At 38.3% G+C, this 57,671-nt stretch carries 46 protein-coding genes (2 of these 46 cut by a window edge); 1 reads left to right on the forward strand and 45 read right to left on the reverse strand.

Annotated elements, in window-relative coordinates; translation table 11 throughout:
- From BMX21_RS10655 to BMX21_RS10740, 18 genes are all read right to left on the reverse strand, one after another.
- Window positions 1-750, reverse strand: the start of a protein-coding gene (locus BMX21_RS10655; protein WP_143057243.1) for a hypothetical protein. Its footprint begins 888 nt before the window's first position; only the first 750 of its 1,638 coding nucleotides appear in the window; the start codon lies at window positions 748-750; the stop codon falls past the left edge of the window.
- A 67-nt stretch (window positions 751-817) separates the two neighbouring features.
- Window positions 818-1,849: a hypothetical protein gene (locus tag BMX21_RS10660; protein WP_092044080.1), complete on the reverse strand. Its 1,032-nt coding sequence runs from the start codon at window positions 1,847-1,849 to the stop codon at window positions 818-820.
- 110 nt (window positions 1,850-1,959) lie between these two features.
- A complete protein-coding gene (locus tag BMX21_RS10665) occupies window positions 1,960-3,609 on the reverse strand; it encodes a hypothetical protein (protein WP_092044082.1) in 1,650 nt (549 codons plus the stop codon).
- A gap of 100 nt (window positions 3,610-3,709) precedes the next feature.
- Window positions 3,710-4,045 (reverse strand): DUF1622 domain-containing protein, encoded by a 336-nt coding sequence (locus tag BMX21_RS10670; RefSeq protein ID WP_092044084.1) that lies wholly within the window; start codon window positions 4,043-4,045, stop codon window positions 3,710-3,712.
- Window positions 4,046-4,059: 14 nt separating this feature from the next.
- Window positions 4,060-4,614, reverse strand: a complete 555-nt coding sequence (locus BMX21_RS10675; RefSeq protein ID WP_092044086.1) for a hypothetical protein — start codon at window positions 4,612-4,614, stop codon at window positions 4,060-4,062.
- A gap of 456 nt (window positions 4,615-5,070) precedes the next feature.
- The gene (locus BMX21_RS10680; RefSeq protein WP_092044089.1) at window positions 5,071-7,647 is read right to left on the reverse strand and encodes a glycoside hydrolase family 2 TIM barrel-domain containing protein; all 2,577 of its coding nucleotides are present in this window, start codon (window positions 7,645-7,647) and stop codon (window positions 5,071-5,073) included.
- 187 nt (window positions 7,648-7,834) lie between these two features.
- Window positions 7,835-9,253, reverse strand: coding sequence for an AAA family ATPase (locus tag BMX21_RS10685; protein WP_092044092.1), 1,419 nt, complete (start codon window positions 9,251-9,253; stop codon window positions 7,835-7,837).
- 320 nt (window positions 9,254-9,573) lie between these two features.
- Window positions 9,574-12,159, reverse strand: a complete 2,586-nt coding sequence (locus tag BMX21_RS10690) for a glycoside hydrolase family 31 protein (protein ID WP_092044094.1) — start codon at window positions 12,157-12,159, stop codon at window positions 9,574-9,576.
- A 179-nt stretch (window positions 12,160-12,338) separates the two neighbouring features.
- Window positions 12,339-13,601, reverse strand: a complete 1,263-nt coding sequence (locus BMX21_RS10695; RefSeq protein ID WP_092044097.1) for a sugar ABC transporter permease — start codon at window positions 13,599-13,601, stop codon at window positions 12,339-12,341.
- On the reverse strand, window positions 13,601-14,962 hold the full coding sequence (locus tag BMX21_RS10700) for a carbohydrate ABC transporter permease (RefSeq protein ID WP_242952908.1): 1,362 nt from the start codon (window positions 14,960-14,962) through the stop codon (window positions 13,601-13,603). The genes BMX21_RS10695 and BMX21_RS10700 overlap by 1 nt, the downstream gene beginning before the upstream one ends.
- Before the next feature lie 217 nt (window positions 14,963-15,179).
- On the reverse strand, window positions 15,180-16,457 hold the full coding sequence (locus tag BMX21_RS10705; RefSeq protein ID WP_092044100.1) for an extracellular solute-binding protein: 1,278 nt from the start codon (window positions 16,455-16,457) through the stop codon (window positions 15,180-15,182).
- 198 nt (window positions 16,458-16,655) lie between these two features.
- On the reverse strand, window positions 16,656-16,892 hold the full coding sequence (locus BMX21_RS20195; RefSeq protein WP_092044222.1) for an alpha-glucosidase C-terminal domain-containing protein: 237 nt from the start codon (window positions 16,890-16,892) through the stop codon (window positions 16,656-16,658).
- Window positions 16,893-17,103: 211 nt separating this feature from the next.
- The gene (locus tag BMX21_RS10715) at window positions 17,104-18,123 is read right to left on the reverse strand and encodes a LacI family DNA-binding transcriptional regulator (protein ID WP_092044102.1); all 1,020 of its coding nucleotides are present in this window, start codon (window positions 18,121-18,123) and stop codon (window positions 17,104-17,106) included.
- A 164-nt stretch (window positions 18,124-18,287) separates the two neighbouring features.
- Entirely contained in the window at window positions 18,288-19,955 is a 1,668-nt protein-coding gene (locus BMX21_RS10720; protein WP_092044105.1) for an AAA family ATPase, read from the reverse strand.
- Between the two features lie 134 nt (window positions 19,956-20,089).
- Window positions 20,090-21,925, reverse strand: coding sequence for a glycoside hydrolase family 3 protein (locus BMX21_RS10725; RefSeq protein ID WP_143057244.1), 1,836 nt, complete (start codon window positions 21,923-21,925; stop codon window positions 20,090-20,092).
- A 74-nt stretch (window positions 21,926-21,999) separates the two neighbouring features.
- Window positions 22,000-22,692 carry a DUF975 family protein gene (locus BMX21_RS10730; RefSeq protein ID WP_177174004.1) on the reverse strand — a complete coding sequence of 231 codons (693 nt, stop codon included), beginning with the start codon at window positions 22,690-22,692 and terminating at the stop codon, window positions 22,000-22,002.
- A 210-nt stretch (window positions 22,693-22,902) separates the two neighbouring features.
- The gene (locus BMX21_RS10735) at window positions 22,903-24,039 is read right to left on the reverse strand and encodes a galactitol-1-phosphate 5-dehydrogenase (RefSeq protein ID WP_092044114.1); all 1,137 of its coding nucleotides are present in this window, start codon (window positions 24,037-24,039) and stop codon (window positions 22,903-22,905) included.
- A gap of 241 nt (window positions 24,040-24,280) precedes the next feature.
- Window positions 24,281-25,531, reverse strand: coding sequence for a flagellin N-terminal helical domain-containing protein (locus BMX21_RS10740; RefSeq protein ID WP_092044120.1), 1,251 nt, complete (start codon window positions 25,529-25,531; stop codon window positions 24,281-24,283).
- Between the two features lie 181 nt (window positions 25,532-25,712).
- Between BMX21_RS10740 and BMX21_RS10745 the strand changes: the two genes are divergently transcribed.
- Window positions 25,713-26,150 (forward strand): hypothetical protein, encoded by a 438-nt coding sequence (locus BMX21_RS10745; protein WP_143057245.1) that lies wholly within the window; start codon window positions 25,713-25,715, stop codon window positions 26,148-26,150.
- A 490-nt stretch (window positions 26,151-26,640) separates the two neighbouring features.
- Here BMX21_RS10745 and BMX21_RS10750 read toward each other — a convergent pair whose 3' ends face one another.
- The 27 genes from BMX21_RS10750 to BMX21_RS10880 form a co-directional block, all read right to left on the reverse strand.
- Window positions 26,641-28,689 carry a hypothetical protein gene (locus BMX21_RS10750; RefSeq protein WP_092044125.1) on the reverse strand — a complete coding sequence of 683 codons (2,049 nt, stop codon included), beginning with the start codon at window positions 28,687-28,689 and terminating at the stop codon, window positions 26,641-26,643.
- A complete protein-coding gene (locus BMX21_RS10755) occupies window positions 28,682-29,884 on the reverse strand; it encodes a glycosyltransferase family 2 protein (protein ID WP_092044127.1) in 1,203 nt (400 codons plus the stop codon). The genes BMX21_RS10750 and BMX21_RS10755 overlap by 8 nt, the downstream gene beginning before the upstream one ends.
- Before the next feature lie 4 nt (window positions 29,885-29,888).
- On the reverse strand, window positions 29,889-31,070 hold the full coding sequence (locus BMX21_RS10760; protein ID WP_092044130.1) for a radical SAM protein: 1,182 nt from the start codon (window positions 31,068-31,070) through the stop codon (window positions 29,889-29,891).
- 35 nt (window positions 31,071-31,105) lie between these two features.
- Window positions 31,106-32,563 (reverse strand): CDP-glycerol glycerophosphotransferase family protein, encoded by a 1,458-nt coding sequence (locus tag BMX21_RS10765; RefSeq protein ID WP_092044132.1) that lies wholly within the window; start codon window positions 32,561-32,563, stop codon window positions 31,106-31,108.
- Window positions 32,564-32,590: 27 nt separating this feature from the next.
- On the reverse strand, window positions 32,591-33,094 hold the full coding sequence (locus tag BMX21_RS10770) for an adenylyl-sulfate kinase (RefSeq protein ID WP_092044135.1): 504 nt from the start codon (window positions 33,092-33,094) through the stop codon (window positions 32,591-32,593).
- A 10-nt stretch (window positions 33,095-33,104) separates the two neighbouring features.
- Window positions 33,105-33,878, reverse strand: coding sequence for a phosphocholine cytidylyltransferase family protein (locus tag BMX21_RS10775; protein ID WP_092044138.1), 774 nt, complete (start codon window positions 33,876-33,878; stop codon window positions 33,105-33,107).
- The gene (locus BMX21_RS10780) at window positions 33,878-34,486 is read right to left on the reverse strand and encodes a gamma-glutamyl-gamma-aminobutyrate hydrolase family protein (RefSeq protein WP_092044141.1); all 609 of its coding nucleotides are present in this window, start codon (window positions 34,484-34,486) and stop codon (window positions 33,878-33,880) included. The genes BMX21_RS10775 and BMX21_RS10780 overlap by 1 nt, the downstream gene beginning before the upstream one ends.
- A complete protein-coding gene (locus BMX21_RS10785) occupies window positions 34,487-35,251 on the reverse strand; it encodes a class I SAM-dependent methyltransferase (protein WP_092044144.1) in 765 nt (254 codons plus the stop codon).
- Between the two features lie 6 nt (window positions 35,252-35,257).
- Entirely contained in the window at window positions 35,258-37,615 is a 2,358-nt protein-coding gene (locus tag BMX21_RS10790) for a PEP/pyruvate-binding domain-containing protein (protein WP_242952909.1), read from the reverse strand.
- Window positions 37,612-38,625 (reverse strand): glycosyltransferase family 32 protein, encoded by a 1,014-nt coding sequence (locus BMX21_RS10795; RefSeq protein ID WP_177174005.1) that lies wholly within the window; start codon window positions 38,623-38,625, stop codon window positions 37,612-37,614. Before BMX21_RS10795 ends, BMX21_RS10790 begins: the two co-directional genes overlap by 4 nt.
- A gap of 102 nt (window positions 38,626-38,727) precedes the next feature.
- A complete protein-coding gene (locus BMX21_RS10800; protein ID WP_177174006.1) occupies window positions 38,728-39,870 on the reverse strand; it encodes a glycosyltransferase family 2 protein in 1,143 nt (380 codons plus the stop codon).
- Between the two features lie 43 nt (window positions 39,871-39,913).
- Window positions 39,914-41,473: a glycosyltransferase family 4 protein gene (locus tag BMX21_RS10805; RefSeq protein ID WP_092044157.1), complete on the reverse strand. Its 1,560-nt coding sequence runs from the start codon at window positions 41,471-41,473 to the stop codon at window positions 39,914-39,916.
- A 53-nt stretch (window positions 41,474-41,526) separates the two neighbouring features.
- Complete coding sequence (locus tag BMX21_RS10810; protein WP_092044160.1) at window positions 41,527-42,747, reverse strand: glycosyltransferase family protein; 1,221 nt, start codon at window positions 42,745-42,747, stop codon at window positions 41,527-41,529.
- A 169-nt stretch (window positions 42,748-42,916) separates the two neighbouring features.
- Window positions 42,917-43,786 carry a glycosyltransferase gene (locus BMX21_RS10815; RefSeq protein ID WP_177174007.1) on the reverse strand — a complete coding sequence of 290 codons (870 nt, stop codon included), beginning with the start codon at window positions 43,784-43,786 and terminating at the stop codon, window positions 42,917-42,919.
- Window positions 43,787-43,835: 49 nt separating this feature from the next.
- Window positions 43,836-44,447 carry a methyltransferase domain-containing protein gene (locus tag BMX21_RS10820; protein ID WP_092044166.1) on the reverse strand — a complete coding sequence of 204 codons (612 nt, stop codon included), beginning with the start codon at window positions 44,445-44,447 and terminating at the stop codon, window positions 43,836-43,838.
- Between the two features lie 2 nt (window positions 44,448-44,449).
- Window positions 44,450-45,613 carry a hypothetical protein gene (locus BMX21_RS10825; RefSeq protein WP_092044168.1) on the reverse strand — a complete coding sequence of 388 codons (1,164 nt, stop codon included), beginning with the start codon at window positions 45,611-45,613 and terminating at the stop codon, window positions 44,450-44,452.
- Complete coding sequence (locus BMX21_RS10830; RefSeq protein WP_092044171.1) at window positions 45,614-47,485, reverse strand: sulfatase-like hydrolase/transferase; 1,872 nt, start codon at window positions 47,483-47,485, stop codon at window positions 45,614-45,616.
- Window positions 47,482-48,102: a PIG-L deacetylase family protein gene (locus BMX21_RS10835; RefSeq protein ID WP_092044174.1), complete on the reverse strand. Its 621-nt coding sequence runs from the start codon at window positions 48,100-48,102 to the stop codon at window positions 47,482-47,484. The genes BMX21_RS10830 and BMX21_RS10835 overlap by 4 nt, the downstream gene beginning before the upstream one ends.
- A 14-nt stretch (window positions 48,103-48,116) precedes the next feature.
- On the reverse strand, window positions 48,117-48,575 hold the full coding sequence (locus tag BMX21_RS10840; RefSeq protein WP_092044177.1) for a hypothetical protein: 459 nt from the start codon (window positions 48,573-48,575) through the stop codon (window positions 48,117-48,119).
- A gap of 20 nt (window positions 48,576-48,595) precedes the next feature.
- The gene (locus BMX21_RS10845; RefSeq protein WP_092044180.1) at window positions 48,596-49,615 is read right to left on the reverse strand and encodes a hypothetical protein; all 1,020 of its coding nucleotides are present in this window, start codon (window positions 49,613-49,615) and stop codon (window positions 48,596-48,598) included.
- Window positions 49,616-49,629: 14 nt separating this feature from the next.
- Entirely contained in the window at window positions 49,630-50,139 is a 510-nt protein-coding gene (locus tag BMX21_RS10850) for an adenylyl-sulfate kinase (protein ID WP_092044183.1), read from the reverse strand.
- A gap of 80 nt (window positions 50,140-50,219) precedes the next feature.
- Window positions 50,220-51,323, reverse strand: coding sequence for a polysaccharide deacetylase family protein (locus tag BMX21_RS10855; protein ID WP_177174008.1), 1,104 nt, complete (start codon window positions 51,321-51,323; stop codon window positions 50,220-50,222).
- 164 nt (window positions 51,324-51,487) lie between these two features.
- Window positions 51,488-52,444 carry a class I SAM-dependent methyltransferase gene (locus tag BMX21_RS10860; protein ID WP_092044187.1) on the reverse strand — a complete coding sequence of 319 codons (957 nt, stop codon included), beginning with the start codon at window positions 52,442-52,444 and terminating at the stop codon, window positions 51,488-51,490.
- A 1-nt stretch (window position 52,445) separates the two neighbouring features.
- Entirely contained in the window at window positions 52,446-53,555 is a 1,110-nt protein-coding gene (gene aepY / locus BMX21_RS10865) for a phosphonopyruvate decarboxylase (RefSeq protein WP_092044189.1), read from the reverse strand.
- Window positions 53,556-54,635, reverse strand: coding sequence for a phosphonoacetaldehyde reductase (locus BMX21_RS10870; RefSeq protein ID WP_092044192.1), 1,080 nt, complete (start codon window positions 54,633-54,635; stop codon window positions 53,556-53,558). It lies immediately after the preceding gene.
- The gene (aepX, locus tag BMX21_RS10875; RefSeq protein WP_092044195.1) at window positions 54,625-56,634 is read right to left on the reverse strand and encodes a phosphoenolpyruvate mutase; all 2,010 of its coding nucleotides are present in this window, start codon (window positions 56,632-56,634) and stop codon (window positions 54,625-54,627) included. The genes BMX21_RS10870 and aepX overlap by 11 nt, the downstream gene beginning before the upstream one ends.
- Window positions 56,635-57,016: 382 nt before the next feature.
- Window positions 57,017-57,671: the end of an AAA family ATPase gene (locus BMX21_RS10880; protein WP_092044197.1), read on the reverse strand. The gene runs 1,223 nt beyond the window's last position; only the last 655 of its 1,878 coding nucleotides appear in the window; the start codon falls outside the window, past its right edge; its stop codon occupies window positions 57,017-57,019.

Consider the following 57,671-nt stretch of genomic DNA (forward strand, 5'->3'; position numbering starts at 1 on the left):
ATATTCAGCTTCGGCGTCAGTATAATCGGATTTAAGGTTCCACTTGCCATCTTGATAATAGATAATCTTATGTGATTCCTCATAGACCATTCCATCAACTTTACCAAATGATGTAAGCTCAAGTCCGTTCACAGTCGCATCTGTAGCATAATCAATAGTTACATCTGTGATCTGGCAGTCATATAAAACGTCATCTTCTACGCCTTCTATTCCGCTAACCGGAAAGAGCTGTGATACCTGACCATCATCAAATGTATAAGCATATATGATGTTGTATTCTGTAGCTGTATTGGCAAAATATGAACTGATAATGTAATCATCCGTTCCATCATTATCAAGATCAACCATCTTAAGGTCTTTAATCTTATAATCTGAGCTGATTTCGAAGGTCTGAGCACTTCCATCACTCATGTTAAAATAAACTTTATTATCTTCATCGCTATTTCCTGTAGGATCATACAAATCGTCCCATGTAACTGAGTCTACAAGAAGATCTTCGCTGCTCTTTTCTTCAGAACTGCTGTCTTTTGTACTATCATCAGCACTTGCATCTTTGGCAGCTTCATCATCTGCATCTTTTTCATTTGTGCTGATCTCTTCATCAGACTGATCTGAATTCTTATTACCTAATGCCAGCTGACTAGAGCTGCATCCTGATAAAAGCATGGCAATAAGAAAACTTGAAATAAGGCGATACTTTTTTCTATAGATTGAATTATTCATCATTATCCCCGACTTAAATTTTTTCATACGCTAATATCTTATCATTACCATGTTGTCAAACAGCCCACTGACAATTACCTGTGGACTGTTTGTATTAATCTATGTTCAGAAGATTCACAGTCATTCCCTTATCGTCTTCCGACTTTCTGACCGTCACATCACCAGTACAGGCATTGAAGTCAAAAAACAGATCAACATCTCTGTCGGTACTCATATGAATACAGTATATATTTTCATTTTCTGAAGGCAGATTTTCTATTTCATATTTGAATTCAAACTGGTTATCAGGCAGATCTCCGGTCAGGCTGTACAGTTTGTGGGATAATATCTCATCCTTCGCATCATCTTCACTAAAGAGCGGCACATTGCCATCTCCACCATCCACTGATTCCATAACTATTTTTTCAAAAGATCCTATGTTCCTTGAATTCGTGTTCTTTTTAAAGTAAGCCCTGCTGATGACACCTTTTTTCAAAGTATCTGTCCACATCACACAGGTCTGAATATACTCATCCGCAGTTTCATCATATCCGGAGTTGGTAATATCGTATTGACAGTAGCCATCACCTTCTCCTATAAACTCATGCATATCAGAAGATGCTCCGGTTCCATTCACACCATATGTCGAAATCATATATTCAATTCCGTCATCATCGGTATAACCTATCATATCCTGTGCTATGGAACGCAGATCATCATCGCTTATACTGTAAACACCGTCATCGCCGTAATGAATCCTGTCATCAGCACTGTTATGATATTCATGCAGCAAGGCACCATATTTTTCCTTCGACAGATCAGCCGCAGACACCTCTATATCACTGCCTGTGTAAAATATACTCGCAAGCCGCCATGCTTCAGGATAATACGCGGAATTTTCAGAGCTTTCAGTCTCTTTGGAATTGTCCCCTTCTTCACTGATAATATCCTCTGCGCTGCTCTCTTCTAATGAGCCCGTATTCTCATTTCTGCCGTAATCCAGAACAGATTCTTCTTTTTTCAAAGTTGGCAGCTCTGTATGCACACTGCACCCTGCCATGATAGAAGATGTCAACAAAATGAGACATCCGATTACTGTCTTCTGCTTTATAAAAAGCTCATCACTTATTTTCTTATTTCTATTCATACCCATTCTCCGATCCACCATAAAGGAATTTGTGATTATGAACGAAATCCTCCCAGCCTTCCTGACCAGTTGCTCCGCTCATATGATTTTGGACCACCGTAATCACTGTTTCAAATCCCGTATTCCTTTTTCTTCTTATCTATAATTGCATTCACCTCATCCTCAGATGTAATCTGAATACCTTTTTCTGCACACTCGCTGCTGATCCTGGTCAGATATTCATCATCACCGTCCTGTAATTTTGGTGAATAATATATTTCACCGTCTATGTCATACACGTACATGAGAACCTTTTCACTGTTAAATGCCAGTTCACATCCATCTGGTATATACTGCTTAAATGACTCTGCACCTACTATGTTGCAGTCATAGATGTGATGAGTAATACCGTTTGCATCAATTACAAGGAGACTTTCCATCATATGATCTGCACCGGAACTCCCTTCTGTTCTTATGCATCCTTTTTCATCTACAAAAAGTGTACTTCTTGAACTGCTCTGGCCTACAAGCAGCATATACAGATGTCCATCGCTGTATTTGACTACAATATCAGTCTCGACAGGTTCAATCCCCTTATCAGATGATATAGCTATGCACATTTCCTTATCGCCGTCATTTCCGCAGTCAATACTCACACTCTCATTTGATGCTTCTCCGGAGTACTTATCACAGAGCTCCTGCAGTGTGTATTTATCACCATACACATATTCAAAATCCCCATTCACTGCAGTCAGTTCATATGCACATCTTACGGATGTCTCATTTCTCATAAATGCATCATATGCTTCTTCTGCAGTTGCATAAACATTGTCAGCAGCTTCCGGGGATACCGGATTTGCAAAAATCCCCTCTCCGTTCTGCTTTTTCTGCAGAAATGAACGCATTTTCTCATCATATCCGTTGTCTGCCTCTTTCAGGTATGCAATAACATCATCCACCGAATCTGCTTTTTGAAAAGAAACAGTTTCTTCTGTCATTTTCTGATAATGCTCAAATTCGTCACTGGTTATATTTTTATCATCCAGCTTATATTCAGATGTGCTCGTCTTATAATCGATCCTGTGAAGTACACTGCCGTATGTATTATGATAAGAACCTGTTCTGAAATATACCGACTGCTCTGTATCTTTATCCACAGCTATGTCATATACTGTATCACCATCAGAATTCACATAACTGTAATCTGTTATGAAACCTTCTGTACTAATGTTTTGGCATCCGCGATTAAAAACATTTTCAAAAACAGTACATACTTTGTCCTTCTCAGGCCAGTATCCTATTGCAGTAATATACCCTTTTCCGTCTCTGTCAGTCAGAATCAACAGTTCGTCTGTTCCATCACCTGTTATGTCCTGGCATGCATACTCCACCGTCCCTGAAAAGAGATCTTTTATACTGACATCCCTGGCATAGGAAAGCTCAGTTGTACCCTGAAGGCAGCTGATAATATGAGAATACGGCGACTCAGGATAATAATCTCCTGCCGGACTCTTCCACGGCTCGCCTGCTCCCTGCCTGTCTGATACAGATTCTGCATGCTGTGATTCTTCAGAACTGCTGTCTTTTGTACTATCATCAGCACTTGCATCTTTGGCAGCTTCATCATCTGCATCTTTTTCATTTGTGCTGATTTCTTCATCAGATTGGTCTAAATCCTTATTACCTAATGCCAGCTGACTAGAGCTGCATCCTGACAAAAGCATGGCAATAAGAAAACTTGAAATAAGGCGATTCTTTTTTCTATAGATTGAATTATTCATCGTTTCCCTCAACTTATTTTTTCATATACTGATATATTATCATTATCATTTTGATATATAAGCTATAAAGATCATTATGTTTACAGTAAAGTTTCAAGGACTATTTTTCATTCTGAGCGATCTCATTCTTGATCTCCCAGTGGATCAGGAATGTGAGTACGCCTCTAAGGAGTATGATCGCGCCAAGGATTCCAAGCTCAGACCACTCTCTTACGACAACAGTTCTAAGAACCTCTCCGCCAAGCTTGAATTCAAGAGCAAGAGCAATGCCCTGAGCAAGGTGGAGTCTTATATTGTCATCTTTTTTGAGCCATTCTATGAAGCTCTTTATGGCAGTAAAGACAAGGATTATGACACCGAACAGCTCCATTATGATAGTACACAGTTCTACAATGTAGTATAGATAATTGTCCGCAACTTCTATAACTGTTCCCATAAGGACCTCCTCAATCAAAGGTAATCATATATATTGATAGTTCCAGACTCTTCCTCCAGATCCATAAGAGGTACTACATCTACCATCCTTGTAAGTCCTGTTGACTTATTGACGTAAAAATATACAAATGATCCAGTATAGCTTCTGAATATAACAAGATACTCGGTGTCTGTCTCTTCTCCCAAATAAACGTACATGATATCAGGATTGTCCTCAGCAATGCTCCAGTCATATTCCTGATGGCAGTAATTGTCAACGCCTTGATATGCCAAGTCCTGAGTTATAGTAGTAGTGTCAGAAGATGCGGCATCTCCTGCAGATGCCGTACTTTCTATCTGGGCATCTGACTGATTGTTATCCTTATTGCTTTCTTCCTGCTTAGTGTCTTCTTGTGAGTTATTATCACCTGCAGTGCCAGTATCATCGTTATGAACTGATGCGCCTTCATCTGATGCTGTATCAGCAGATACATTCATGCTTTCACCTTTTGAAGATATCTCACTCTTCTCACCGCATCCTGAAAGGACTACGCATAGAGCAAATGCCAGTATTAAATATTTCTTTTTCATTTAAAATATGTATGTCTCCCTTTTTTAGTATCACTAATAATTGTAGCAAAGAAGAAAAAGCTGCAAAAGAGGTGAAATCTATCTGATAGATTCAGTTTTGGCTGTGTTACCATTTTTGATGATCTCAAATATTGGAATGATATATGCATGTCTTATTTCTGATAAAACTGTCTTAAAAACAGTTAAGAACCTAGGAGCATAAGCACATTCACTATACAATGTAAAAAATTGCTTGTCACGACTTTTCGACGGATTGCACATTTCATCCGACGAATGACATCTTCACGAGACGAACGGCATTTTCATATAACAAATGACATTTTCATGAGGCGGATAGCGCATAATAAAAAACCTCCTTACCGGATATTAATCTTATCCAGTAAAGAGGTTACATATCACTGCGGCATCGCTTTTTATACCAATACGATATTTATTCTAATTATTCTAATATGCCAATCACTCCAATGTGATCTTTATTTCTTTTTTCAAGAAGTCTTGTGATTCAATAGTTAAGGTTGCCTCACCCTTTTCATATCCGCTTCTTAATACTGCCATTGCCATACCTTTATAGGTGGTAGTTATATTATCGGTATAGTTCTCTTCTGTCTTGGGATTGCCTGTTCCAAGACCGGAGAGTTTGGCCTTACCGGATATGGAAGCTGTTATGGAGACTTCAGCATCAGGAACTACTGCTCCGTCCTCGTCTACTATCTCTATGCCTATATATGATACGTCATGGCCGTCAGCTTTAAGGCTGGTCTTCTCAGGCACAAGTCTTATAGCGGCAGGGGTCTTGGTTGTCTCAAGGGTATCCCTACTTATAACAACCCTTGCGACATCCTTATCTGTATTCTTATCTGTATTTATATCTGAATCATTGTTGTCATTATTACATGATCCTGATACTGCTTCAGCGCCTAGTTTATAGCTTATTGCTTCGACTACGCCTTCTTCGTATACCGTTTCGAATACTGCGCAGTTAGGGAATCTGTCATTTAGATCTGTTCTCTTAACTCCTATAGACTTGCCGTTTACAAGGACTTCTACTTCATCGGCAGATGAGAATACTACGATCTCGATATCTTTGCCTTCATATCCCTTATAATTCCAGTTCTTATCTACATAAGGGAAGCCCCACATGCTGCAGATCTCTTTTTTGCCAAAAGTATCAGGATGTTTGGAGTAGACATAGGTTTTGTCGCTATGCCATGCTATGCTCCTGTACTGTCCCTGCGGAAGGAGTCTTCCTGTAATATCAAAGTCTGCATCATTAGCACATCTCCATGGATAAGGGGATGATGTATATGGCATGACTTCCCAAGGGTTCTTAGGAGCAGCGGGATCATTCTCGTCTACATACACAGCCTTGCCGATTCCGGCTTCGCCGATATAATCCCATGCTGTCCAGGTGAAGTCACCTATTACATATGGGTGCTCTTCTATAAATGGCCATCTGAATCCGATCTCTTTGGGGAAGTTCTCTGATCCTAAGATGACTCTGTCAGGGAAGAGCTCGTGGTCTTTCTCATACAGGCCTTCGAGGTAGTTGTAGCCTACTATATCAAGGCCATTGGTAAATGGCAGCGTGACATTCTCCCAAAGAAGGGACTCGCCTCTTGCTGATGCGTTCTGCTGATGGTTTTGACTACTTGCAAGTTCGTCGTCAAGCCCGCTCCACATAGAGCATACAGCGTTACATACAGGTCTTGATGGATCCAGGCTCTTAACCTTGGCTGCCAGCATAGATGCTACCTTATATCCATCTGAAAGGCCTCCTCTTTCAGGTATCTCGTTACCTGTTGACCACATGATAACTGCCGGGCTGTTCCTATCTCTTGTGACAAAAGATGTAAGGTCCTTCTCCCAATCAGCGTCAAAATACTGGCTGTAGTCTCCACTTCTCTTGGCCATATTCCAGGCATCAAAGGCTTCGTCTAGAACGTACATTCCAAGTCTGTCGCAGGCTTCTATCAGGACCTTGGACGGCGGATTATGAGATGTTCTTATAGCATTAAAGCCAACTTCCTTGAGCTTTTTTATCTTCCTGACTTCCGTCTCAAACAAGGACGCTGTTCCAATCAGTCCATTGTCATGGTGTAGGCACCCTCCTTTAAGCTTTATACTCTTTCCATTAATTCTAAGTCCTCTACGGCTATCTACAGATATAGTCCTTATTCCGAACAGTGTCACTGCCTTATCTACAGCGCCGTCTTCTTTAGGAATAAGGTGGGTTCTGTACTCTCCGGCGTCCTGAACTTTGGCAGTAACTGTATAAAGGTTTGGATGCTCTGCGTCCCAGAGTTTTGGATCATCTATGGCAAAAGAAAAGCTTGCAGGTTCAGAAGTTCCCTTGGCTACATAGATACTGCTCTTAACACTCTTAACAACTTCGCCGCTTTCTTCTGCAATCTCAAGAATTACGTCAACAATACTATTAGTATATGATGTATTCTCGATCATAACTTTAGCGTCTATAAGAGCGTAGTCTGCAGTAAGTACATCATCTGTGCATGTAACATCACCTATTTCTTTGGTATACATAAATATACCGTCATGTGCTACATGAATCCTGGGACTGTGACACAGCTCTACGCTTCTAAAAAGGCCTGTTCCTGTATACCATCTGGAGTTCTCATTCATAGTAGTATTAAGATTAACAGTGACCCTGTTATACTCTCCAAATGTAACGCGGTCAGTCAAGTCTACATAAAAGGGTGCATAGCCGTAGTGATGAGCTGCAACTTTATATCCATTGATATCTACGGTGGCATTGGACATAGCACCGTCAAAATAAAGGCCTACACAGTCATCTTTCCACTTATCCGGTATCATTATCTTTTTGGTATAGTTTATAAGGCTTCCCTTATAATATCCCATATCAAAACGTCCAGGCGCATCCTCAGATACATCGCCTTCTATCATGGCATCATGCGGAAGATCAACTAAAGTGCCCTTGCCATCCTCAGCTGTAACTGCCATATCAAGAAATCCCTTCCTGTACTCCCATCCCTGATCCAGTAATACTCTCTCCATATAACCTCCCAGTCTGTATAATAGTCCAAACAATATTTAACATATAAAAATGATAGCTTTAGTAATAGCTTCTCATGCATTGTCAAGAAAGCTATATCCTAAAGCTATCACTATTATTTGTGATGTACAATATCATTTTTTATGTCATTTACAACAGTTTTTGTGACCAAAACACTTGGGCAGGGTATCATTCAAACAGATCATCCATAGTAACTTCACTATTAACAACACTACTATGTTTGTTTCTTTTTACACCATATGTCGTTATCATCGTTAACTGAATGGACTCTTTTACACGATTATTAGAAATAAATGCTGAAACTTTATTTCTCAGATTCATTTCATATTCGTTATCTATTTCATATTCATCCGTAGAATATTTGCATTCGCACAAATTAATAACTCTATCCCTTCGCTTAATAATTAAGTCTATTTGTGCGCCTTTACCTGAGCTATCACCCTTTTTGCTCCATGTAGATATTCCTGATAACACTCCGGATATTCCCAGTTTTTTCTTGATCTGTTCTACATGATCTTTGCATACCTGTTCAAAGGTATAACCTGACCATGCTCTTCTTGCAGCATTATCGAGAGTATGTGCCCAATAATGCTCATCATTGCCATAATTATCTCTGATGAATTTATAGTAAAAAAGAGTATAATAATCAGCTAACTGATAGATTTTTGTCTTCGCTCCATAAAAATCATTAATTCGTATAAAACCAGAATATTCAAGATCATTTAGCATTCTTGTCAAAGTACCATTGTTTGAAAGTCCAGTTTCTTTTATTATCTGTTCTCTGGACAATCCTGATTTCTTATTGCTCAAAGCTTCTACTATTTTTTCATATTGATTACTATTCTTAAAAAGAGCACTGTATAAGTTTGTATACTCATCCCAAAGTTCAGCTCTTTTCCTAAAAAACAGATTATCAATGTTATTATTGTATGACAATTCAGAATCAAGCAACCTTAGATAATATGGAATTCCTCCCATAATCATATAACACTGCACTATGTCATACCTCGACCATTCTATCTCTTTAGATTTTAGGTATTCCTCTGTTTCCTTTAAAGAAAATGGCCTAATATAAATTCTGCATGTCAATCTGTTATATAATCCACCATGGTTATTATCTATATTTTCCATCATCCACGAAGTTGCTGAACCACAGACTATAAAAACAAGGTTGTCTTTGGTACTGCCATAGCCATTCCAAAACCATTCAAATGCAGATAAAAAACCAGACTTTAGTGTGTCCATCCATGGCATTTCATCAAAAAATACCACATGTTTACTGTCAACATCCAAAGATTCAATATAATCTCTTAAAAGTGAAAATGCTTCCAACCAAGTCTGAGGTCTTGGATACTGCTTCTTGGTCTGACTATTCAGCTCCATGATAAAGTTCTGGAGCTGATCATCTTTTGAAGCATTATTAATTCCGGTAAGCATAAAATCAAAACGCCCATTGAAATAGTTCCTTATTAGATAAGTTTTTCCAACCCTACGCCTTCCATATACCGCTATAAGCTGTGCCTCAACAGTTTTCATGCACTTATCCAGTCTTCTTTGTTCATCGACTCGGCCTATTATTTTATTCATCCATTTAATCCTCATATAGCGAGAGAAATTAGTAGCTAATGTGTCGATATTAGTGGAGCTCGCTGCACCAATTCGAGAGCCAATCGAAATCATCCTTGAAAAAGCCTACATTATCAGTACTTCTTTTACCAGTATAATATCACTTTCAGACTAATTATACCACTTAATTCGTCTTTTTCGATTAAAAAATATAGTTTTTAGACTCGGAATCATCTTTAGTTAGTCTAAATCAATAAAATATTATAGCATTTAGACTGATAATCACCTTTAATTGGTCTAATTTTCTGCGTTTATCATACCAACTTATGCTATGCAGTATATTACTTATCAGCATATATTTCTGTTATGGCATTCTTTAAGTTTTCAGAGATATCTGCTTCTTTTAGCCAGCTTAAAAATTCATCATCTGACATGCTAATGAGCTTACCATTTACAAGATCCTTGGTCATGATCGAGATCCATGCATATTCTAGTATATCGAAGACTTTCTTCTTGTAGTCATTATAGGCTTTATGAATACCTGATACTGTGACTACTGCTCCCTTTGATGTTGCGATGCTTCCGATGGCGATATTTAAGATCCTGCGGCTATTATCATAACTTACTGCTTCAGGTTTTAAAATACCATCATCTTCACTACCAGAAGTTTTAGTACAATCATTTATAGCATCACTGTCTTTGGTATTATTATTGACAGTATCATCATTGTCGATATCATTATTTTCAGTATCATTATCATCAGTAATATCGGATATACCTTTAATAACAATATTATCTAAATCAGATACTTCTGCTCCATATATACTTATTTCATATTTTCTCTTATCCGGAATAAGTGACAGATCACCTCTTGCAGGAGCTATGGCGATATGAAGAGTATCTTGATCTACTGCTGTTTCAAATCTTGTCTTAACATAGCTGCCACTTAAATAGTTCATGGTGATGCCGTCATCTTCGTACATTTCGTAAGATCCGTTTTGACCAAATCCTATACAGAGCCTGATATCTGATGGATTTACTACTCCATTAGTCTTATCATCAAGAGACATAGGAATTATACCGCCTTCGCCAAGAAGAACAGGGATATCAGTAAGGCGTCTGTACATCTTCCTCATAATGCCGCCATTATAGATAGTGCCTGTGAAGATGTCATACCAGTGGCCGCTTGGAAGTACCATGTTCACAGTAGATAGCCTAAGTTCTCTATCCATAGGTCTTGTAATGGCACCGACTATGAGCTCATCGCCAAATCCGTATTCGCATGGGACATTGTAGGCTCTCTCATCATCAGGTAACAGGTAGTACATAGGTCTTACTATTGGCTTATCTTCTTCATATGCTCTGAAGCTTTCTGTATATAGATATGGAAGGAGTCTGTGACGAAGTCTTAAATAGTCTGTCATGACGCCGCGATAAGGCTCGTCAATAGCCCATGGTTCCTTGTTAAGGAAGGCGCTGCTACTGGAGTGAAGACGATTTATAGGAGAGAATACTCCGTACTGGATCCATCTTATAAGTCTCTCATCATCCTTGTCACCCATCATGTGACCGCCGATATCATGACTCCAGTAGCCGTAACCTATATTACTTGAAGTGCTGGTAAAATAAGGCTGGAAGTCAAGACTCTTCCAGGTCATGACAGTATCTCCGGAAAATCCAACAGGATATCTGTGACTTCCCGGGCCTGCATATCTTGAGAAGATCATAGGCCTTATATTCCTGCCTTCCTGATCGTGATAGTGATAATGATTGAGAAGGAAAAGTGGATCAACGTCCTCCGCGTCTCTTCCTGTTCCCTGCTGCCAGTCTATCCACCAGAAGTCCACCCCGTCATCTTCATAAGGATGCATAACCTTTTCAAAATATGCATCTCTAAACTTCTTATCAGAAAAGTCAAACTCTACCGGCTCCTTTGAATCAGGATCTATGCCGACACTCTCTGCAACCTCCCTGTACATATCTTCAAAAGCTCTGATGCCATCTGCCGGATGAAGGTTAAGTGTTGTAGCAAGTCCCCTGTCATGGAGCATCTTTAGAAATCTCTTATGATCAGGGAAAAGATCCTTGTTCCAGCTATAACCTGTCCAGCCTGTTCCGTACTTTGGATCAACTTCTGTAATATGCCAGTCCATATCGATGACAGCTACTGAGAGCGGTATCTCCATCTTCTTAAAATTATCAAGGACATCACTATAAGACTCTTCTGTATATCTATAATACCTGCTCCACCAGTTACCAAGAGCATATCTTGGAATCATAGGAGTCTTGCCGCAGAGCTTATAGAAATCCTTAAGACCTCCATAGAAGTCCTTGCCGTATCCAAAGAAGTAAATATCTATTCCGCTGCCATCGCGGTTTGCATATTCATAAGATGAAGGGTTATCACCTATCCCAGATACAACTACAGGGCTACCTGTATCATTGAGAACAGCGTAGCCGCGCTTTCCAAAGATACCTTCTTCAAGCCACAGACCGCCATCGCATCCGTCTAAAGTTCTGGCTGTTCCGAAGAGGTTCTCATCAGAGTTACCATAAGTGATACTGTAATGCCATACAGATCCTGTTTCTTTTAAAGTTATAGAAAGGCCCTGAGCACTGAAGCTCTTCTCATCATATCTTATTATCAGGTCGTCTGTTTCTATTTCTATGAACTCACTTAATATATTATTGGTATCTATTGTTTTGATCAGACTATTTTCTACCGGATCATTTTGGATCTGACTATTCTCTTTTTTACCAGTCTCTATCTGATCACCGAATCTTCTTAATTCATAAGAAACCTTATCAAAATCTCTGTTTACAACAGTCTTGGTTATCCTGTCTTCAAAGATTCCTTGTTCGTTATATTCAAGTCTTATCAAGCGACCTGTTAGTATAGTAATTCTATATTTATTACCTATAATCATATACACCCTCTTAATTAGCAACATCCCTGACAAAAAGGTCAAATTATCATCTACGATTAACTACAAGCCCGCAAACTTAGAGGCCAAGTTATAAAGTGTTCCACTTTCAAATCCCCTTGTACCGTCGCTATAAATACTATCTAAAAATTTATCCATATACTTTACCTAAAACTTATTAACTAACCCTTAACAGAACCGGAAAGACCCTCAACATAGAATCTCTGGAGCCATACAAACAGTATTACGATAGGTACTGCTACTACAACAGCGCCTGCGGCAAACTGTGTATAGTAGGTATCTATACGTCTAAAATCTGTCAGCCAGTAAAGACCTACTGCTACTGTGTAAGAACTTTGCTTGTCGCCAAAGAGCATACTTGGGAAGATATAATCCGACCACGCTCCAAGGAAGTTACCAAGGACTGTATATACGATGATAGACTTAGACAGAGGAAGTGTTACATGTGTGAATATTTGAAATCTTGACGCTCCATCTATGATCGCAGCTTCATCAATAGCCTTCGGGATCGTGTCAAAAAATCCTTTGCTGACATGATATCCCATTGCAGCACCTGCAGCGCCTACAATGATAAGTGCCATAAGAGACTGGTTAAGGCCAAGTCCCTTTAAGATGTTGTAAACGGCTATAAGTGACATGAATCCGGGGAACATTCCGATTATCATCAGGATGTTCATGAACTTTTTTCTTCCTCCAAATCTTGTACGACTTAGAATGAAAGATGTCATAAGTACGATAAGTGTATTGATCACGCAGCTGCAGATAGCAACTATCATAGTGTTAACCCACCATCTTCCAAAAGGAAGGACACTTTCATTACTAAAGAGGTTAATGAAGTTCTGGAGCGTAAGCTTATGTGGGAAGAAGTATCCTACATAATAGCCCTGCTCTGCTCTAAGAGCAGTAAGTATGATCCACAAAATAGGAAACATCCATATAGTTCCAAGTATTGTAAGAACTATATAACCTGTATTGGTCTGTGTAGTCTTCATGATAAATACAAGACCTGCATATGCAGCTATAAGGCCTATCCAGAAACCTATTCCTAAATACTTGTTCATAAAAGATGTCTGAAGATGCGCTGCTTCTAAGATCATCTTGGATGAAAAAATAAGGAAGGTCCAAAAAACTGTACTTAACGCCTGAACACACTGCCATATCTTCATGGTCTTAACTGAAGTTTTAAAAAGGTTAATAAGACCAAATACAAAAGATATAACTGTAAGAATAATTGTAAGGTATACAAAAAATGTGATCTTAGAGCTTTCAGATGCAGCTAACAGCTTAAAGGCTGTTCCTATAAGTGAAGATCTCATCCCATCTCTTGATACATAAGGAAGGAAAAGGCTTATAAAGCCAAATATCACTGCTGCCAAGGCTTTATAGAAGTGCCTTAGGTTAAGTCCTATTACTATTTTTTTCATTACTGGAAGCCCTCCTCATTCTTAATTGCATTAGATCTTGAGAAAGAGATAAGTGTAAAGGTTGCGGATATAACAAATATGATGATACCGATAGTAGCTGCAAGGTTATAGTCGTTACTATCTTTGGTCAGCTTGTAAAGCCATGTTACAAGAAGGTCTGTCTTGCCTGCGCCCTTGTAATAATCAAGTGTGTGCGGCTCTCCTGCTGTAAGGAAGTAGATTACGTTAAAGTTGTTAAAGTTACCTATAAGATTAGAAATAAGGTACGGAGTTGTAACAAACCACATATAAGGGAATGTTATCTTCCTAAACATGGTAAAAGGGCTTGCACCGTCAATCTTGGCACTTTCGTAAAGCTCTCCCGGAATATTCATAAGGATACCGCTTACCATGAGCATGGTTACAGGTACACCGATCCAGAAGTTAACTATTACAACTGATGCCCTGGCCCACATGGTATTACTCAGAAATGGAAGGGCTGAAGAGGTAAATCCCCACTGCTGCAAAAGAACATTAAAAATGCCCCTTTCACCAAGCATAGTCGCAACTACTCGAAGTGAGATAAATGCAGGTATAGCCATGGTAAAGACAAAAATAGTCCTCCAGAACTTTTTGAACTTAATACCTTTTGAATTAATGATCATGGCAAGTATCATTCCGCCAAAGTAGCAGGAAAATGTTGCAAGAAATCCCCATACTAAAGTCCATCCAAGAACAGGCCAGAAGGTTCCTGAAAGTCTGTCACCTGCTGAAAGAAGCGTTTTAAAGTTTGTAAATCCTACCCAGTCAAAGAGATTGCCCGGAGGCTGATGCTCTGAGTCATAGTTGGTGAATGCCATAAGTATCATGTATAAAAGAGGCATTACCGTAAATATAGAAAGTCCTGCAACCGGTATACCCAGGAACAGAAAACGAATATTCTCATTTGCAAGGCTGGCTACATCCTGAATGAAGTTATTGACATGCTTGCCTGCCATATGATTTTTTCTGGCATTTTCACCTGAATAGATAGAAAAAAGCCATACTGCTATAAAAGCAGCGCTGACAACTACAGCCATAACGCCGTAGAGAAGTATCAGCATGGAGTTATCTCCCTGCTGCATCTCATAGATTCCGAGGCTTTCGTTAAATGCCATCCCCTGAGTATTCTCACCCAGTGTAGAAAGGTCATATAACAGGGAGCCTCCCTTTAAAAACATAAAAAAGATATAGGAAACTTCTAAAAGGAAGAACAATAAACCTTTAATTATCTGACCGTGACGGATATTGGCAAGTCCGCAAAAAATGTAAGAGAGCTTTGAAAAGATGTCTCCTTTGGTAAAAATAGTTATGAAGTTTCTATCCTTGTACTCATTGTTCATAATGTATATGCTCCGTTCAAAGATAAAGGGGACCGCCATAAGCAGCCCCCTGACTACTTTACAGTCATACATTTTTGAATCAAAGATTCAAAAATGCAGCAATAGAGCCAATTCAGTTCACCTTCGGTGAAGGCTCTATTGCCAACCGATTCACTGAATCACGAAACGCGCAGTAAATGCGCGTTTCTGTAATTTACATTCAAGAAATCATACCTTTTTACTCTGTAAGTGTTCCTGTAATGCTGTCTACAAGTGCATCAAGATTGTCCTGAAGATTAGCTTTGGTGATATCACCGTTATAGATTCCTTCACCAAGTGCCTGAGCAGGTGTCCAGTAGTCACCCATCTGAGGGATGCTGGGCTGGTTAGTTGCAAGAGCTGCCTGATCATTAAGGGCACTTGCTACGAAATCATTCTTGATATCATCGCTGTCTGCAAGAGACTTAAGTACAGGTACATCGCCCTGCTCTTTGTATCTTGTAAGGCTGTTCTCAGGGTTTGCAAGGTATACTGCAAGCTGCTGTGCGCAGAGTGGATATGCAGTATTGGACTTAACTGTGATAGTCTTAAAGTCTACGAAGTTAGAAAGCTGAACTTCCTTGCCGCCGATATTGGCTGTAGGAAGAGCAACAGCTCCAAGCTTATCGCCAAGAGCTTCTTTAAACTCGATAGCGCTCCATGCACCTGATGTTACTGCGCCAAGGTTACCTTCCTTGAAGGCTGAACCGCCGACACCATCAGCATCTTCGAGGTACTTAGGATTTGTAGCAAGATCGATAAGGTACTCACCTGCTGCAAGACCATTTTCATCATTGAATGAGCAGTCAGCTGCATCTTTTCCGTCAGGTCCAAAGAGTGTACATCCTGCTCCAAGGAAGAAGCTCTCGATGTACCAGGAGTTTGTGATCTGTGTACTGAAATTCCACTTGCCATCTCCAAGATCCTTGGCCATCATAGTATCAAGGTTCTTGACCTCTTCTTCTGTAAAAAGATCCTTGTTGTAATACATAAAATATGTATTAGGTGAGAATGGAACTGCATATGTAAGACCGTCAACAGTAACTGCTGTAAGTGCACTCTCAGGAAGATCTGCACTTATGGTATCGAAATCCTTGGTTACAGGAAGAAGCAGTCCCTTCGCTGCCATATCTGCAACACCGCCGCTTGGTGTATAGAAGATATCTGCTGCTGTATCAGCATCTGTCTCAACTGCCTGAGGAGCTTCGTCGATACCAACTACAGCGATCTCATAGGTGATGTTGAATTCGTCATGCTCAGCATCGAAATTCTTGACCATCTGATCTGTGATCTCAACCTCTTCTTCAGGAACCCAGATCTTGAGTGTTACATCTTCAGTACCTGTTTCGCCCTGAGCCTGAGTGGTATTGTCCTTAGAAGCATTACCAGTTCCTGCATCTTTGTTTCCACAGCCTGTCATAAAACCTGCTGCCAAAACAGCGCTCATCATAAGAGCTCCTAACTTTTTCACTTTCATTTCTTACCCTCCTAGATATAATCTTTACCTGTTACTTTTTTAAAATACCTGTTTGGTTAATCGCTTTACCAGTAATATAATCTCTCTTAGTTAAACGGTCAACCTCTTTTAAACATTTTCCATAAAATGAATAAATGGTGGTGCGATTAATTATTTATTTTTCACTATTGAATTATTTACCTGTGTATGTTATGCGTTTTACCTTACCAGTATATAAAAAGACCATGGATCAAGGTTATCTCTTGCAAATGGATTATCTCCGCCTTCCTGATATGCTCCGTTTACTCCGCTAAATAAAACCTCTTCATCTCCTGTAAGAATCTGTGAAAGATCAAACTCAGACTGCTGCCTTTTGGACAGGTTGTAGATACAGATAATGGTGCTGTCTTTATAGCTTCTTGTAAATGCAAATATATTTTGTCCAGTCGATAGTATCTTTTATAACATGAGCCTTGTCTACGAGCGCTTTAACAAGCAAAAAAGGTCCGGTAAATATAGTAAATGTTTGAAATGCATTTACTATATTTACCGGACCTTAGTTGGCTTTTATGTGGTATTGGAACATAGATATATTCAGATATATATTACTGAAATATAATCAGAAATATATTCTAAATAATAGTCTTAGTGGAGAAATTGGTTATTATTAGCCTGAAATATCCCTTACAGACTGACGTTCCTTGACTCTTATGGGCTGGCGTTCATCTACTACGAGATCCTTGCCACCTTCTTCTATCATCTTAAAGAGATACTCGCTAGCCTTGGCTGCCTTCCATTCGTAATCCTGGGCTATGGAAGTTAGCTTTGGGGTCATGAAATCGCAGTCAGGGAGGTTATCAAAGCCTACGACGGAGATATCAGAAGGTACTTTATAGCCGCACTGGCTAAAGCCTTCGATAAGACCATATGCTACTATATCTGACATAGTTGCAACGCCTGTATATCCTCTTCCTGCAAAGACTATATCCTGACCTATCTCTATGGCACTGTTATAAGTTGAAGCACAGTTAAATATGTCCTTATCAGGATCAAACTTAATGCCGCTTTCCTTACAGGCATCCATAAAACCTTGCTGTCTTTGGCTGATAACGCCTTCTCCGCCGCTTACGGGAGCTACGAGGGCTAATCTTGTATGCCCTTTTCCTATAAGGTACTTGGCAGAAAGGTAACCTCCTCGGTAATCTTCAATGCCTACATTAACTATTTTTTCACCAGGAGCATAGGTATCTATGAATACCATGGGAATATCTATGGTCTTCTTGATATCTCTGACTTCATCCTTGTATACGCCAAGGAAGAAGGCTCCGTCTACATTCCAGGAATTAAGAAGAGGTACAATGTCTCTTGGATCTGCAACGCACCTAAGCATAACGTAGTAGTCATGATTTCTTACGAGTCTTTCAAGGGCTGCTATCATATGGGCGTTGTAGGGGTTAGAGAAGAAGTCTTCATCTTTCCCTATATAGGGAAGGACTACGCCTATAAGACGGCTTTCCTTCTTAGCAAGGGATCTTGCTACAGCATTTGGTTTATAATTGGAATCCTTGATGATCTTCTCAACTTTTCTTCTGGTATCTTCTGAAACTTTGTGATAGTTGCCGTTTATAACATTGGAGACTGTGGCAGTACTTACTCCTGCAAGCTTTGCAATAGTCTTTAAGTTCATCCCTTCTCCTGTCTGGGTCCGCTATGTAGTTTTAAGTTTAGCGATTAACCTATTTTTTACTATACATAACGTAAAGGAGATGTGTCAAGAACTTTTACTATAGCTAAACATATCACAAGCGCAAAAAGAGCCCTGAAGATACGCTCTCCAAGGCTCCCATAAAGTCATGCCATTTCTATAACACATTTATGATGTTTATATTCTTTGTTTGTACTTGATACATCTTTGTCATAATCTATCCCGACAAGCAATATGTTTCCTTTATAATGCTCAAGTCTGTCAGGATAATTTCTATTTTTGATCTGAGAAAGAGCTGTTTCCGCATCCTTATTGTACTTAAGCTCTATAACCATAGCCGGTTTGTCTGAAAACTTAGGTGATGGGATAAAAACTATATCAGCATAGCCTTTACCGGAATCCAATTCCAAAATGGTCGTATAGTATTTCTGCGCAGCATAATAAGCATATTGAACTGCATAGCTAAGAGCAGCTTCATCATTATATGTCTTATTGCCTGTAAGGTCATGAGCTTTTTCTAAAATTTCAGCAACTTTATCACAATTCTTTGCCCATGTAGCTTCAAGAAGTTCCTGTGATATATCAAACGCCTTAAAACTTTCGACCCACTCACTACCTTTTGTTGATGTCTTAAACTCATCTAGAATCTCTTTGTTAGGAATATATATTTCACCGGCAACATCATCATATCCAAGATATCCAAGATGAATAAGTAATGATAAGACATCATCCTTGCCTGTAAATGTAGTCATATCATTCTGATATGTCGAGGTATCGATATGAATCCTGGCACCGTCCATAAGCAGAGTAACAGCCTCTTTAAGGCCGTCATAATCCTTTATGATATAATCCGACAAAGCCTCATAGGTTTCTGTTTTATTCCAATAATCCTTGATAACGCCTGTACTTACAGCTTCTACAACAGACAACGGACTATACAAACAATATCTGGTTCCTTCCGGAGATTTACCTGTGGCCTTCAATTCTTGATAGTTTGGATCCGGAGGTATAATATCGCTTACTTCATAACCATTATACCAGGATTTTATTGTATCGAAATCACGCCCATAGCTTTTGCACAAACCACTAACTTCTTCTTCCGTAAAGCCAGTATATCTTGCAAGCTGCCTTGGAAACATCATGGAATACTCTGTGAACATATTAAGAGCTGAATGTTTACCATATTTTTTTATTGGAAGAATTCCGGTCATATAAGCAAGTGCTATATAACTTTTATCTTTAAAAAGATCCCGTAAAAAATCGAGGTAGTTTTTTTGACCTTCTTTATCAGATGGAAACTCTCTGAAAACCGCATCCCATTCATCGATAACAATGACAAACTGCTGGCCATTCTCTGCGTAGACATCTTCTATCATTTGAATGAGATCCTTGTCATCAAAATAATCTACATCCGGATACTTTTTCTTGATCTCCCTTGATACAAGTTTCTGCATAGCATCAAGAGCTTCATCAAAAGTTTTCTTGTTCCTGGTAAATGTGGTCATGACAATTCTTATGACATCAAATGCACCTAAAAAATCATCCCAGGATTTTTTTCCAATACCTGTATCTGATTCAGAAACTTTTAATGCCTCGAAAAGCTCTCTACTATCTGCTTCCCTGTCATAGTATGCACAGATCATGTCAGCTGCCATGGTTTTTCCAAATCTGCGTGGGCGGGAAACACTTACATACCGCTGCTGAGTATTGACCAAACCATTTAGAAAAAGTATCATCTGTGTTTTATCAACAAATATATCCGAATTAACAGCCATCTGATAAGACATTTTTCCAGGATTTAAATACTGTCCCATAACGATCTCCCAAAACATTTCAAGAAAAGTAGACTTATAACAATATTATGAGGTAGGTGTCGAAAGTTCCTTTTGACCCCTACCTCATATTATAAACATATATGCTACCCTGCTGCCAGCAAAATGTGAAGAGATCAGTTTATCGATACCGGAAGTGTGCCTGTGATGTCGCTTCCGCCAAAGATTGCATATATGGCTGCAGGGATGTTGGCGCCGTACTTAGGTCTATTGGACTCACCTGTCGGGATCATCTCCATGCCTCTTGAATTGTAGCAGGCAATAAGAGCATCGGCATCTGTAAATGAAGATAGTTCATATGGAAGGTGGGCACTTAATAATATGAACTTACCGCCGTTATCATGGGTCTTTGCTATAAGCTCATGTACAAGGTCTTCGTTGGAAGCCTCCTTGGAATATGATACTGATAACATGATCACGGTATCGGCACCTTTGATAGCTGCTGTGAGGCTTTCTTTTGAAGCGTCTTTAGCGCATATACTAATTATATTGTCAGGGCTAGTTACCTTGCCTTCTGCTACGAGGAGAGCTTTGGCAAAGTCTATGGAGTTTTTCTGATTATCATTAGAATAAAGGATAACTGTCTTCTTATCATCTGATACAGGATATGCATTATCATTTTTGATAGAAGTTACAGCTTCAAGTGCTATCTTCCACTCAATGTCATGATGCTCTTTAGATCCAACTACCTGTTTTGCAAGCTCAGGATCAGGTGTTATAAGCTCTGACTTTCCTAGTTCGTTAAGAGAGTCATCGTTCATAAGGCCGTATTTAGATTTTGCTTTTAGGATCCTGTAGACAGAATCGTTGACGCAGTCCATGGATATAAGTCCGCTATCTATTCCGGCAACTATACCATTTATATAATCATCCAGCTCTTTGACATCATCAGGTGATGAGATATCTACCGGTATAAGGAGCATATTGGCACCTGCATTAATGGCAAGTCTTGCTGCATCCATAGGATCAAAGTGACTTGCTATGGCATCCATCTCCATTGCATCTGTTACTATAACGCCTTCAAAGCCTATATCTTTTCTTAAGATATCTGTAAGGATAGTTTTGGACAAAGTTGCAGGAAGATATACTTCTTCACCTGTAGAAATAGATGTATAGGTTCCTGTCTCTATATTGGGATACTGGATATGAGCAGTCATGACAAAATCTGCTGATGAAGCTACCTGTGTAAATGGGATAAGCTCAAGTTCTTTTAACTGATCATAGGTCTTCTCTATAAGAGGAAGTCCTGTGTGAGAATCTGTATCTGTATCGCCATGTCCGGGGAAGTGCTTGAGAGCTGCCATGACGTGGTTATTATGAAGGCCGTCTATAAAGCGGGCTCCGTACTGTGATACAATCTCCGGATTATCTGAGAAAGACCTGACTCCGATTATAGGATTGGAAGGATTGTTGTTAACATCCATGACAGGAGCAAAGTCAACATTGATGCCCTGAACAGAAAGCTCACTTCCTATTACGTCTCCTGCAAGGTATGCATTGTCAGGGTCATTAGTTGCAGCTATAGCCATATTGCCGGGCATGGAAGTTCCTGTAGAAAGGCGTGTTATGTAGCCTCCCTCCTGGTCTATAGATACTAAAAGAGAGCTTACAGCGCCGCCCATGGCGTTGGCCTCTTGCATAGAGCTTATTAGCTGGGTGGTCTGGCCGGCTTCTTCTATATTCTGGCCGAAGATTATGACACCGCCAAAGCTGTACTTCATAAGGACAGCCTTCTGCTCATCACTTAGAGTAGTAGCAGGGACTGCATCATCGCCGCTTGTCCAGGTACGTAGAGCGGGCATGATCATCTGGGCTACCTTCTGCCTAGTTGTCATGTTACTTACTACGCTTCTAATTCCATTTGCTGCCATTACAGTCTTTTGATTCATAGGCATTATAAAAGCTCCTACGACCATCATCAGGGCAAGGCTTGATGAAATGAACTTTCGCATGATAGCTGTCTCCTTTTCCACGATACCCCTTTATATTTCTTGATAAAAACAGCATTATCTAATTAGTCATCTTATCACGAATGCAAGGAGTGACCAGATATTTCCAAGTATAATGCTGCGTCTGAGTTCTGCTTATAGGGCGCTGTCCAAAAGATTGTAAGTATCTGTCCGGCAAAAGGAATAATTCCAAGAATATACCAACCAATAAAAGAAAGATCATATACAAATGCATTCCATTTATGCCCGTTCATCATCTCTCTGGATCTTGTGATCACCTGAGTTGCAGACAGTTCAGGGTTATCCTTGATAATATAAGGTACCATCCTATATGAATAAGCCTTAATGATACCCGGAATAAAAAACAGACAGCTCCATAGGCAAAGGAAAAGATCTCTTAAAAACAAAGTTATGAAACTATGAGCGTAGGTGCCAAAACCTTCTGTCAATACATTAAGACCTACATTACCTTCCTCTACATTCCTCTTAAAGAATCTATAGCCACCTACCTGCAGCGGATTGAATAAGAAAATCTTCAGTATAAGACTTATAAATGATATGGTCATAATTGTTCCAAAAAAGACATATATCAAAGTAGGGTCGGCGGTTTGGAAAAAGTTCTCAAGATTATCCTTGTCAGCCTGAGAACTGGTAGACGCTGCTGTTCCTGTAGTCAGTAACGACAAGACAAACGCTACAATAACTGATTTAAAATAATTTGCCAAAAAAGCTCCCTTTCCTCTTGACTTAACTTCTGAAATAGTCCACATTTTTTTCTCCTTTCTACTACAATGTATGTGACAAAAATAACTTGATGAAATGAACTTTCGCATGATAGCTGTCTTCTTTTCTGCAATATGTTTTTTATATTGTAAATATATATTCAATATATAGTATAATGCGTTTTGGGGATTGTTGCTAGGGGAGAGTGAAGAAAGGGGGGATTAGTGGCTGCTTCTTTGGTTCGTAGCATTCATATATCAAGAAAATCCCATCATCACTTTCACATATTCTTCAGACTTTGTTCGCATGATATCAAGCCCCAAATTCATGTCTTTCAGGCTAAAACGATGAGTTATAAGATCATGAGGAAGCATAATAGATTTACCTTCAGCCTTTAACTTAGCCCAAGCAACCAGACGATCAAGTGCATATCTCCAGTCGTCTCCTTTGCCATCTATTCCATAAAACGAGGAATTCCATGTTCCTCTAAGAGTCAGCTGATTACGAAGGATCTTCCAATATATTTCCCGCGACAGGCTCATGTCAGAAGCAGGATTTCCAACCAACATGATCTGTCCAAACGGTGCAGCGCAGCTAACCGCCTGTTCATAATTCTCCGAGCGCCCAATGCACTCAAAGTAAACGTCAGCTCCCCGGCCACCGGTTCTCTTCTGAAGCTCTGCCACAGCATCAACGTCTCTAATATCAATAATCTGACCAGACTCATAACCCATATCCAGCAGTTTCTTACGTTGTATATCTTTATTGCCTATGCAAAAGACATTTTGGTATCCCGCATCTTTTAAGAACAAAGCCACAAGCAGCCCTATCGTTCCCAATCCGCAAATAGCTATGTTCTTGTACTTAATATCATCACAGCTGCCAAACACAGCATCACCATCACAATCTGTATTGCCATCTACCCGAATCAGGTTCATAAGTCGCAGTGCATGAACTGCCACGCACATTGGCTCCAACATTGCAGCATCATCATTTTCTACTTCATCAGGAATAGGTAAAAGATTCCAGACCGGGGCCTTCACATACTCGGCGTAACCGCCATCACTGCGTGATCCCAGATAATCATAGTTCTCACACATCTCATAATTATGTGCAAGACACTGTGGACATTTCTTGCAGGGAATAAGAGGAAAGATGCCAACTCTTTTGCCTACAAGATCCGGTCTACTCTCGCAGCGCTCCACAACTCCGGCCATCTCATGTCCCGGCACCAAAGGCATGTTGTGAGCACCAGTCTTGAACACCCTTGGTATATCAGAGCCGCAGATTCCGCAGGCACTGACCTTCACCAGCGCTTCGTCTTCCTTTATGTCAGGCATCTTTATATCTGAATATTGCAAGTTACCGATTTCGTATAAAACCTGAGCTTTCATATTCCCTCCGATATGAAAAAACTGCAGCGTAAGTTTCTTTTTGGCTGGATTGCAAGAAATATAATCTATTAAAAAATATCTTTTAGGGGTACTGATGGACTTTTATTCGGATATATATTATCAAATATATAATAATAATTGCATTTTTTCTCTATTATTTCAACCAAACAGATCATCCACCTCAGATATAGCATATTCTGAATTGTGGAAGATTGTGGAAGTAACTATTTATAATCACGTATTATTGAAGCAAATTCAACACTCCCTGCTTGGACTGGTTAGCCTGCGCAAGGACCGTCTGTCCGGCCTGAGCTATTATCTTGGTATTGGCATAATACTGCATCTCTGACGCCATATCCGTATCACGGATTCTGGATTCAGAAGCTGTAGTATTCTCAACAACATTATCAAGATTCTTGATTATATGTTCAAGGCGGTTTTGTACCGCACCAAGCTTTGCACGCTCCATAGAATTGGTATTGATGGCATTTTTTACTTTCTCAATTCCATCCATACCACCGGAACCATCTTCGTCTTTGACGTTGATGTCTGCAACTCCCAAAGTTGACGCGCTTACTGCATTTATTTCAAAACTAAAGGTATGCCCCTTTTCAGATCCAACCTGAAGAGTTATTGGAAGCGGGCCCGAGAAATGTATATCAAAAACAGTCTGACTTGCACCTTTGGTATATCTGGCACTTGCGCCATTAGCGACATCCGTATTTGCTGCAAGATTGACCCTTAAAAGGTTCCAGGCTATCTCATTAAGAAGTTCATTTTCACTTGTTACAAGCTTTGCTTTATCAGATGTAGAGCCGTCTCTTTCTGTTGGCGCAGTTCCTCCGGATGACTCGTAGTTAGCCCACTGCTGATTGTAATCGGCAACATCCTGATCGCTGGCATATTTTAAATATTTGGCAGGATTAGATCCATTAGCCGGAATATAAACAACATCGCCCCTTTGAAGATTGTTGATCGTATATTTGGCATCTTCATTCTCAGTTGCCTGAGTGACCTGACCTGTCGATCCATTCACTGTTGCAGTTGCAGCTACAGCATTGGCCTTAGTCTGCGGAAGGCCATCAAGCAGTATTATATTATTGAAGCTTGTTGAAACTCCAACTCTGTCTATTTCTTTAGTTATCTGAGAAATTTCGTCTTGAATATAGCCTCTATCGTCAGACTTAAGAGTACCATTAGCCGCCTTTACGCACAGTTCATTCATTCTGTGGAGCATTTCATTGACTTCATGAAGTGCGCCCTCAGCAGTCTGCACCATCGATATTCCATCCTGAGCATTATCGGAAGCTTGCGACAGACCTCTTATCTGACGTCGCATTTTTTCAGACATAGAAAAACCGGCAGCATCATCTGCTGCCCTGTTGATTCGATATCCTGAAGATAACTTCTCTGCAGATTTACTTAAATTGATCTCGACAATGCCATCCATTCGGTTGGCATTTATAGCCGATAAATTATGCTGTATAACCATAGCCATCTCCCTTCATCCTTGATAAGGAGACTCAAGGTTTGTACATAAAAGTACGTTCATGTTCTTCTTAGCATGCACAAGCCCAAACGTATAACTTCAATATGGATATCGTACAAAATATATTAAAAACTTAGATATAACGCAAATATTACTATTATTTTTTAATCTTTCAAAGTTTTTAGTGGTTAATTTGCAGATAATAGGCGGTCCTCCAGAGAGACAAAAGCCTCTTAACGTTGGAATCCTGATGTTCAGCGAGCATCCTGAAAAATTTTTTCGCTACGCTAGAATTGAAGTCGTTGATATTCCGGACTCAACCGGCAGTAACATGATAGAGCAGACATTCACAGGCCCAATACAGCGTCAACTCACTAATGCTCTTTCATATATAAAGAACTACGTTATAAAAACCGCTATCATAAAGCTAAAAGATCAGGCAGAAGCTGTAACTGTATACAACTATCCGTTTGAAGCAATTGAAGAAATTCTCTCAAATGCTGTTTATCACAGATCTTACCAGGTAAACGAGCCTATTACTGTCAGAATCACTCCTTCATGCATCGAAATAACCAGTTTTCACAGCTTTGATAGAATCATATCTGATCAATCAACAAATTGAACAAGACGGTATAATCGCAAACGTTTACCGAAATAGAAGAATTGGGGATTTCTTAAAAAAGCTCCATTTAATCAAAGTCAGAAACACTGGTTATCTAAATGCAAGAAAAGCATTAGCAAACAGTGGTTCTCCCAAACTACGATTTGAAATAAACATAGAGCGTGAATATCTGTCTGTATATATTGATATTCATGAATATTTTAAAGCACTAAGCAAGATAAATATGTAGAGAAGATATTAAAAATACTTAAGGCTTCACCAATGTCGTTAACAGAGCTTTCGACAGCAATGGGGTATAAAGGAATCACAGCAAAACTCAGTAAAACTGTCAACTCACTGATTGATCAGAATAAAATACAACTAATAATTGGCAATGATAAAGCCCAAAAGCTCAGTATTATAAAATAGAATCGATAGGAAAGCCATCCCGTAGCAAGACCTAGTATCGAAAGATAGCCTTGACAAGTTGCTATCTTTCGATACTTGTTTATTAAAGTACTTCTCGTATATCCGTCATCCTTCCAAAGAACGGATCTTCTACCACCAACTTATAGAACTCTTCGTCATTAACATGAACCTTCTTTATCAGTGACAGAAGTTTTTCATCCATCCTCTTATTAATTGTCCTATGTTCCTCAGGCGCAATACCAATATAATCCTTGAAAAATGCTTCTATCCCAGCCTGAATATCCATTGCACACCGGATGGATTCTGAGCTTCTGGTCTCAATCGCAAACACAGGGTTGCCCTCAAGATCAAACTCATCCACCGATGGATCTGGAGAAGTAACAATAGTCTCCAACACATAATAATCGTCAAATATTGCGCTGGCATCTCTCTCCTCATCACTGTAAAATGGCTGTATATCAAGATTATTCCTCTGCATGAACTCTGGCTCAAGCTGCAGGAAATAAAATCCCTTCAGATGCCCATCGAAGAGTTTTTGCAAAAAGAGCTGTGACGTTCCCTTAGCAACAAAATCAAACACCGCTATTTGCTTTCCCTTAGCACCAATCTTTTCAATATACTTTTTATAATTTTCTTTCTGTTGATTTGATTTTTCTATTATTAGAGCCGTCCTGCCCTCTGCGCTGTCAAACTCTTTATCTATTCCGAACCTTACCTGTAATGCTTTCCTGTCGTCGCCAAAAAAGCGCATGCTATCAACATATTCAACATCCGCAGCACTCTCCATTCCGGCTCTTATCGCTGCTGTTCTGGATGTCATGAAATACTTCGAATCAATGCTATTATCTATTTGGGAATAGAGCTTTTGAAGCAGATACCCGTCCCTGGCACAAAACAGTATTTCATCAATATCAGCTTTATGCACCATTTCCTTAAACCAATGAGTAAAATCAACCATTAACGGGCCTATAAAATCATATCCCAGTTCATAAGCAGAACTCACACTCAGTTTCTTTTCATTCTTTTCAAAGCAGAATGGATCTCCAAACAGCCTTGAAAAAACCATCCCAAGCTTGACTTTATCTGCTATTGATTGCATTTCAGCTTCAATCCCAAGTCCTCCTAGGGTGTAAAAGAGATCTCGGCCGTTCAATACTCTGAAAGTATCTATCCCTGATTTTTCCGCAGATTCAATATCTGTATATTCATCATCTCCTACATGGAGAATCTTTGCATTTTCTTTTCCACCAAAGGCATCTCTTACCTGGTCTTTGAGCACGTCAAAAAGCCCCTGATTCTTGGCTTTTCCATATTCGCATGAAATAATGATATCTTGATATCCGTTTATCCCCAGATCATTAAGAAGTTCTTCTATCTGTCTTTTTGAATAATAGCAATCTGTAGTGATATAGACTTTCCCACACACCTTGGCATGACTAAAAGCTTCATCCATTCCGGCCCTCTTTACAATAAGGCCTTGGTCTATCTTTCGCTCAAGCTCTGCCATATCTTCTGCACTCAAAGAAACATCGCCACAATCTTCCAATAGTCGTCCGTAAATATCAACCAACTTAGGGGCAAAGCTCTTAGATAACTCTTTTTCTAAACCAAGTCTCCTTTTAGCAAAGTCATCTATTACTATTCCATTCTGCCTTAACTTATAATCAACAAGTTCAAAGACATCTGTATATTCAAATACTTTCCTGACAACAAGGGTATCAAATAGGTCGAAACTCACGGCATCTGCTTTATCAATTTCATCCATCAGTTCTTTCTCTGAACCAGCCTGAATGCCTTCAAAATCATAGGCTACCTCAGTCTTCTTTAAGAGATTCTTTCCTCTGACATCTAGTAGTTTTATTCCCTCTTTAGCACACCTTTCACCAATTTGTTTTGCTATCGCTTTACAAGACCCAGGCCTTGCAACCACAATAATTGTATGCACCCCAACCTTCACTGCCTCGTCTAGAGATATAATTCGGTGCCCATACATCTCACCTGAATCCCAAAAGCCATCCAAAAGGCCAACAATACTAAGGCCATCGCCATGCTGCGCAATGAACCTCTCTGTTTCGGTGCCAAGACCGTAAATTGCTATATTTTTATTTAGTAAGTTTTCAAGATTAATCATTGAGCATCCTTATAATGTCAGCATTCTCAACCATTTCCATATCCATATTTATAATCGTCTTATCAGGAAATCTGTCCTTCAGATCTCTGGCAATTGCATCCCTTGTAGCCCCAAAAGAATTCGCTATGACAATCTTTTGGCAGTTACAGTTGCCAATCTCATCAGGAGATACTATCTCAATCCCTCGACCCTGAAACTTCTCGTAGTCCCTGTCTGCGCACATTGCAATTTTGCAAAAACCAGATTCCGTCAGGTGTCTGTAGAGGTTTGTCCCATAAACTCCCATTCCATAGATAATAATCTCATCTCCCCTGTTAACATCCTTATATGGGAAAAGAGTTTTCATCTCTTTCGTTTTTCCCTGTATGAATCCCATTCTGGGAATCACAAGGAACAGCACATATTTCTTCCACTGTTCACACAAGCCATACCCAGGATCACTGTTTTCAAACTCACGCAAAGCCGAAGTATAAAGCGCTTCGAATCTTCTCCCCAGCATCTCGTCATGCTCCTGTGTCAGGATCATCGAATCTGTACGCTGTCTGTAGTGATAAAGACATTCGTCTGAAATATAGATAGATTCAGCATTTGACAAAAGCGGGTAATTGCAGGCTGCATCTTCGCCCATTGTAATGGATTCATCAACCCCAAGCTGATAATGCATCAGCATTTCCCGCTTGTACATCTTGTCCCACATTGAGGGAAACAGACCCCATTTGAAGAAATGTTCACCGCAGATCATACGAGGAAACACTACGCTCTTAAGCTCCTCAGCGCCATATCTCCCTGCCTCAAATCCGTGTTTCACCGGCTTTCTATGATCACCATAATCCTCATAATGACCGCACATGACCAAATCAACATCTTCACGAATCATTAGCTCATGAAGCGATTCTGTCATCTGTGGCTCAATCCAGTCATCGCCATCGACACATTGAACATACTTTCCAGTAGCTCTTTTGATGCCTGCCTTACGCCCAGAGACGAGCCCTTCATTTGCTTTATGAATGACAACTATACGCGAATCGCGACTGGCGTATTCATCGCATATTGCAGGGCAGCTGTCTTCTGATCCGTCATCCACCAAAATTATTTCCAAATTACCGTATGTCTGTGAAAGGATGCTTTCAATGCATTGCCTTAAGTATTTTTCTACATTGTAGATTGGAACGATAATACTTATGAGATCCTGCATTCTATCACCCCATAATAAATGTGTCACAGTATTTACAGTTTCCGCAGTATTGACGTCCCTTGTACAGAGCCTCTCTCACCTTGGTAAACTTGGTCCCATACCACACATCCGTAATAGTCTCTTTTGTCAGATCTCCTAATGTCCACTTGCCAAGGGCATCGTTACAACACAGCGACACCTGACCCGTCGGCCTGACTATCATCTGTCTGAAGGGTAAAAGACATCTGTCATCCGGATACTCTCTCAAATCCTTTCTGTTTGGTGCATTCCCACCGCGGGATGTAAGGATCTCCTGAGGCTTTCTCAGAACAATTGTCACTTTCTTATTTAATTCAAGCTCAGGATGAGATTCTATATATGCTTTTATCTCCTGACAAGGCTTAATAAGGCTAAGCTCCTGATTGTAATTGTCGATTATAAACTCATCCAGGTATTGCACAAGCTCTTTAAACTTTTCCAGAGAAAAGAGAGTTCCATTGGTATACATATGAATCCTTGCCTTAGGTAGGTGTTCCCTGGCGTATTTGTTAAACTCAATTATTCTGTCATCCAGAAGCGGTTCATTATTTGAAAAAGTTGTAAAACGCCCTGAATACTGAAGCTCTTCCAACTGCCCTACTATATTTTTGAACAACTCCTCCGACATTACAGCTTTTTCTCTTGGATCTTCATTCCTGTTAACAGGGCAGAAACTGCATATGCCGTTACATCTATTGATAGTCTCAATCTCTATATGACTAAAGAGCGGTTGGTTCTTATAAGCACGTTCCACCGCTTTATTGACTTCATTCCTGGAAAACTCAAGTTTCTTGGATTCAGACCACTCAGCCTCCGATTCTGCTTCCTTGGTTAAAAGATAAGGATTAACTATAAGCTCGTCTGTCTCATAGAATCCATGTACCGGGTTTATAAAAAAGGAATACTCTGTGACCCCAAGCTCTTCCAGCTGCTGCGCCATACTCTCGGCATAAAGACTAGCAATAATGATCCGGTAGTCTCCGCCCTTGTAAAGCTCTGCTGCTCTCTCAGCTGTAATGATCTCTTTTCCATTACAAAAAGTGCCGATCTTATTACTGTCATTATCAATAAAAAAATCGACATTTTCGGAACCATATTGCTCCAGTGCACGCTGTCCATAAAAGCCTGCGCCGAAGATGATGATAGGATCATTCTTTGAATTGTCCATAGCACACCTCACAATATTGGAGCCCGGGTAAGTATTTATAACCTATTCTCTACAAAATCATAAATCCTCTCGCAGACCTGGCCATCGAACAGGCTCGTCATGTAATCCCGATAGGGTTGGAGCTGCTCTTTTTCGTAGTCCTTGCCTGCTTCAATCATGCTGATAAAGCTTATAACTTCATCTGTATTTCTGGCCTTGTACATAGCCTTGTACCAGGCCTGATCCTCGTAATCGCCGTACTGTACCTCCTTTATGATAAGGAGAATCGGTTTCTGATAATAAAGATAATTCAGGTTAAGGGACACCTCTATATCAGAGATTAATGCATCAGAAACACTGCTTGCTGCGTAGTATCCCGGCTGAAAGTCCACTATTACCGAGTAGTTTTCTTCATATTTCCTTATTTTTTCCACATACTCCTTATGTCTAAGGCTGAGCGGATGAGGACGCCAGATAAGAATAGTGTCACTATTATCTTTTGGGAAAAGAGCTAAATACGGCTCGATATTGTACAGCGCAGAGAAAATAACCGTCTTCCCTTCAATTGCATCAAGCCACTCCTTTGGTATTTCCGGCTGCGTGTTCATCGTTTTGTAAAGCCTGTCCATTCTAGGATATCCAAGGCGTAGCATCTTATTTCCCCAGGTCTTGTCATGACCGACTATCCAGTCGCAGAAATACTCAGAGCCAATAAAATAATCCACCTTATTTCTAAGGTCTTCTCTAAAGACAGTCTCAAACTGCTCAACTTCTTCATCATCATATTTAATGTACTGGTGAGCCAGAAACGGTGTTATCTGTATAGCTATATTCTTTCTTGATGATCCAAAATCCCAATTATAAGGAATATAATACAGCCAATAGCCAAGGTTATAGCAAATTTTAATCTTACACCCCTCGAGCCCGGGATTTGATAAGGAAATGCAGCGAATGCCTTTTTCTTCGTAAGCGTCAATCATTTTCCTTAATCTTCCAAGATTATTATGCCCAGCAAAACTCCATTCCCCATCATCCAGGTAAGGAAATACAAGCAAAAAGCTCTTGCCCTTTTCCCTATACTTCTCAACTAAAGGAATTCCCGCCTCGACGAAATAAGCAAAAACAGTAGAGAAAAAAGCTGCGTCAATGTATTCCGGAACCTCGTTCTTCATGAGGGTTTTCTTCAAACAATTCCAGTCCTCATGCTTAGAATAGTATAAGTCAGTATAATCCTGAAGATGGATTTCTTCTCCAAGCATCGCACGTAACTCTGCAGCTACTTTAGCTTTTACTCCAGAATCGCCAAGTGCAATAACTATCATGTCTATATTATTGGCAGCGCAGTAATCTTTTAAACCATTTTTTGCAATCACAGGATAGCCATTGATCTGTGTTCCGACCTTTTCAGGCGATGCATCGCAATAAGCACACATCTGATAACATTCACTATGTTCCTCAATATTGAAGCTCCTTCCGAGCCTTCCTGCGCCATATATAACATAGTTTTTTATCATAATTGACTCGCTCTTTTATCAGGTGTCTTAAATGCTTCTCAGAATGTTCTTGACGATTTCTTCAGGTTCTTTTGATCCATCATTATCGACTATAATGTCAGGGTTTGTGGGTTCCTCAAATTCGAAAGTTATACCCACAACATTTTTGTCAGTCTCACTTGTGTTCCCACTGTAAAGACCTTTCTGATCTCTTTTCCTGAGGACTTCCATTGGAACACGCACATATATCTCTTTGTAGTTAGTAATATTGCTCCTGTTCCAATCTCTTACAGAATGAAACATGGAAATAGTGCAGATGATGACATTTACCCCCTGATCAGCCAGCAACTTGCATATTCCGGAATACCTCATGGCACATTCCCTTCTGGCATCCTCAGAATAGCCCAGGTCACTTGCTACAGCTTTACGCAGTTCATCTCCGTCAAAGAAGACTGTCTTGTCATGTTCGGCCTTAAACTGTTCATAGAACAAACGCCCTATTGTAGTCTTTCCGGCTCCGGAAAGACCTGTTATCCAAAACACTGTTGCCATATCCGCATCCTTATGCCAATTCGCTCTCAGCCAGTTTCAGATCGCTGACATCATCAACCTCGAACCAGCCTCGATTTATGTGCATCGCCTTCAATTTATATCCTTCATCTATCATTCCCTGGAGAAGGTCCGTCATATACATCTTATTGTACTTTCTATCAGTTCTCCAAAGCGAAACGCCTTCATCACTTCTCTTTTTAGCTTCATCTGCCGTTGCCAGCATACCCTTAAGGCCGTCTCCCCTAAACCTCATCAAACCGATATATTGCGACATTACCCTGTTGATATCGGTAGTCTTCTGGCCAATCTCAGTAAGATTATCATCACCGTCAAACATCAGAGTTTCTGCATCATCCAGAGGATTGTCATTTCTCTTTCTCCAATAAGATTCCCATCCATCATCCACAATAACCCCAGCCTCAGCATTGCAGGAAAGGATAGTATTCAGCACTTCTTTGTTATAAATGATATCTCCGTATGAGATAAGGATATCCTCTTTCATCACATCCCGGGCACACATCAATGAGCAAACCATGTTTGTGGTTTCAAAATCCTCATTGAATATGATTGTAATTCCTGTACCGCTAAGTTCCTCTCTCAAGGCATCGACTCTATATCCGCCAACTATAGTGATGTCCTCCGACTTTATACCACACTCCAACATCACGTCAAGTTGCCTTCTAATAATGCTCTTTCCATTAACTTCTACCATGCATTTGGGTCTGTCATCAGTTAATGGCCTAAGTCTCGTCCCCTGTCCGGCTGCTAATATTATAGTTTTCATCAACAAAAGAGCTCCTTTACTGTTTTTATGTCATCACCCTCAAAAGGATCATTTCTTTCCGGATGCCACATCGTACCAAGAATCGGAAGTTCCTTATGCCTTATAGCTTCTACAACTCCATCCTCTGTAGCAGCTATCATATCAAGTGGTCCTTTGCACATGAAATCTTTTTGTACACATCCGTAATTATGGTAGCTGTTCACAATTCTATCCGTGATAACACCGCTAATTAAATGCCTGGTGGCAACATGTCCTTCAATCTTAGTTAACGGATATTTGTAATAATCCAAAATCACCTGCATTCCTCTGCAGAAACCATAAACCGGAATACTATTTGAAATAGCTGTCTCCAAAAGAAGCTTTTCCGTCTCATCCCGTTCAGGTGCATCTCCACCCAACGACACCAGATTATTTCCTCCGGAAAAAACAATCCCTGCAAAGTCCATATTATCAACCATATCCTGTACAATCATAGGCACATTTGGAACAGGTACCGGTAAATAGCCACACTCACTTATAAAGCGGGCTATATTCTGATCTGCGCAATCACGCCGCTCCCCATATGAAGCTACTATTTCAACTCGTTGAGTAAACAAAACCTTTTTCATTTATTTCTTCACCTTTGCAGTCCATGCTCTTGATTTATAAGGCACAACAACGGAGTCCTTATCCTTCAGGATTTCTTCAATATTCCTCAGAATCCTTTCAAATCGTTCAGGTCCAGCCTGTGCCTGTATATCATTAACACTACGCCATGTGTTAATGTACCTTTCTTTTGTCATTACTTCTTCATGCTTAGCTTCCATGAAAACAATATCATCAAAATTATCTCCCAGCTTTTCTTCCATCACCTCTGTAGTAATAGATTTACCCGATGAAACCCTGTTAAGTTCCGGCACTTCGTGCTTAATCATTTCTTCGATTTCCATGTGAAGAGGACTCGATGTAATATTCCTAGGATTCCAAATCGCAGTAAAATACCCTCCCGGCTTTAGAATTCTTTTAAACTCATTTGAAGCTGCCACAGGTTCTGCCCAGTGAAAGGACGACCCCATCAGCACCCAGTTAACGCAAGAATCTTCAAGCCCCGTTTTTTCAGCTGAGCCCTCTCTCCATTCGAACGCCTCAATACTACTAAATGCAGCAATTCCCTCATTCCTCATAGCATCGTTAGGTTCAATTGCATAACCACGCAAGCCAATCTCATACAGATTACTTGTCAATTTGCCTGTCCCGGCTCCCACATCAGCAACCACCAGATCATCGCCCATACTTCTGGCAATATGATCTTTTACATAGCAAAGCAGTTCCTTGGAATAACCCGGCCTATTAACATAATACTTCGCAAGTTCAGTAAAATCTCCCTGTTTCATCTTCTGTCATCTCCTTAAAACTCGTATTGTCTTTTGTCTTGCATCTAATTCAACTATCTGAGAACGTCTTACTTTATTGAACAGCTTCTCTCCTACACCAACCGCTGCAGGTATGCTTAATTCTCCGGCTCTTATTGCCATGTGCGAATTAGCACCCCCATATTGGGTAATAAATCCTGCGATTTTATGAGAAAATATCCAGTCGTATCCGGGATCTGCGCTCTTTATTAGAACTATTTTCCCGGATATGTCTCTGCACGCCGATTCACTGATTGAATCCCCGGTTATCTCTACCACCTCTGCAGTCACTTCACCGGATGTAATATAATTAGGCTCAGTATCTGGGTACTCAAAAGCATAGATGTCTTCCTGCGAAATGATAACCGGCGGTAACGTCAGCATTGATGTAATCGCAGCTTTTCGTTTGCCGCATTCTATGCTTCCTTTTATTACTTCCTCCGGATCTTCTGTTGTAGAATAGAGTCTTAAAATACTTTGAATGCTAATGTAAGACATATCATCAACAGTCAGGCCGTATTCCACACCAATTTTCCTAAGAAGCCTCAACACTTCTGAAATATGCCTTGTAAAAATAAACTTGCTAAGCTCACGCTCTTCGATTACCGATTTGATAAAATCTATAAGTCCAAGTACATCATTGGATAAGCCACACTTCTCTAATGAACTTTTAAAAGCCTTCATCTGATCAAGCGATAGTTTAAACTCCTTCTTCTCACTTTCGGAATTGCTACCTGCTGACCAGTCAAAATAGAGCTCGGGTTTCTCATCATATCTGGGTGAACAGATATCATATGTACCTGGTCGCAAGTGTCCATACTTATCCAAAAAACCTTGTTTAGATAAGTTGTAATGATCCGCATTCATCTGCGAACTTATTGAATTTAAACTGTTCATAAACAGATGATAATCATCGTCAGAAAGTATCCCGCAGCTCACAGATGATTTGAGCATCTGTACCGCTATAAAAGCACCTCTGGCAAGTCCGGCAAATGGCAATGTCCCATAACGCTTACAATCTTCGATAAGCCAGTACACCTTATCAATATCGCTCAGATCGCTGCCCACTATTTCATCATAGCGTTTTTCAAGTATTCTTATCTTTTCCCAGTCCTTGCGCCACAGACCGTTATCAAAATCCGTGATGTTATTAGTAACTTCCCTTAGTGCGTCTACAATGTCTTTTATCTCGCCATCGTTAAAACCATAGTCAGTCAAAACCTTAATGCGATCGTCAAGATCAAATGTGTAACAGGAAAAAACAATATCGAATTCCGCCTTATCATGCGCAAGAGGATTCTCACGAAGTCGCTGCAAATAGTAGTTAACAAGCTTCTCGCTAAGAGTTTCTTCTAATGAAGCCGGAACAAAAGAATTAAAGCTAACCCTCACATCAATGTATGGCAATCCCCCAAAATCAACGAGCAGAGGAAAACTCCTCAAATTACGATAACCATAGTTGTCTCTTTGATAAGCCCAGATGTTATCCGTGATCAGTTCCCTATACAGAGATATCGCAAGAGGTTTTGGTCTAACACCTATCATTTCTGCAGGATTCCAGTCAGTCATAACTGAATATATAGTGCTATCACCGCAAAGGAATGGTTTCTTTTTCTGATTATTGCCTATCTTAGAATAAATATCTTCAAGGACAACTTCTATCCTCGCAGTACTGTTGCTATCTTCTCTTTTGTCCACCAAAACCAATGGCCTTACTTGTAGAATATACAGATGTCCTTCCTTGTCAAAAGCGAATTCAACATCCAGATTAGGTATCTCAAATATTCTTTCTAATTCTGAGAGCGTCCCACATAGTATTGCCATTCTTTCATCAATATTTTTTTCTACTTGTTTGGGAGAATGTTTATAGATATATAAAAGCTTTTCTTTGCTCTCACCTGAAGTAATCGCATCTGTAGCTCCGGATGTGTCGTAACTGATCACATAGTATTCACCTAATGTGTTCGGATCCATTGTAAATGCCACGCCGCACAAGACAACGTTTTCAAGCATTGGCTGAATCAACACCTGGTTGTCCGGATTATCATCTTCATATGATGCAATTACCTGATTTACTGCATTTTTAAGACAATCTGCATCTGTGCCTATGTTTTGAAGAGAAAGATTCTTACCCGCATTAGAAGTCGACGCTGTATCCTCATCTACAGCGCTTGAACGAACTATGACTTTACTATGCCCGAATGTTCTTCCTACATTGTCAATAATGATTGGTGCATTATTCCCCCACTCATTTACGCAAAAAGATACCTGCGGTAACACTATCGCATTTTGTAAAAGTCCTTCTATTGACTTAAGTGTATCTGCTTTGGTTGATAGTTTGATCAATGACTGCATCCCCACTTTTTTGCAAGTTCTTTCATCGCACGGTATTTTTTGTTAACAGCCTCACGAGAGTTCCATCCGCCCACGCAATGATGAACACCAAACGAAGTATCTTGTATATCTAAATCACCGGTAAACCAGTTCCTCGGAGAAAAAGAGTCTCTAGGAAGTATTATATTTCCATCAAGATTCTGTAACTTGCCATTTATCAGAAACCCCTGCTGCCTCATAAAGGAATCCATAAATATAGGTTGTACATCCTTCAGTGTGAGCTGCTTATCAACACCAAAAGCTCTATCCTCATATGCATTCAAAATTCTTTTAACTATGTCAGAACCTTTTTCTGCACCAAAAGCTGCCAGCTCCACATCTCTGATTGGTCCAAATCCTGTCACAAATCTTGCACCAAGTAAAGGATCAATACTCTTTAGTAATTCCAAATCAAGATCAAAATAAAAACCGCCATATGTATGAACCATATCAAGTCGGGCATAGTCTGTCACATATGCCCATTTTCTGGCTTTGTATGCCTCATACATGTATTTATTCTTTGTTACATCATAGTTATGAGTATTCCACTCCTTTATTTCGTAATCAGGGCAGTACCTCTTCCAACTCTCAATACATTTCTTGGAAAGCTCGTCCTTTTCTTCACCGCTGAACCAAAAACAATGAATGATTTTAGGAATTCGCTGAAGCCCCAGATCATTCAGACTGCGGCAGTCGTCATCTATCCTGTTCATTATCATCAGTGGAAGGCAAAAGCATGGAACATCATTTAGTTCTGGTATAACTTCCAACTGATCATACATTTCAAGTGCATACGCATCTGATGCCACCAGAATAACCACATCGCTCAGATCATCATTGAGAAGATAATTAAATGAGTGAATCTCTTTTTGATAACCACAAATATCGTATGTGGTCCCGTCCTTATTCAAGTCGTTATCTACAACATAATCAACATTCTCAGCAAGTTTAATCTCCGGATAATTCTCACTCATAACTTGCATAAAAGTTGTTGCTCCAAAAGCAATAATACGTTTTTGATTTGTGGAACTAATAAAATTCTGAAACTGTGAGTTTTCACATTTCATTTCATACCTCAAACTTCATTATCTACTAAAGACCTCTAATCCCGTTTGCGTCACAAAATCAGCATATTCTTCGCATTTCACATTAAACACCTTAAGAAGCTCATCTCTTAATGTGCGAAATCGTATATAATTTCTAGCATTCTCATATCCAATCACTTCCAGTTGTCGTGAAATTTCTTCATCGTACACCTCAGAGGCAACAACAATCATATTAGCTTTGCTCTGCTCGAATTCACAAACCTCTACCCCACAGATAGTATCATGAGCTTTCGCGTCAAAAATGTGATTAACATTAATTCCACATCCCACCAATAGATCTGTTAGAATCTGTCCCCACATTCCAGCTCCCCAAATCTGAACTGTCTGTTCCTCATGAAACACTTCGTTTAATACCTGTTTACACTTATGATGGTATTCTTTATTAAGACACATTTCTTTAAAGAAATAGTTTCTTACTTTGTCTTCTGTATCCTTTTTCATTTCATCAATATACGAATCTTCCGTTAGTTCCATATATTTTCTAGAAATGTTATATTCGTCAATTTTGCATTGTAAAGAAGCGCTTCTTCCGCCAAGTTTATATACACTGACAAGCTCATCTACCCACTTAATTTTGATGCCTTTATATGTTGCTCTGCATATCCAATCGAAATCAGCGGATATTTTGTAGTTCTCATCAAATCCCCCTAAACTATCATAAAGGCTTCGAGGGACAAATGTGGCTTGATGGGGATAAAAGATCTCAAAATATGGAGATTTAATGCTCTTATCAGAATAACAAACAGATAATTTGTCTCCATACTGTACTCTTCCTATAACAATCGAATTATCACCTATAATCCACTTAGAAATGTCTTCTAATGAATGATTGGTTGAAAAATAGTCATCACCATTTAGAAATAGCACGACGTCGCCAGTCGTGTGTTTAATTGCCTTGTTCATGGCATCATAAATACCCTCATCTGGCTCAGATAAATAATAATCTATCTCGTATTGGTACTGTTCTATTATTCTTTTTGTTCCATCTGATGAAGCGCCATCAATAATTACATATTCACACGTAACATTATGTTGACTCAATACCGAAAGAATTGTTCTCTCTATTGTATCTGCACAATTAAAAGTAACAGTAATGATACTGAACTTAATTGGTCTGTTCATAAAGAGCCTCCTGCTCATAATCTCATGTAACGGATTAATGGCCTCATTCATGCAGATGTGGTAGATAGCAAGGGTTGTTGCATACTATGAAATAGTCAACATTCAATTGTTTTCCATACTCTTCAAGTTGGTACATCACAGCTTCTACGCTTTCAGGTCTTCCCATTGATACAATAATGCAATCCACACTATCTATCACTTCTCTTACAGGTTTATAAACTCTATATCCAAGAAATGTTCCTTCCTTATATGTGTCAATATAGCCTTCCACCTTGAGGTTAAGAATATTACACCATTCAACCCCAATAGATCCCAACTGTCCTGTTCCCCAAATCATAGCATTATGGTATTTCTCACATACTCTATCCAAATGATATAGGTACCAGCAGTGTTCCTGAGTGAACTTAGAGTATTCCCCTACCAATTTATCCTGATAAAAACTATTCAATTGTTTCAATACACGTTTTGTAATACTGTAACTTTTATGTGTTCCCAATCCGTCAACAATCTCATGGTAATAAGATTTAAGAGCGTCTCCCACGACACTATATGTATGATATGATTTGTATGTATCTATCTCGTTGCTTATAATATCTTTTAGTTTTCCATTATTTCGCAATTCTATGAACTCGGCAAACTTTTCATATATTGCTTCTGCACTATAATCCGATGTTAAAAAACCATTTTCACCATCTTGTACCAACTCCTTAATTCCAGCTATAGGTGTTACAATAATTGGTACTCCATTAGCCATAGCCTCCACCACAGCTCCAGGGTATGATTCCATCAGACTTGCATGTATTAGCAAATCCGCATTCACAAGATATTCACCAACCTGATCTGAATATCCCACAAAAGTAACATACGATTCAATTTGATTTTTCCTTACATAATTAAGGCATTTTTCAAAGTATTCATTGTTGCATTCCCCTAGAAAGCTTATATGAATATCGATGCCATTTTGCGCGCAAATATTGATGAACTTCAGAATCTCCAACTGGTTTTTCAGCCATGCGAAGTGCGCAACGCATACCACTTCATAACTTTTTTTCTCACCATATGGTATTATCCGATCCAATTTTGCAGAAGTGCATTCATATGCTACTCTTATACATTCAGACCTTATTCCCAAACCTTCTGACCATATCTTAGAAAACCATAAAGAATCACAACAGTGATAACAAGGGAAAACCTTTTCCCATTTAATATTAAAACTCCTCTTGTTCACCGGATATATAGACATAAGACACGGAATCCTGTTCCGTTCCGCACTTATTTCGACCGCAGGATTCAGTTGCATATAATGAATGATATCTGGTTTATAATTTGTAATGATCTCATCTATTCGATCTGCATCTTTAATAGCTGTAATAATATCCAATTCTTCAATACATGTCGCAGAATTATATATTTCTGTGCCCCATTCTAAACACAGCGATGAACATAAGTTTTCATATTGCTTGTCATGACCTCCACTACGGTCTTCCTGAATTATAACCTTTACAGAATTCCCCATTATACTTGAAATTCTTGCATGTGCTAGTAACTGACGTGCAGCTCCACCTACCACATATGGATGCGCCAGAAAATATAATATTCTCATATGTTTATACCATATACATCAGACCTTTTATTACGTGTTAACTTATAGGGAATCTAAAACAATGTGTCTACTGTAATAAGCTTATCCCTTGTTCTAGAATCGACAAGTCTTGAAATTCTCTCAATATCATATCCCGGAACAACTAATACCCCATCTATTTCATCAATCATTGAAGATACTTCATTCGGACATATTATTTTTATATTTTCATACAACTGCGCATCAGGACTTGATTCTATTATTGCATCAATTTGACACTTACCGACTGCTGCCACAACCCTTTTTCCAACATCCCCCAATCCCCAGATGCAAATACGTTTTAAGCCACGATCTCTTAACAGATCAGACAGGTTTTTCCCCTGTTCCGTAGCATCATGCCACATAATCATTACATTTTTATAATATCTTTCGCGAACAACAGGATCTGTCCATGGATAGTAATTTGCAAAGACTCGCTCATAATCATCAACAACCTTTACTTCATCAGGAAGAAGAATGTTTGCTTTTCCTTTGCTCAACAAATTTAAAGATGGATTCTCACTACCAGAATGTCTTCCAGTACCATCAAATCCAATATTATCTATAAACGAATAATATGGCGCCAAACATAGCCCTTTGTGCTTCATGACAGATAATGCCCAAAAAGCAGCCCATGTATCATAGACTCCATTTATGTCTCCATATAGTGTGGGTTCTATATCTTGCCCCCACAATTTATACCATTTTTTCAAATCACTATTTTTTTTGATTTTTCCCAGCAACCTATAGTCTCGTTCAAAGATCTTCCATTTATTTTTCCAAGTTGCCCATCCACACGAATTAATCCTCCCAATAAAATATGCATCATAACCATTTGGGGGGACATCGACCGGTTCTGAAGAGGCCCCTATGCAAAACACATTAGATTCCGCTTTGTATTTTTCTAGCGCAGTTATCATATATTCCATAAATAGCCTATGCGGAACGCAGTCATCTTCTAACACAATTAAAGAATCATATTTTTTAAAAACTTCGTTGACTCCATATATGACAGAATCTGCTAATCCCCAGTTCTCTTCATGAGATTCAACGGCACAATCACACCAAGTAATGTTTCTAATAATCCTCTCAACTTCATTCCAATCATTTAGATTCGTCGATTCTTTCTTCCCGTCATGAAAGACATACAAGAACGAAGGCTTAACGCTATTATTCTTTAATCCATTCAAAACTGCCTCCGTATGCCTGGGTCTATTGTATGTAAAAAGAATCGTTGCGACTTTTGTCTCACACATAGCGATAACTCTCCTATTATGTAAAGCACATAATCCAAGTACTTACAATACTTCTCTTGACCTTCATACCAACAATATGCAAAAATATCAGCTTTATGCCTTCCAAAGTCTTTTCTGCATATTCTGGACAATTATTCGAGAATAATTTGGTAATTACATACAGACCTAATCATAACAATGCTCCAAATTCCTCTCTCATTCGATCTAGGTTTCTATCGTTTCCACCTTCGTAAATGTTATAATCCGCCAAACACTCCTTTTGTGAATCCCAATAAAATAGACACTCATTATCAATAGTCCCTGTCCAGTATATCTTTATATCTGCTAATCTGGCCATATAATTCAACCATATATCATCTGTTGTTTCGCATAACCGCATCATTTTAGTTATATCAAATGTGATGTCCGGCAACAGCCAGCTTGGAAACAATGTTCCACCACCTGTTGTAAAAAAAATATCTTTCCCATCAACATTTTTGTCTTTATAAAGCCCAATACTCTTCCATCGCCCATAACTCATAGTATCATTATTTAAAGTTCTGATTACATTTGCCCTACTACAAATTATACCCTCTGGATATTGCGAATAAGTACGCAACAGATTCTCTATCATGTTCTCAGAATAAACAATGTCATCATCAACAGTAATACAAAAATCGTTTCGGTAGTTTTTCATAGTGTAATAATACTTTTTGTGAGATTTTAAATTTTCACAGTACTCAATTTCAACTCCTTTTTTTGTGTATTTTAATACGCTTTTTGGAAGAGTTTTGCCATCAAATTCTTCTTTAGCCAAATATATAATTATTCTATCCGGCAAATGAGATTGTCGCATAAGGCTTTCCAATGTAACCCATAATACATTTATCCTACTCGGAATACTTGTTAAGCTGACAATAATCTTAGGATGCGTGCCATCCTGTTTTTTTAGCCGTTTAAAGATATAAAATGGTTGTGTAATATAATAGAATATGCAAACAAATCTGCCGATAGCTCTCTTATAATTGTCCCAATCAATAATATGTGTTTCTGAAATCAATGTTTCAATTTCCTTATTTATGTATAAGAGTCTATTAATCATTTGTTATTTATGTCTGTATCCTTTCGTAAAAGAAAAAATCACACCATGAAGTGGTATCCGGATCTGATTGCTCTGTTCTTTTGAAGTCATTTTCAATAATTTTTAATTTCCTATAATTCGGAAAATGCCTGGATACATAATTACTATGCTCTCTGTACTTTACATGAGACGCCATCGAAGATTCTAACTCTCCATCAAATGAATATATAGCTACATACCTTTCGCTACTATTAAACAAATTAAACATGTAGTTATCAAACATTTCATCTTCAATTAAATGATATAAAACATCCATTGAAAGCGATAATTCACCCATCTCAGGACTATGCACCTTCTCCCCATCATACTTGATAAATTGTCTATTGGGAATCTTGATTTTTGATGAGCAAATCTCTATCGCCGTCTTAGACACATCATAGCCTACATATTTTTCAACAGTAAACATTTTGCAATTATTCCCATCACCGCATCCCCACTCAACTATCGATGAAACATTATGATTGTAACAAAAATCATTTATAATTCTTGCCTTAAATTGAGCCAGCCTTCCATAACTGCCACTTCCACTATTGTCACCACTTGAGTAACGTTTTTCCCAATACTCTCGGCTATCGAACATATTTACCTCCAATCCTCCCTATAATCTCTTTCTGGTGGTATACCGTATATCACCAATTCCGAAGACCTTGATATGTCCCTAGCACTTGACTCATATTTTCGTATCTTAATAACGTAATCGTTAGCTATTTCAGAGATTTGCTTTGGGAGAATAATCAAGTCTGACGCTCTATGGTATGCGCTAATTGCTATTACTGGTCTATCCCTTCGAATAATCACAGTTAATGCCTTAAGTAAATCCTCTTCAGCGCCTTCGATATCCGCATTAATCAAAGTGATTTTTTCATTTCCAGCAAGATATCTATCGAAATCCGTATTATCATTAATCATTTCATTTATTGGCACCACTTTTTTAGCACATTGCTCCGGCAAAAGACGCAAATTGCTTTTAAGCTCTCTAAATACATCAGCATTTCCTTCATACGCCAGGATTTTTTTTGCAGACAATCCATTTTGGAAAAACCAAAAAATGCTATCCCCAATATTTGCTCCGCAATTAAGCCACACTTCATCGTCCTTATGCGAGTATATATATTCAATTCTTTCATTATCATAGCCAAAAAAATACTTTAATCGTCCATCTATGCTTATGTTATGATACACCCCATACTCAGTATATCTTCTGATATACTCAATCATAGTCTCTCGTGATATTTCATCAACTAGCCTTTCAAAAGTGTTAAGCAACAGTTCCTCATGTGCCTTGTAATACTCATCTCTACCGCATTCTGTCCAATCATTGTTATAAGTATTTATATTTAAACGCTCTGTATCCTTTATGACATAGAAGTTTTTGATTCCTGAATTACTGATAGTTTCAAAAATATCTTTAGCCCTAAATCCATCAAACCTGTGAATATTAATTAGCAAAAACGTATTATCAGGATCTTCTATCTTGTTTATTTCATCAATATTACTTACATTGATTCCATAAATCTTTTTTCCAATTTTATCTGAATCACGATCAAATATTGAATCAATAGCAATTCCCAACCACTTAAGATAGTTTAATAAAGCAATAGTATCATTACGACATCCATAAATATACACATCCCAACCGTGCATTAGTATAGCTGGAGCTATAATACTTCCTAGTTCCATTTCTTCTACATATTTTTTCTCTCTTCGCTTACTTCGAATTACTTCAATTATCTTTTCCTTATCCATCTATGCCTCTTTATCGTCTATTTTATTAGAAGGAATTGAATATATTTTTTCTAAATAGTCTTTTGCTTCTTTATACTTTGGCGCTGTAAAAATTGAATAATCTATCGGTCCAACAAGTTCTTTGAATTTTTTTAAATAATCTGCATACTCATTATCGGCTATCCTATTATTTTTTTCATTTCCATCTACATATAGTTCTTCTAGCCCATCAGCATATCTTAAGTATTTAAAATGACCAGTTATTATCCCTTTCGCTAACATTGCAAATTTAAAGTCATCTGCTTCTTTTATCTTTCTCAAGCCTTCTTTTGAATAAAATGGCATCGATTGGATTTTTACATACGTTTTCTCTGAAACCAGCCATTTCTTCTCAATTATGCTAGTTACAATTTCTATAAATTGAACTAATGAAAATAAGCCGCCAACTCTCCTTTTTCCAAAATCCCTATTTTTTATACACATAACGGTATGTAATGAGTTTTCACTCCATCTACCATATACAAACTTCTTATGCTCTTTATTACAATCCTCATCAAACAAAAATACATTCTCTAATTCTTGACCATGATCACTCATTATTATCAAAGTATTATTATCATTAAACCAATCAACATAGAAATCTAGCTGCCTGTTTATGTAATCTATACATTCATAATATCTGGTTTCAAACTCATCAAAAGAAGCCTCCCAGATATTATATAAATCTCTCGTCATATACCCACACCAATGATGCTCATGTGCTTCAAAGCTATGTGACAAATAAAATGTATTCTTATTATTCTGCAAAATATCGATAATAACCTTCCAAATATTCAATGGCAAAATACAATTATCTTTTTCCAACGAATAGGAGCTGATTCCGTCAAAATAGACATTGTTTTTCCCCCACCCAATATATTTAAAGTCATACTGATTTTTAACGAGTTCTTTATACACCACACTGTTATCGCGTGTAATGACATCTATCAAGTATGCCTTGTCATCTAATACATCCTGCCCAGCAAACATCATTTTAAAAGTTGTAGATGTCTGAAGATTTTGGGTATAACACTTTTCAAAGCACACATTGTCATCAGCGAATTTTTTTAAATATGGCATCCTATCCATATCACAATATCTCAACTGATCCAACCAGAGCATAATGATATGATTCTGTGTTTTTTTCGAAAGTTCTAATTTAATTCGTGATAACAAGTCTTCTATTTGTGCCAAGCAGCCATTTAGTTTGTCACCAAATTCCATTTCATACTTCTTAAGAAATTCAATAGCGTATGAAAAATCTCGTATACTCAAATAGCAGCTAATCAACCGTCTAAGGCATAATTCCCTTTTTTTATCATCGCTTTCAATATTATACCCATTCAATATTTTAGTGATTTTGAGATAGAATAATCTCGGATCCGCCTTCTCCCAAAACCCAGCGTCACAATAGATTTCTTCTTCAGCCAAATAATCATATATATCAAAAATCTTGTTTCTATACCCTAGTGATATAAGTTCTTCTGTCATCTCCTTTCGATATTTAAATGATGCAATCACAATATAATCGAAATCAACATTTCTAATCTCCTCTATAGAATAAGTCTTAATACCATTCTTACACCTTTTACAATTGTCAATATCGACTACTCCCACAATTATTCCTAACGAATCTCCAAGAATATCAATTATTTTATCCGTCCCGCACCCTGCCCCACGAAAAAGTATTTTCTTGCCTGCCAGGAACTTGTTATAAATATTTTGAATTGCTTTTTTTACAATTGCTTCCCTTTGGACATAGTTATAAAGCTCCGTATCTTCAAAATTCAAAGCATATTTTTCCTTTATTACAACAATTTCATCATCATACTCGCTAATTAAACTATTCTTCATAAAAACCCTTTTCTATAGCATTCCGCATAAGCAACGTTGTTCATCTGTCCACGCTTGCCATTTAAATCATAAACAGCATTAATATAATCAAACTCCTTTATCTGGCTTTCATATATACCAAGAACATCTACCTTTTTTTCAATAGTATTAGATATATCTATCATATGCGTTGGATTATCAATTGGCGTCCACACCTCATACTGATATATATCAGCTCGTATATGATGAAAAATATGGTGAATCAATAGTTGATAAAATGAAGCTTTATGATCGGGATGATCCTCTTTCCTATTAGGCACAAACACCATATTATATTTTGAGAATCCAAATCCCTGATAACAATCAAACACCTTTTTTAATTCTCTATCTCTAATTCCTTTCGAGGAGTAATCCATCACGTTACACAAATTCATTACTTGCTCGAATTCTCTTTTTCTTATTCTCCTCGTCCTTGATTCACTCCATATCCGATGTCCTTTTGCCCCATCAGTCAAGAGTAATACATCACATTGTCTTCCGTATTGTACTAATATACTTCCACAACCAATTATTTCATCATCAGGATGTGGCGCAATAATCAGAATTCTATCATCAGAATTTATTTCAAGTGTCTTCATGAAAACTAGATCCTCTAATAATCAAATATTATATCTTCTAACGATACTATTTCAGCATCGGTAAAGCTTGATAATTTTTCAAAAATCTGATCATATTCTAGGTAAGGTGTAACTATTATTGCATCTGTAACAGGCATGGTATTATCACATTTTACAATTGTATAGTCAGACCTTGTTGATGATTGATCAATAATATAATCGATCCTTATTTTGTCATGTTCAAGTTCTTCACACAGAAGCATCCCCATCTCTCCATTACCATAAATAGCAACATGCGTAATCCTATGCTTTTTCAAATAATCTCCTATACTTTTCTCTTGATTCCTTTTTTTCATCCAGATTTTCAGCAAATAGAAATAACTATCACTCTTTTTGTTCATACTCATATTATGAACATAACGTTTCCATAGCATTCTAAGAACAATCAATTCAACAACACATAATAAAGCCAACGTAATAATTGCAAAAATCATCATCTCACCTACAACAACCGTTAAACTTCAGTTACAACATCTATAAAATCTGTCAGTGGGAAAATGGATGATTCCAATGTTATTTCGTTACTTTTGATCAAATCTTTCCCATCAGCCAAGAACAACATATTTTTTTTCTCTAATCCATCTTCTAATAAATGATATTGGCAAGAAGCATTCCCTTCATTAGTCCTTTCTACAACCCACATCTTTTCCCCAGCAATATCCACAAAAACGCCGCCTATCTCATCCTCTCCAATTTCTATTTCTTTGCATATATCATTATTTTTATAATCTATACTCACTAAAGCGCCAGCTTTGTATGGAGAAAGAAAAACTTTGCTTCCAACAACACATGCATCTCTAAAAAGAGCATCCAAGTTATTATTATTAACCGTCACAGCATCTAATTCAAAACTAGTACTAGTCCTACTCAACACGTCATATTTTACTGCCATTTTTTCATTGCCAAAAAGCCATAAGCTACCCTCCAAAAAGATTAACGTACTTACTTTCATCCTCAAATCATCGCAATCGAAATATTGAATAAGTTCTTTATCCATGTCGTATGCGTATAAATCGTTTTTATCACCATCATATCCGTAAATAGTATTATTAACTCTGCATCCATTGGATACAACATTAACATCTTTCATACAATCTACTTCTTCAATAACCAACCTTTCCAAATCTAGTTTTTTTACTTTCCCTTTCGTCCACCCCCACATGACAATGCATCGTCCATATTTGAACGCCCCGCTAAACATTGCAGCCGCTCCAATTTCTACGAAAACTAACGCCCTAGTTATATAATTGAATAAACATACTTTGTCTGACCCAAACGGAATGAGGACCAAATACTCACCGTCTTTAACGCAAGTAGAGTACCTAGTCCCACTACCGTTTTCTCTATACAAAAGTTCTGTTGTACCCGTATCGATACTGTAGCAAAAGAGAGCATTATAACAAGTTTCCCAAAAGTAATACTTATTCCCAATCTCAACAACAGAATATGTATTCAAAAAGATTCCATTTCTCATAATTAAAATCACCTTTATAACAACTGTTTTTTTATAATCTCAAATGCTTCTACTGGAGTTATTCTTGAATCGTTTTCTATTACTATATCCGGATTCTGTGGTTCCTCATACTCCAAGTCTATTCCATACACATTTTTAATCTCTCCTCTTAATGCCTTTCTATATAATCCCTTGCTGTCTCTTCTAATCAATTCATCCATTGGCACTTTAAGATAAATCTCATAATAATTCTCAATATTCTCTCTATTCCATTGCCGGTATGCATTCTTCATTCCAATAACAGCAATAATCACGTCTATCCCTTGATCTGTTAGCATCTTGCAAAGCCGCATATTTATATACGATATTTTTTCTCTTCCGCTTTCAGAATAATCCCTGTTTTGATAAACTTCACGTATTTGATCGCCATCTATAAGAACAATATTATCTTGCCTTGTTCGTAAATAATCGTACAATAGTCGACTAATGGTTGTCTTTCCTGCTCCAGAAAGTCCTGTAATCCAATATAATTTTCCTTTGGCCATAAAACAATTCTCCTACTGCAATAGTCAGAACTATTAAAATATTTTGTTTTTACATTGTTCTCTTATTCTTACTGTATAGTTCACCCAATAAAAAGACTCTTCATCATAGGATGCCCTTTTCTATGATCTTCGCCGGTATTCTGTACAACTATTCTCGGAACACAATACTTTGCTTGTGTTCCCAATTTATATCTTTGTCCTACAGCAATTATATTCTTGTATCCCGCCTCCAATGCCAACTCAATCGTAGTTTCATCATAGTCATCAACGCCTCCAAATGGATATGAAAAACAAAAGATTTGATGTCCTATTATCTTCTCCAAAATTCTTTTTGACTCAAATATTTCCCATCTTTGCTCTGCTTCTGTTTGTGATGTTAATCTTGTATGAGTAACAGTATGACCTCCAATAGTGACCCAATTCGATCTATCCAATTGTCTGAGTTCGTCAGCGTCAACTGTCCTGTTCTGCGCTCGAGACTCTCCCTCTACTCTCAGCTCCTCTTTTAAGGCCGAAATAAATTTCCTCCTTTGTTTATAATCTAATGTTAGTATTTTTTCCCTAACTAAATAACAAGCCCTCTTCTTGTTCTCAAACCCATTAAGAGTTAGGACATAATCTTCTAAATGTATTTCCTTATTATCTTCTGTATTGCTGATTAACCCCTCTATTTCATCCCACCAAAACTCGCATTCAGTACCAATGTTTCCGGTCGCAACAAATATTGTGACCGGCACCTGGTATTTCTCTATTATTGGCAATGCATATATATAATTATCGATATAACCATCATCAAATGTTATTGCAATTTGGTTATCATGCCCTCCAAACTCTAATTCATCCAGTGGGACTATATCGTAATGTTTTTTTAAATAAACTATTTGTCGCTCGAACTCTTCAGGCGATACCGCCAATCTCCATATGTCATTTTGAAGATTAAATACCCTGTGGTACAGCAGTACTCTGTTATTTCTATTCAACCCTGCTACTTTTTCATAATCGATACAATTGTCCATTTCATTAATAAGTTCATCATCAATCTCCAAATAGTCATCCCATCGCAGTGCTACCAACTTGTTAATAAGTTCCTGCCTGACCTTGTTGTTCACACATATCAATACCCCAGCTCCATCCCCCTTAATTAGTGTTTCATCAATGCTCATCACCTTTTTGTTTAATACCATCGAGTCTTCTGTTTCCAAACAAGAAATCAAAAATCCATCAATGCAAATGTCATTCAAGTATAAAAATGCGCATACGATTTTGCCATATAGTCCTGCCCCATAGCAGTATATGTTTTTATGTGACCTACAATATTCGATTATCCTTCTCAGTTCGAGACCATACATCATTTCACCGCCACTATTCCTATGACAATTGAATAATCTGGATCGCATTTATCAAGTAACTTGGAATCTATGTCTTCTACAGCTAGACCTTGAATAAAAGCCGTCGCTGCCATACAATTCCCATATAAACGTGTTTCAACTTTATCTCCAAACACTTCCTTGAAAAGTCTAGTAATAGATAATTCTGTAAATCTCCAATAATCCCCCCATCTATCCATATCATATCTTGATATTTGAGAAATATTTCCCGCAACTGTTGCTAATAGAATCCCATCTTTCTTTAGTAAGTCATAACATCCCTGAATTGCTGCCCTTATGTCGTAGATAAAATTTAACGTTTGCGTACAAATAAAAACATCATAAGCTTCACGTTTTATACTTCCTGTTTTTGTGAGATCCATCCCTTTGGAAAAATCCAGGATTTCGTGCTCAGCCTGTCCAAAATACAAATTACTATAACTGTCGTCTCCCACTTCTAGTGTTAATTCTGGATTCTGGTTTTGACACTCCGCCTTAAGAAAGCTCTCTATATAATATCTATCAATCGGCTGTCCTCTATCTAAACCAAACATGTCACTTACAGGCTTTACACTAGTCAAGAAATCATCCGTGGATATCTTATTGATCCTCCTCACCAAAAATTTCAGGTCATCTTCTGACACGCAATAATATTCTATTTGTAACTCTTCTAAGTTTTCAGCAATCTCTGCTTTATATAGTTCTCCAACTGCAACTAATACAATCTCATTCTCTCTTTGCTTATAATTCTTGATTTCTACAACTGGTTTGTAACAAAACAAATTATTTTCTAAGTGCCCATTTGATACCACATAGCATCTAGATTGAACTCCTAGCAACGCCATTAGCTCAGATAGCTTAGTAGCAATATATCCTGTCCCATATATGACAATTGAGTTATTAGCAATGATTTGCAATATAGAATAATCTTCACGCATACTACATCCCATTCATAAATCCATATTTATTTTCTTTTGCAGTAGTTGTCGGTCTTCCCAAATCAGCTCTCGAACCAATACCACAATCAACTTGCAGAAATGGCAGTGAACTGTCCTTTATCTCCAATAGCATTCTATCCAAATCATTAAGATTGTCTGTGGCAAGTACCTTTTTATAACCACTTGCTCTTGCCACATCAACAAAACTTACTGTGTCTGCAACAGTTGGCATCCCGCCGACGGTCTCATGCGATGCATTGTTCAATAGTACATGCACCATGTTATCAGGATGCATATGCCCAACTACTGGTATAGCTCCCATATGCATAAGCAACGCTCCATCGCCATCCAGACACCACACCCTTCTTTCTGGCTTTTGTATTGCTATTCCTAGTGCAATAGATGAAGCATGTCCCATGGATCCAACAGTAAGGAAATCATGTTTATGTGTCATTCCTTTTCTTTCTCTTATCTCAAATAATTCTCGACTAATTTTGCCCGTAGTTGATACGATAAGATCATCTCCAGCAACATCAACAATATTTTCTATTACTTCCTCTCGGTTCAATGTATATTCATTTGAATACTTAACTTTGTTTTCATTAGTTAATGCGCCTTTTGTAATAACAAATGCAACATCCTTACCTGCATTTAATTGCATCTTAAACTTTTCAATTTGCTCAATTAAAGCTTCTTTTGTAGTCTCCTGCGTCACAACACAATACTCAACCCCCATAACTTCTAGGAGTTTTAAAGTAATTTCTCCTTGATATATGTGTTGTGGCTCGTCGTGTACGCCTGGCTGACCACGCCATCCAATAACAAAAATCATAGGTATGGCATACACTTTATCGTTGAGAAGTGAAGCTATGGGGTTTATTGCATTTCCTTCTCCACTATTTTGCATATAAACAACAGGAATCTTACCCGTTGCCAGATGATAACCCGCCGCTATACCAACAGCATTTCCCTCGTTGGCTGCTATTATATGATGGTCATTGTATACGCCATATTTTGAATAAAGTGCATCAACAAAAGTCCTCAACTGTGAATCTGGTACACCACAGAAAAAATCTGAATCTAGTTGTTCCAAGAGCACATTTGCATCCATCTATCTTTCCTCTTGTATTTTCCTGTATAACTCATTCAAGTCTTCCTTTGTTATCTCAACGGGGATATTGTTTAGCCTTTCAATATTTACCCCCTCGACCAACAGGTCTATAGTTTCATCATCAAACTTTGGACACTCTAGATTTAGACCTTTTAACAAAGAGTTAAACTTACAGCACAGAATTGATTTATCATTGCATCCAAAAGCTTGCGCTATTGACCTCAATATATTTTCCAAATGCTCCGGTCCTCTATTGTCTATACACTTAGAAGTATTCTCGGCAACAAACGGAAGAACTACACTCAGGCACAACGCAACCGCGTGTCCATGCGCTATTCCCAACTTAGTTGTCATTCCATAGCTCATAGCATGCGCCGCAGTCGTACGAGCTATATCTATTGCTTTCCCAGAAATATTGGCCGCTATAAGCATTTCGCGATTACCTTCGCTCGTATTATGAAGGTATGCATCCTTGGATCCTATTATCTTTTCTATTGCGCATAATGAAAGCTTTACACTTTCATCTGTTGAGTTAACCGACCATGCTGATTCAATTGCATGACACAATGCATCAAGCATAGTGGATTTACGTTGATATTCAGGCAAAGTATCTAATACTTCCGGCCACAGTATTACCACATCAGGTTTGCTTTGTTCATCCGAAACTGAAGTCTTTATCCCATCTCTATAAACAACCGAAAAATGAGTCGCCTCCGCTCCTGAACCCGCTGTAGTTGGAACGGCAATAAGCAAAGCTTTAGTTGATATCTTAAGGCACTTAGCTACGTCTATTGCGCTCCCACCGCCAACAGCGACTATTGCATCGTAGTGGTCTTTTCTGTACACATTTATCGCCTTTGACACTGATTCACATGTTGGATTGGGTGAAAAATCTGCAAACCTGGCAACCTTTGTAAAATTAGCGTTGGTGAAGAAATCTCGAACCGGTAAACGATCAAAAGAATTACCACATACTAAAAACACTCTATGAATCTCATTCGAATCAAAGAAGTTCATTAGAGATTTGGTATTACTATCTATCTCGATCACATTCTGAGTTTTTACTTTGTCATAACTCATCCGGTATTAGCCTTATTATCTCTTTAAATGGCATACACAGGTCATCGCACTCTTTCGACCTATGATTTTTCAATATGGTCTCAGCAACTTTTTGCATCGCAGGCACTTCAGCTCTGGTAAAGTGATTTGCATAAATTATGATGTTAAAACCTACTGCCTCTAACTGTTCGTCAGTAACTTCATTGAAAGAAGTGGGAACTACCACTAATGGTGTTGCAGTATCTTCTTTACGAAAAGCTTCAGCAAATTCAAAGATTTCTTTGGGATCTTTCTTTCTGCTATGAATCATAATTGCATCTGCCCCAGCATCTCTAAAAGCAAATGCTCTGTTAAGTGCGTCCTCCATACCTTTTTCAAGAATCAGGCTCTCTATTCTTGCACATATCATAAAGTCATCTGTCTTCTGAGCCTTTTTCCCTGTTGCAATCTTCATGCAAAATTCTTCAATAGAACACTGTGTTTGCTCTACCTCATTACCAAAAAGCGAATTTTTCTTAAGTCCCTTTTTATCCTCAATTATCACCATTGAAACGCCCATTCGTTCCAATGTTCGTACTGTATAAGAGAAATGTTCCGGTAAACCACCTGTATCACCGTCAAAAATTATAGGTTTAGTCGTAACCTCACAAATCTCATTTATAGTTTGTAAACGAGATGTCAGATCAACAACCTCTATATCCGGCTTACCTTTTGAAGTTGAATCGCATAAAGAACTGACCCACATGGCGTCAAATTGTCTTATTCCACCATTTTCTTCAACTTTAGTATTTTCAACTAATAATCCTGTTAATCCGTTATGTGCTTCCATTGCAATAACTGAGTTTTTTGATTCAAGCGCTCTGCATAGACGTGCTCTTCTCATATCAGATGTACCGAGCATCTGCCTGGCTCTTTTCTCATATTCTCGATATTGCGGTTTGTCTGAATATGGGTATTCTACAAGTTCTCCACCATAAGTCTGTATTAAGTCAATAACTTCAGTTCTAATATTTTGCTGTATTCCTTGTACCCAATCATCGCCATGTACTACTATTTCAGGTTTGTACTTGACCAAATTTTCCTTATAGCTTAGTTTGTCTTGGCATACTACTCTGTCTACTCCCTGTATATTTTCGAACATTTCTTTGCGTTCCGAATAAGGAAGTAGCGGAAATCGTTTATACTTAGAAATAGCTTCATCAGAAAGAACTCCAATTGTTACTTTTCCAAGTCTTTTTGCTCTCTTTATGATTGACAAGTGCCCGCTATGTACTATATCTGTCGAAAAACACATATATACATTTCTACACGGAAGACTCAACAAAGTATCTTTTATAGCTGCAAGATCTTCAGCATTATCTACTTCTTTACATATGAATCTCTTTATATCTATAGGTTTAATATTTATTTGATCACTACATTCATTGAATGCATCTTCAGCATAGCAACTGGTATTTCCAGCTTCACAAAATTTCTCTATTTCTTTTATCCAAGTTTTTATATCTTTTTTTGCAAGTTTATATAATGGTTGGAGTGCAATAGCTCTATCAAAATCATTAATGCTTATCTTACGAACTCTTCCATCCAATAAAACTGCCTTAAAATCTTTTTCTGGCAAGTCTGATGTCGAACTCACTACCACACAACTATCCTTACTAAATGCCACCTTGTCTAATACAACATTCTCGAAAACAAGATCTCCATGCATCAAAACAATATCATCATCCAACTCTTCTCTTGCCAGATACATTGAATAAATATAGTTGGTTTCAGAATACTTTTCATTGAAAATATATTTAATATCTATTGATAAATTAAGATTATTACAGTAGCTAACTAACTCATCTGATTTGTAACCAGTAGTTATAATTACTTCTTCAATTCCAATCTCAGATAATTGGTGTAGTTGCCTTGATAATATAGTTTCTTTATCATTTAATTGCACTAAACACTTGGGAAGATTATTTGTAATCTCCCCCATCCTTCTTCCCATTCCAGAATTAAGTATTAGTGCTTTCATCGCTACCCTTTCGTATTGAAAAACAAAACTCCCGACATAAGTTCCATACCTTACATCGGGAGTTCTCATTCTTATCAATACCAATTATTTACTTTTAATCAAAATAGAATCCAATTCTATTCCCAACTCTTCATATACCAATCCAATACTTCTTCACCCACGCTGTCACACCATCTTCCGCCCATAATTCATAATCATTGTGAGTTCCAACACTACACAACATCCCTAATGTAAAGCATGAACTTGTCAAAGTTCAGTAGTACTTTGCATTTCATAAATATGAGTATATATTTTATTTTATCACTATTTTAATGTAATTCCAATCATTTTGATACGTTATATAGTGCTGCGATGGCATCAATGCGTATCTTGCACACAGAGATCATCCGATCAAAACCTTTTTACCCTCGAATGCAAACCCGTAATGGAATATCCTATCCTTATTAACACCTCTTGATATCAAAGCCGCATCATAGTTCTTATCTTCAATCTGTTTAAGAGCCTTCTTCACTGTCTCCTTAAGATCCTTTTCATCTTCACAGTCGTGGACCTTAAACTCAATTACATATGCAGGATCACTTTTTTCCTTAGGTTCAAGACACACATCGTACCTGCCAAAGCCGCTCTCTCTATTAGAAGTTATCAGATATTTATCAGCCAGATCCACCATAAGGCCCAAAACAAAGCCGTGATAAAATCTTTCAGGCTCACACCTATTAGACACTCCCTTACCTACATCAAAAACAGAAAACGTATTAAGCGCTATATCATTCATGAATCTATTCATGTACTTAACATCATTTTGTAAAAGTGCCTTGATGAAGTCATTGTATCCGACGTTATCACCTTCAAACCACCTCTTTATCATATCGTCAAACGTATGTTTCACTTCGAGATTTGTAAGGGCCACGCTATATTTCTTTCTGACACCCTGCTCCTGCAATACGTCTACAACTCTTAGATAACCTGCTGCCAATAGTAGGCTAAAAATTCCGGATTCGTTTTTGTCTATCAGATTAAAGACTATTTCATCATCG

Origin of the sequence: Butyrivibrio sp. TB (genome assembly GCF_900110805.1) — a bacterium.
Classification (GTDB): Bacteria; Bacillota; Clostridia; order Lachnospirales; family Lachnospiraceae; genus Butyrivibrio; species Butyrivibrio fibrisolvens_C.

What these genes read in the sequence shown, in the direction of transcription:
- BMX21_RS10700 (WP_242952908.1), bottom strand. Translation starts at nt 14,962, where the DNA reads ATGAACAATGAGTACAAGGATAGAAACTTCATAACTATTTTTACCAAA.
- BMX21_RS10870 (WP_092044192.1), bottom strand. Translation starts at nt 54,635, where the DNA reads ATGAGTTATGACAAAGTAAAAACTCAGAATGTGATCGAGATAGATAGT.
- BMX21_RS10740 (WP_092044120.1), bottom strand. Translation starts at nt 25,531, where the DNA reads ATGGTTATACAGCATAATTTATCGGCTATAAATGCCAACCGAATGGAT.
- BMX21_RS10755 (WP_092044127.1), bottom strand. Translation starts at nt 29,884, where the DNA reads ATGCAGGATCTCATAAGTATTATCGTTCCAATCTACAATGTAGAAAAA.
- BMX21_RS10835 (WP_092044174.1), bottom strand. Translation starts at nt 48,102, where the DNA reads ATGAAGACACTTGAAATAAATTCTGATGATAGAATTCTGATTATTGCG.
- BMX21_RS10805 (WP_092044157.1), bottom strand. Translation starts at nt 41,473, where the DNA reads ATGAGAATATTATATTTTCTGGCGCATCCATATGTGGTAGGTGGAGCT.
- BMX21_RS10680 (WP_092044089.1), bottom strand. Translation starts at nt 7,647, where the DNA reads ATGGAGAGAGTATTACTGGATCAGGGATGGGAGTACAGGAAGGGATTT.
- BMX21_RS10760 (WP_092044130.1), bottom strand. Translation starts at nt 31,070, where the DNA reads ATGGACAATTCAAAGAATGATCCTATCATCATCTTCGGCGCAGGCTTT.
- BMX21_RS10840 (WP_092044177.1), bottom strand. Translation starts at nt 48,575, where the DNA reads ATGATTTTTGCAATTATTACGTTGGCTTTATTATGTGTTGTTGAATTG.
- BMX21_RS10765 (WP_092044132.1), bottom strand. Translation starts at nt 32,563, where the DNA reads ATGATAAAAAACTATGTTATATATGGCGCAGGAAGGCTCGGAAGGAGC.
- BMX21_RS10855 (WP_177174008.1), bottom strand. Translation starts at nt 51,323, where the DNA reads ATGGTATTAAACAAAAAGGTGATGAGCATTGATGAAACACTAATTAAG.
- BMX21_RS10845 (WP_092044180.1), bottom strand. Translation starts at nt 49,615, where the DNA reads ATGAGAAATGGAATCTTTTTGAATACATATTCTGTTGTTGAGATTGGG.
- BMX21_RS10780 (WP_092044141.1), bottom strand. Translation starts at nt 34,486, where the DNA reads ATGAAAAAGGTTTTGTTTACTCAACGAGTTGAAATAGTAGCTTCATAT.
- BMX21_RS10795 (WP_177174005.1), bottom strand. Translation starts at nt 38,625, where the DNA reads ATGCAAGTTATGAGTGAGAATTATCCGGAGATTAAACTTGCTGAGAAT.
- BMX21_RS10730 (WP_177174004.1), bottom strand. Translation starts at nt 22,692, where the DNA reads ATGTGGACTATTTCAGAAGTTAAGTCAAGAGGAAAGGGAGCTTTTTTG.
- BMX21_RS10695 (WP_092044097.1), bottom strand. Translation starts at nt 13,601, where the DNA reads ATGAAAAAAATAGTAATAGGACTTAACCTAAGGCACTTCTATAAAGCC.
- BMX21_RS10735 (WP_092044114.1), bottom strand. Translation starts at nt 24,039, where the DNA reads ATGAAAGCTCAGGTTTTATACGAAATCGGTAACTTGCAATATTCAGAT.
- BMX21_RS10770 (WP_092044135.1), bottom strand. Translation starts at nt 33,094, where the DNA reads ATGGCAACAGTGTTTTGGATAACAGGTCTTTCCGGAGCCGGAAAGACT.
- BMX21_RS10830 (WP_092044171.1), bottom strand. Translation starts at nt 47,485, where the DNA reads ATGAAGAATAGTTTAATTAGCGAGTATGATGATGAAATTGTTGTAATA.
- BMX21_RS10825 (WP_092044168.1), bottom strand. Translation starts at nt 45,613, where the DNA reads ATGGATAAGGAAAAGATAATTGAAGTAATTCGAAGTAAGCGAAGAGAG.
- BMX21_RS10800 (WP_177174006.1), bottom strand. Translation starts at nt 39,870, where the DNA reads ATGAACAGACCAATTAAGTTCAGTATCATTACTGTTACTTTTAATTGT.
- aepY (WP_092044189.1), bottom strand. Translation starts at nt 53,555, where the DNA reads ATGGATGCAAATGTGCTCTTGGAACAACTAGATTCAGATTTTTTCTGT.
- BMX21_RS10665 (WP_092044082.1), bottom strand. Translation starts at nt 3,609, where the DNA reads ATGAATAATTCAATCTATAGAAAAAAGAATCGCCTTATTTCAAGTTTT.
- BMX21_RS10725 (WP_143057244.1), bottom strand. Translation starts at nt 21,925, where the DNA reads ATGCGAAAGTTCATTTCATCAAGCCTTGCCCTGATGATGGTCGTAGGA.
- BMX21_RS10690 (WP_092044094.1), bottom strand. Translation starts at nt 12,159, where the DNA reads ATGATTATAGGTAATAAATATAGAATTACTATACTAACAGGTCGCTTG.
- BMX21_RS10750 (WP_092044125.1), bottom strand. Translation starts at nt 28,689, where the DNA reads ATGATTAATCTTGAAAACTTACTAAATAAAAATATAGCAATTTACGGT.
- BMX21_RS10660 (WP_092044080.1), bottom strand. Translation starts at nt 1,849, where the DNA reads ATGAATAGAAATAAGAAAATAAGTGATGAGCTTTTTATAAAGCAGAAG.
- BMX21_RS10670 (WP_092044084.1), bottom strand. Translation starts at nt 4,045, where the DNA reads ATGGGAACAGTTATAGAAGTTGCGGACAATTATCTATACTACATTGTA.
- BMX21_RS10775 (WP_092044138.1), bottom strand. Translation starts at nt 33,878, where the DNA reads ATGAAAACTATAATATTAGCAGCCGGACAGGGGACGAGACTTAGGCCA.
- BMX21_RS10705 (WP_092044100.1), bottom strand. Translation starts at nt 16,457, where the DNA reads ATGAAAGTGAAAAAGTTAGGAGCTCTTATGATGAGCGCTGTTTTGGCA.
- BMX21_RS10850 (WP_092044183.1), bottom strand. Translation starts at nt 50,139, where the DNA reads ATGGCCAAAGGAAAATTATATTGGATTACAGGACTTTCTGGAGCAGGA.
- BMX21_RS10860 (WP_092044187.1), bottom strand. Translation starts at nt 52,444, where the DNA reads ATGCGTGAAGATTATTCTATATTGCAAATCATTGCTAATAACTCAATT.
- BMX21_RS10785 (WP_092044144.1), bottom strand. Translation starts at nt 35,251, where the DNA reads ATGAAACAGGGAGATTTTACTGAACTTGCGAAGTATTATGTTAATAGG.
- BMX21_RS10810 (WP_092044160.1), bottom strand. Translation starts at nt 42,747, where the DNA reads ATGTGTGAGACAAAAGTCGCAACGATTCTTTTTACATACAATAGACCC.
- BMX21_RS10720 (WP_092044105.1), bottom strand. Translation starts at nt 19,955, where the DNA reads ATGGGACAGTATTTAAATCCTGGAAAAATGTCTTATCAGATGGCTGTT.
- BMX21_RS10820 (WP_092044166.1), bottom strand. Translation starts at nt 44,447, where the DNA reads ATGTTCGATAGCCGAGAGTATTGGGAAAAACGTTACTCAAGTGGTGAC.
- aepX (WP_092044195.1), bottom strand. Translation starts at nt 56,634, where the DNA reads ATGAAAGCACTAATACTTAATTCTGGAATGGGAAGAAGGATGGGGGAG.
- BMX21_RS10715 (WP_092044102.1), bottom strand. Translation starts at nt 18,123, where the DNA reads ATGAACTTAAAGACTATTGCAAAGCTTGCAGGAGTAAGTACTGCCACA.
- BMX21_RS10675 (WP_092044086.1), bottom strand. Translation starts at nt 4,614, where the DNA reads ATGAAAAAGAAATATTTAATACTGGCATTTGCTCTATGCGTAGTCCTT.
- BMX21_RS10685 (WP_092044092.1), bottom strand. Translation starts at nt 9,253, where the DNA reads ATGAATAAAATAATAGGCCGAGTCGATGAACAAAGAAGACTGGATAAG.